General features: G+C 72.2%; 46 protein-coding genes. 32 read left to right on the top strand and 14 right to left on the bottom strand.

Features of this window, described 5'->3' with window-relative positions; translation table 11 throughout:
* Positions 1–86: 86 nt before the first annotated feature.
* The 4 genes from ACZ7G1_RS36165 to ACZ7G1_RS36150 all read right to left on the bottom strand — a co-directional run bounded on the left by ACZ7G1_RS36165 (position 87) and on the right by ACZ7G1_RS36150 (position 3444).
* A complete protein-coding gene (locus ACZ7G1_RS36165) occupies positions 87–977 on the bottom strand; it encodes an amino acid ABC transporter permease (protein WP_470880150.1) in 891 nt (296 codons plus the stop codon).
* Entirely contained in the window at positions 974–1648 is a 675-nt protein-coding gene (locus tag ACZ7G1_RS36160) for an amino acid ABC transporter permease (RefSeq protein ID WP_470880152.1), read from the bottom strand. Before ACZ7G1_RS36160 ends, ACZ7G1_RS36165 begins: the two co-directional genes overlap by 4 nt.
* Positions 1649–1771: 123 nt before the next feature.
* Positions 1772–2593 (bottom strand): glutamate ABC transporter substrate-binding protein, encoded by an 822-nt coding sequence (locus ACZ7G1_RS36155; protein ID WP_470880153.1) that lies wholly within the window; start codon positions 2591–2593, stop codon positions 1772–1774.
* Positions 2594–2646: 53 nt separating this feature from the next.
* Positions 2647–3444, bottom strand: a complete 798-nt coding sequence (locus ACZ7G1_RS36150) for an amino acid ABC transporter ATP-binding protein (protein WP_470880155.1) — start codon at positions 3442–3444, stop codon at positions 2647–2649.
* Positions 3445–3717: 273 nt separating this feature from the next.
* Here ACZ7G1_RS36150 and ACZ7G1_RS36145 point away from each other — a divergent pair, with 273 nt between their 5' ends.
* The gene (locus ACZ7G1_RS36145) at positions 3718–4422 is read left to right on the top strand and encodes a response regulator transcription factor (RefSeq protein WP_470880157.1); all 705 of its coding nucleotides are present in this window, start codon (positions 3718–3720) and stop codon (positions 4420–4422) included.
* Between the two features lie 25 nt (positions 4423–4447).
* Positions 4448–5872, top strand: coding sequence for a sensor histidine kinase (locus ACZ7G1_RS36140; RefSeq protein WP_470880159.1), 1425 nt, complete (start codon positions 4448–4450; stop codon positions 5870–5872).
* Here ACZ7G1_RS36140 and ACZ7G1_RS36135 read toward each other — a convergent pair.
* Entirely contained in the window at positions 5851–6849 is a 999-nt protein-coding gene (locus ACZ7G1_RS36135) for a TAXI family TRAP transporter solute-binding subunit (RefSeq protein WP_470880161.1), read from the bottom strand. The two genes, ACZ7G1_RS36140 and ACZ7G1_RS36135, sit on opposite strands and share 22 nt — an antisense overlap.
* A gap of 308 nt (positions 6850–7157) precedes the next feature.
* Between ACZ7G1_RS36135 and miaB the strand changes: the two genes are divergently transcribed.
* The 3 genes from miaB to ACZ7G1_RS36120 all read left to right on the top strand — a co-directional run bounded on the left by miaB (position 7158) and on the right by ACZ7G1_RS36120 (position 9859).
* Positions 7158–8687, top strand: a complete 1530-nt coding sequence (miaB, locus tag ACZ7G1_RS36130; protein ID WP_470880163.1) for a tRNA (N6-isopentenyl adenosine(37)-C2)-methylthiotransferase MiaB — start codon at positions 7158–7160, stop codon at positions 8685–8687.
* A gap of 67 nt (positions 8688–8754) precedes the next feature.
* On the top strand, positions 8755–9066 hold the full coding sequence (locus ACZ7G1_RS36125) for a hypothetical protein (protein WP_470880164.1): 312 nt from the start codon (positions 8755–8757) through the stop codon (positions 9064–9066).
* Positions 9067–9106: 40 nt separating this feature from the next.
* A complete protein-coding gene (locus ACZ7G1_RS36120; protein ID WP_470880166.1) occupies positions 9107–9859 on the top strand; it encodes a class III extradiol dioxygenase subunit B-like domain-containing protein in 753 nt (250 codons plus the stop codon).
* A gap of 97 nt (positions 9860–9956) precedes the next feature.
* Here the strand turns inward: ACZ7G1_RS36120 and ACZ7G1_RS36115 are convergent, their stop codons facing one another.
* The gene (locus tag ACZ7G1_RS36115; protein WP_470880168.1) at positions 9957–10214 is read right to left on the bottom strand and encodes an antitoxin; all 258 of its coding nucleotides are present in this window, start codon (positions 10212–10214) and stop codon (positions 9957–9959) included.
* 69 nt (positions 10215–10283) lie between these two features.
* On the bottom strand, positions 10284–10568 hold the full coding sequence (locus ACZ7G1_RS36110; RefSeq protein ID WP_470880170.1) for a hypothetical protein: 285 nt from the start codon (positions 10566–10568) through the stop codon (positions 10284–10286).
* A 140-nt stretch (positions 10569–10708) separates the two neighbouring features.
* On the opposite strand from ACZ7G1_RS36110, the gene miaA reads away from it, so the two are divergent.
* From miaA to hflX, 6 genes are all read left to right on the top strand, one after another.
* A complete protein-coding gene (gene miaA / locus ACZ7G1_RS36105) occupies positions 10709–11647 on the top strand; it encodes a tRNA (adenosine(37)-N6)-dimethylallyltransferase MiaA (RefSeq protein ID WP_470880171.1) in 939 nt (312 codons plus the stop codon).
* 108 nt (positions 11648–11755) lie between these two features.
* Positions 11756–12268 carry a hypothetical protein gene (locus tag ACZ7G1_RS36100; protein ID WP_470880226.1) on the top strand — a complete coding sequence of 171 codons (513 nt, stop codon included), beginning with the start codon at positions 11756–11758 and terminating at the stop codon, positions 12266–12268.
* Between the two features lie 75 nt (positions 12269–12343).
* Positions 12344–13252: a diaminopimelate epimerase gene (gene dapF, locus ACZ7G1_RS36095; protein ID WP_470880173.1), complete on the top strand. Its 909-nt coding sequence runs from the start codon at positions 12344–12346 to the stop codon at positions 13250–13252.
* A gap of 140 nt (positions 13253–13392) precedes the next feature.
* A complete protein-coding gene (locus ACZ7G1_RS36090; protein ID WP_470880175.1) occupies positions 13393–15912 on the top strand; it encodes a RelA/SpoT family protein in 2520 nt (839 codons plus the stop codon).
* Between the two features lie 147 nt (positions 15913–16059).
* Positions 16060–17550 carry a M1 family metallopeptidase gene (locus tag ACZ7G1_RS36085; RefSeq protein ID WP_470880176.1) on the top strand — a complete coding sequence of 497 codons (1491 nt, stop codon included), beginning with the start codon at positions 16060–16062 and terminating at the stop codon, positions 17548–17550.
* A 154-nt stretch (positions 17551–17704) separates the two neighbouring features.
* The gene (gene hflX, locus ACZ7G1_RS36080; RefSeq protein ID WP_470880178.1) at positions 17705–19198 is read left to right on the top strand and encodes a GTPase HflX; all 1494 of its coding nucleotides are present in this window, start codon (positions 17705–17707) and stop codon (positions 19196–19198) included.
* Positions 19199–19307: 109 nt separating this feature from the next.
* On the opposite strand, the gene ACZ7G1_RS36075 is transcribed toward hflX, so the two are convergent.
* Both ACZ7G1_RS36075 and ACZ7G1_RS36070 read right to left on the bottom strand, forming a co-directional pair.
* Positions 19308–20474, bottom strand: a complete 1167-nt coding sequence (locus ACZ7G1_RS36075; RefSeq protein WP_470880180.1) for a trypsin-like serine peptidase — start codon at positions 20472–20474, stop codon at positions 19308–19310.
* Positions 20475–20610: 136 nt separating this feature from the next.
* Entirely contained in the window at positions 20611–21786 is a 1176-nt protein-coding gene (locus ACZ7G1_RS36070) for a trypsin-like serine peptidase (protein WP_470880181.1), read from the bottom strand.
* Positions 21787–22115: 329 nt separating this feature from the next.
* Here ACZ7G1_RS36070 and ACZ7G1_RS36065 point away from each other — a divergent pair, with 329 nt between their 5' ends.
* The 5 genes from ACZ7G1_RS36065 to ACZ7G1_RS36045 all read left to right on the top strand — a co-directional run bounded on the left by ACZ7G1_RS36065 (position 22116) and on the right by ACZ7G1_RS36045 (position 30841).
* A complete protein-coding gene (locus ACZ7G1_RS36065; RefSeq protein ID WP_470880182.1) occupies positions 22116–23558 on the top strand; it encodes a diaminobutyrate--2-oxoglutarate transaminase in 1443 nt (480 codons plus the stop codon).
* A 145-nt stretch (positions 23559–23703) separates the two neighbouring features.
* Entirely contained in the window at positions 23704–26076 is a 2373-nt protein-coding gene (locus ACZ7G1_RS36060; protein ID WP_470880183.1) for an IucA/IucC family protein, read from the top strand.
* Between the two features lie 168 nt (positions 26077–26244).
* Complete coding sequence (locus ACZ7G1_RS36055) at positions 26245–26901, top strand: GNAT family N-acetyltransferase (RefSeq protein ID WP_470880185.1); 657 nt, start codon at positions 26245–26247, stop codon at positions 26899–26901.
* A 67-nt stretch (positions 26902–26968) separates the two neighbouring features.
* Complete coding sequence (locus tag ACZ7G1_RS36050) at positions 26969–28807, top strand: IucA/IucC family protein (RefSeq protein ID WP_470880186.1); 1839 nt, start codon at positions 26969–26971, stop codon at positions 28805–28807.
* A 60-nt stretch (positions 28808–28867) separates the two neighbouring features.
* Entirely contained in the window at positions 28868–30841 is a 1974-nt protein-coding gene (locus tag ACZ7G1_RS36045) for an ATP-dependent DNA helicase (RefSeq protein ID WP_470880188.1), read from the top strand.
* Between the two features lie 94 nt (positions 30842–30935).
* Here ACZ7G1_RS36045 and lexA read toward each other — a convergent pair whose 3' ends face one another.
* A complete protein-coding gene (gene lexA / locus ACZ7G1_RS36040) occupies positions 30936–31724 on the bottom strand; it encodes a transcriptional repressor LexA (protein ID WP_017237805.1) in 789 nt (262 codons plus the stop codon).
* Between the two features lie 433 nt (positions 31725–32157).
* Here lexA and nrdR point away from each other — a divergent pair, with 433 nt between their 5' ends.
* From nrdR to ACZ7G1_RS36025, 3 genes are all read left to right on the top strand, one after another.
* A complete protein-coding gene (nrdR, locus tag ACZ7G1_RS36035; protein ID WP_470880189.1) occupies positions 32158–32667 on the top strand; it encodes a transcriptional regulator NrdR in 510 nt (169 codons plus the stop codon).
* A 164-nt stretch (positions 32668–32831) separates the two neighbouring features.
* Entirely contained in the window at positions 32832–35723 is a 2892-nt protein-coding gene (locus tag ACZ7G1_RS36030; RefSeq protein ID WP_470880191.1) for a vitamin B12-dependent ribonucleotide reductase, read from the top strand.
* Positions 35724–36005: 282 nt separating this feature from the next.
* The gene (locus ACZ7G1_RS36025; RefSeq protein ID WP_470880192.1) at positions 36006–36746 is read left to right on the top strand and encodes a class I SAM-dependent methyltransferase; all 741 of its coding nucleotides are present in this window, start codon (positions 36006–36008) and stop codon (positions 36744–36746) included.
* Positions 36747–36819: 73 nt separating this feature from the next.
* On the opposite strand, the gene ACZ7G1_RS36020 is transcribed toward ACZ7G1_RS36025, so the two are convergent.
* Complete coding sequence (locus ACZ7G1_RS36020; RefSeq protein WP_470880194.1) at positions 36820–37347, bottom strand: TerD family protein; 528 nt, start codon at positions 37345–37347, stop codon at positions 36820–36822.
* Between the two features lie 142 nt (positions 37348–37489).
* Here ACZ7G1_RS36020 and ACZ7G1_RS36015 point away from each other — a divergent pair, with 142 nt between their 5' ends.
* The 4 genes from ACZ7G1_RS36015 (at position 37490) to ACZ7G1_RS36000 (ending at position 40644) form a co-directional block, all read left to right on the top strand.
* On the top strand, positions 37490–38320 hold the full coding sequence (locus ACZ7G1_RS36015) for an arylamine N-acetyltransferase family protein (RefSeq protein ID WP_470880195.1): 831 nt from the start codon (positions 37490–37492) through the stop codon (positions 38318–38320).
* A gap of 42 nt (positions 38321–38362) precedes the next feature.
* Entirely contained in the window at positions 38363–38968 is a 606-nt protein-coding gene (locus ACZ7G1_RS36010) for a YdbC family protein (protein ID WP_470880197.1), read from the top strand.
* Between the two features lie 92 nt (positions 38969–39060).
* On the top strand, positions 39061–39720 hold the full coding sequence (locus ACZ7G1_RS36005; RefSeq protein ID WP_470880199.1) for a histidine phosphatase family protein: 660 nt from the start codon (positions 39061–39063) through the stop codon (positions 39718–39720).
* A gap of 12 nt (positions 39721–39732) precedes the next feature.
* Positions 39733–40644 carry an ADP-ribosylglycohydrolase family protein gene (locus tag ACZ7G1_RS36000; protein WP_470880201.1) on the top strand — a complete coding sequence of 304 codons (912 nt, stop codon included), beginning with the start codon at positions 39733–39735 and terminating at the stop codon, positions 40642–40644.
* Between the two features lie 140 nt (positions 40645–40784).
* On the opposite strand, the gene ACZ7G1_RS35995 is transcribed toward ACZ7G1_RS36000, so the two are convergent.
* Positions 40785–42338 carry an MFS transporter gene (locus ACZ7G1_RS35995; protein ID WP_470880202.1) on the bottom strand — a complete coding sequence of 518 codons (1554 nt, stop codon included), beginning with the start codon at positions 42336–42338 and terminating at the stop codon, positions 40785–40787.
* Between the two features lie 132 nt (positions 42339–42470).
* On the opposite strand from ACZ7G1_RS35995, the gene ACZ7G1_RS35990 reads away from it, so the two are divergent.
* From ACZ7G1_RS35990 to ACZ7G1_RS35980, 3 genes are all read left to right on the top strand, one after another.
* On the top strand, positions 42471–43097 hold the full coding sequence (locus ACZ7G1_RS35990; RefSeq protein ID WP_470880203.1) for a TetR/AcrR family transcriptional regulator: 627 nt from the start codon (positions 42471–42473) through the stop codon (positions 43095–43097).
* Positions 43098–43215: 118 nt separating this feature from the next.
* Positions 43216–43920 carry a ribonuclease HII gene (locus tag ACZ7G1_RS35985; RefSeq protein WP_470880205.1) on the top strand — a complete coding sequence of 235 codons (705 nt, stop codon included), beginning with the start codon at positions 43216–43218 and terminating at the stop codon, positions 43918–43920.
* Positions 43921–43979: 59 nt separating this feature from the next.
* Positions 43980–44594 carry a hypothetical protein gene (locus ACZ7G1_RS35980; RefSeq protein ID WP_470880207.1) on the top strand — a complete coding sequence of 205 codons (615 nt, stop codon included), beginning with the start codon at positions 43980–43982 and terminating at the stop codon, positions 44592–44594.
* Between the two features lie 103 nt (positions 44595–44697).
* On the opposite strand, the gene ACZ7G1_RS35975 is transcribed toward ACZ7G1_RS35980, so the two are convergent.
* On the bottom strand, positions 44698–45324 hold the full coding sequence (locus ACZ7G1_RS35975; RefSeq protein WP_470880209.1) for a hypothetical protein: 627 nt from the start codon (positions 45322–45324) through the stop codon (positions 44698–44700).
* Positions 45325–45552: 228 nt separating this feature from the next.
* Positions 45553–47736 (bottom strand): RecQ family ATP-dependent DNA helicase, encoded by a 2184-nt coding sequence (locus tag ACZ7G1_RS35970; protein WP_470880210.1) that lies wholly within the window; start codon positions 47734–47736, stop codon positions 45553–45555.
* Between the two features lie 142 nt (positions 47737–47878).
* On the opposite strand from ACZ7G1_RS35970, the gene ACZ7G1_RS35965 reads away from it, so the two are divergent.
* The 6 genes from ACZ7G1_RS35965 to ACZ7G1_RS35940 all read left to right on the top strand — a co-directional run bounded on the left by ACZ7G1_RS35965 (position 47879) and on the right by ACZ7G1_RS35940 (position 57434).
* Positions 47879–49456 carry a DUF4192 domain-containing protein gene (locus ACZ7G1_RS35965; RefSeq protein ID WP_470880211.1) on the top strand — a complete coding sequence of 526 codons (1578 nt, stop codon included), beginning with the start codon at positions 47879–47881 and terminating at the stop codon, positions 49454–49456.
* A 115-nt stretch (positions 49457–49571) separates the two neighbouring features.
* Positions 49572–51683 carry a glycogen debranching N-terminal domain-containing protein gene (locus ACZ7G1_RS35960; RefSeq protein ID WP_470880213.1) on the top strand — a complete coding sequence of 704 codons (2112 nt, stop codon included), beginning with the start codon at positions 49572–49574 and terminating at the stop codon, positions 51681–51683.
* 109 nt (positions 51684–51792) lie between these two features.
* The gene (locus tag ACZ7G1_RS35955; RefSeq protein WP_470880215.1) at positions 51793–52560 is read left to right on the top strand and encodes an NUDIX hydrolase; all 768 of its coding nucleotides are present in this window, start codon (positions 51793–51795) and stop codon (positions 52558–52560) included.
* A 122-nt stretch (positions 52561–52682) separates the two neighbouring features.
* A complete protein-coding gene (locus ACZ7G1_RS35950) occupies positions 52683–54473 on the top strand; it encodes an ATP-binding cassette domain-containing protein (protein ID WP_470880217.1) in 1791 nt (596 codons plus the stop codon).
* Between the two features lie 160 nt (positions 54474–54633).
* Entirely contained in the window at positions 54634–55521 is an 888-nt protein-coding gene (locus tag ACZ7G1_RS35945) for a FadR/GntR family transcriptional regulator (RefSeq protein ID WP_470880218.1), read from the top strand.
* A gap of 377 nt (positions 55522–55898) precedes the next feature.
* Complete coding sequence (locus ACZ7G1_RS35940) at positions 55899–57434, top strand: RNA polymerase sigma factor (protein ID WP_470880220.1); 1536 nt, start codon at positions 55899–55901, stop codon at positions 57432–57434.
* Positions 57435–57509: the final 75 nt, after the last annotated feature.

Here is a 57509-nt window from a genome sequence, read left to right as displayed (position 1 = left end):
TCAAGCGACGGGGTGGGCGCGGTGCGGTCGACATCTCGTCAGTACCGCTCCGGCCCACCCCTGTCGTACCGGTGGCCCCTTCGGGGTCAGGCGTCGCTGGCGGCCTTCGTCTTGGCCTCGGCGGCTCCGGCCTGGGCCGGGAGGGTGACCGTGACCGACCTCTTGCCCCGCCGCAGGCGCCGTTCGAGGCGGCCCGCGAAGCTGGTGAGGGCGAAGTTGATGACGATGTAGATGAGCGCGATGACCGTGAGCGTGGCGATGGTGTTGGCGCCGTAGTTGGCCGTGATCTGCCGGTTCTGGCTGAGGAGTTCGGCGAAGCCGAGCATGGCGCCGCCGAGCGCGGTGTCCTTGACGATCACGACGAGCTGGCTGACCAGGGCGGGCAGCATGACGGTCACGGCCTGCGGGAGCAGGACGTACAGCATGGTCTGGCCCTTGCGCATGCCGAGCGCGACGGCCGCGTCGCCCTGGCCGCGGGGCAGCGAGAGCACGCCGGCCCGGACGACCTCGGCGATGACCGAGGCGTTGTAGAGCACCAGGCCGGTGACGACCGCGTACAGCGGGCGGAAGTCCGAGCTGACGGTGGTGAACTCCCGGTAGGCCTGGTTGGCGAACATCATCAGGAGCAGTACCGGGATGGCGCGGAAGAACTCCACGAGCGCGCCCACCGGCACGCGCACCCAGCGGTAGTCGGAGAGCCGGCCGATGCCGAGGAGGGCGCCGAGCGGCAGCGCGATCACGATGGAGAGCGCGGCGGCCTTGAGGGTCTCCGTCAGGCCGGGCAGCAGGTACGTCGTCCAGACCTCGGAGTCGGTGACGAACGGGGTCCACTTCTCGGCGGCCAGCTGGTTCTTGTCGGCCAGGGCGGTGAGCACCCACCAGGCCACCAGGCCGAGGGCCGCCAGGAAGACGATCGTGTAGAGGACGTTCCGCCGCTTGGCGCGCGGGCCGGGGGTGTCGTACAGGACGGAGCTCATCGCTTCACCGCCAGTCGCTTGGCCGCCCAGCCCAGGATCAGGCCGGTGGGGAGGGTGAGGGCGATGAAGCCGAAGGCGAAGACCCCGAAGACCGTGAAGAGCGCGTCCGGCTCGTTCTCGATCATGCCCTTCATCAGGAACGCGGCGTCGGCGGCGCCGATCGCGGCCGCCACGGTGGTGTTCTTGGTGAGGGCGATCAGGACGTTGGCGAGCGGCGTGATCGCCGCGCGGAAGGCCTGCGGGAGGACCACCAGGGTGAGTACCTGGGTGAAGCTGAGGCCGAGCGCGCGGGCGGCCTCGGCCTGGCCCGGCGGGACGGTGTTGATGCCCGAGCGCAGCGCCTCGCAGACGAAGGTGCCGGTGTACGCGACGAGGCCGAGGACGGCGAGCCGGAAGCCGATCCCCTCGGAGCGTTCTCCGCCGAGCGTGATGAGCAGGGTCTGGTTGAGGCCGAGGAGGCAGGCGACGAGGACGACCGTCAGCGGAGTGTTCCGGACGACGTTCACGTACGCGGTGCCGAAGGCGCGCATCAGCGGGACCGGGCTGACGCGCATGGAGACCAGGGCCGTGCCCCAGATCAGCGAGCCGATCGCCGAGTAGAGGGCGAGCTGCGCCGTCACCCAGAAGGCGCCGAGCAGGTCGTACTGCCCGGAATCAAGAAAGTCGAACACGATGCCCGCGCTCTCCCCTGGTGGTCGGTCGGTGGGACGGCCGGTGCGTGGGCAGCGGCCGGTGCCGGTGCGACGGCCGCCGCCCCTCGCGGGAGGCGGCCGTCACGGCCGGTGCGGGTCAGGTCAGTTCTCGACCTTCGGCGCGGCCTCGTACTTGTAGCCGGAGGGGCCGAAGTGCTGCTTGACGAGCTTCTCCCAGGTGCCGTCGGAGACCATCTTCTCCAGCGCCTTGTTGATCTTGCCGCGCAGCTCGTCGTCGCCCTTCTTGACGCCGATGCCGTACTTCTCGTCGCTCATCCGGAGGCCGGCGAGCTTGAACTTGCCCTGGTGCTCCTTCTGCGAGGCGTAGCCCGCGAGGATGGAGTCGTCGGTGGTCAGGGCGTCGACGGCCTTGTTCTCCAGGCCGGTGAGGCACTCGGAGTAGCCGCCGAGCTGCTGGAGGTCGGCCTTCGGGGCCAGCTTCTCCTTGACGTTCTGCGCGGAGGTCGAGCCGGTGACCGAGCAGAGCTTCTTGGAGTTGAGGTCGTCGACCTTGGTGATCGAGGCGTCGTCGGCGCGCACGAGCAGGTCCTGGTGGGCCAGGAAGTACGGGCCGGCGAAGTCGACCTCCTTCTTGCGCTTCTCGTTGATCGAGTAGCTGGCGACGACGAACTTGACGTCACCGTTCTTGATCAGGTTCTCGCGCTCGGCGCTCGGCGCCTGCTTGAAGTTGATCTTGTCCTCGGCGTAGCCGAGCTCCTTGGCGACGTAGCGGGCGACGTCGACGTCGAAGCCCGCGTACGTGCCGTCCGGGGTCTTCAGGCCCAGGCCGGGCTGGTCGAACTTGATGCCGACGGTGATCTTGTCACCGTTGCTGCCCGAGTCGGAGCCGCTGCCACAGGCGGTGGCGGTCAGCGCGAGGACGACGGCGGCCGCGGCGGCGGCGGAGGCGGTGCGAAGCTTCATGGTCGAAAGTCCCTTGAGTAGGCGTGAGTTGGGAAGCGTAGATCCGAACTCGCTCAGTGGTGAAGGATCTTGGAGAGGAAGTCCTTGGCGCGGTCGCTGCGCGGGTTGCTGAAGAACTCCTCGGGCGCCGCCTGCTCGACGATGCGGCCGTCGGCCATGAAGACGACCCGGTTGGCGGCGGAGCGGGCGAAGCCCATCTCGTGGGTGACGACCACCATCGTCATGCCGTCCCTGGCCAGTTGCTGCATGACCTCGAGGACCTCGTTGATCATCTCCGGGTCGAGCGCGGAGGTCGGCTCGTCGAAGAGCATCACCTTCGGGTCCATGGCGAGCGCGCGGGCGATCGCCACGCGCTGCTGCTGACCACCGGAGAGCTGCGCGGGGTACTTGTCCGCCTGGGTGCCGACGCCGACCCGGTCGAGAAGGGTGCGGGCCTTGGCCTCGGCGGCCTTCTTCTCCGTCTTGCGGACCTTGATCTGGCCCAGCATCACGTTCTCGAGCACCGTCTTGTGCGCGAAGAGGTTGAAGGACTGGAAGACCATGCCGACGTCGGAACGCAGCCGGGCGAGCTCCCTGCCCTCCGCCGGAAGCGCCTTGCCGTCGATGGTGATGGTGCCGGAGTCGATGCTCTCCAGCCGGTTGATCGTGCGGCACAGCGTCGACTTGCCGGACCCGGACGGTCCGATGACGACCACGACCTCGCCGCGCGTGATCGTCAGATCGATGTCCTGGAGGACATGCAGTGCGCCGAAGTGCTTGTTCACGCCGGACAGTACGACCAGGTCGTCCGCGGCGCGCGGGGTGTCCTCAGGCCCCCTGGGCGCTGATTCAGACACTGACTCTCCGCTCATCGGCCTCTTGCTCCGTCCTCCTCGGTTGGGGAGGACACTAGAGACCGGATGTGACGACCGTCATCACATCTGAGCGGAAATTGAGGATAACGATCCGGCTGCTGCCGGACACAGTGCGTGAACACCCCGGCCTTTGCCGTACCGGGTGCATAACGGAAACGGCGGCGAAACAGGGGGACACTTGACTGTGGCACCCATGTTCGGTGTTCATGCCCTGGTACCACCTGGTACACAGAGACCCGCCATCGAGAGATCACCACGGAGGAGGTACGCATGCGACTGCTGCTCGTCGAGGACGACGACCACGTCGCCGCAGCCCTCTCCGCGATCCTCGCGAAGCACGGCTTCACGGTCACCCACGCCCGCAACGGCGAGGAGGCCATGCAGGCCGTCCTGCCCACCGCGCAGGGCGAGCGCCCCTCGTACGGGGTGATCCTGCTCGACCTCGGCCTCCCCGACCAGGACGGCTACCAGGTCTGCGGCCGCATCCGGAAGCTCACCGCCACCCCGGTGATCATGGTCACCGCGCGGGGCGACGTCCGCTCCCGGATCCACGGGCTCAACCTCGGCGCCGACGACTACGTCGTCAAGCCCTACGACCCCGGCGAACTCCTCGCCCGCATCCACGCCGTCAGCCGGCGCAACGCCGGACCCGAGGAGTCGGCGGGACCCGCCGACGGCACCCAGCTGCGCCTCGGCTCCGTCACCATCGAACTGCCCACCCGCCGCGTCAGCGTCGACGGCGAGGCCGTGCCCCTCACCCGCAAGGAGTTCGACCTGCTCGCCCTCCTCGCGCAGCGCCCCGGGGTCGTCTTCCGCCGCGAGCAGATCATCAGCGAGGTCTGGCGCACCAGTTGGGAGGGGACCGGCCGCACCCTGGAGGTGCACGTCGCCTCCCTGCGCTCCAAGCTGCGGATGCCCGCGCTGATCGAGACCGTGCGGGGCGTCGGCTACCGGCTCGTCACCCCCGCCGCGTAACCCCTGACCCCCGGACCCCCGACCCGTGCGCACCAGACTCCTCCCGCTCCTCATCATCCTGATGGCCGGCGTGCTCCTCGCCCTCGGCTTCCCGCTCGCCGCCAGCCTCGCCGCCTCCGAACAGCAGCGGGTCGTCGTCGACCGGCTCGACGACGCCGCCCGCTTCGCCGCCCTCGCCCAGTTCGTCAGCGAGAGCAGCCCCAGCACCGACGAGCGGCGCACCACCCTCAGCGGTGAACTCGCCAGCTACCACGACGTGTACGGCATCCGGGCCGGGATCTTCTACCGCGACGACCGCTCCATGGCCGCCGCCCCCGAGGACTGGGTCGTGCCGGACACCGGCGAGGGCAGGCGCGCCTTCAACGAGGCCCTCCTCGGCCGGCGCAGCCACGACCCGTCGCAGGTCTGGCCCTGGCAGGGGCACGCGCGGCTCACCATCGCCTCCCCGGTCGTCCGTGACGGCGACGTCGTCGCCGTCGTCGTCACCGACTCGCCCACCGGCCAGCTCCGGCTGCGCATCCTGCGCGGCTGGCTGGTCATCTTCGTCGGCGAGGCCGCCGCGATGCTCCTCGCGGTCGGCGCCGCCGTCCGGCTCACCGGCTGGGTGCTCAGGCCGGTGCGCGTCCTCGACTCCGCCACCCACGACATCGCCACCGGACAGATGAACTCCCGGGTCGCCGAGGCAGGCGGACCTCCCGAACTGCGGCGCCTCGCCCGCTCGTTCAACGAGATGGCCGACAACGTCGAGGAAGCGCTCGAACAGCAGCGGGCCTTCGTCGCCGACGCCTCGCACCAGCTGCGGAACCCGCTCGCCGCCCTGCTCCTGCGCATCGAGCTGCTCGCCCTCGAACTCCCCGAGGGAAACGAGGAGATCGCCTCCGTACGCACCGAGGGCAAGCGCCTCGCCCAGGTCCTCGACGACCTCCTCGACCTGGCGCTCGCCGAGCACGCCGCGGCCGAACTGCGGCTCACCGACGTCGGCGCGCTCACCGACGAACGCGTGGCGTCCTGGCGGCCGGTCGCCGAGGACAAGGGCGTCCTGCTCTCCGGGGCATGCGCGGCGGTCACCGGCTGGGCCGATCCCGTGGCCCTCTCCAGCGCCCTCGACGCGGTGATCGACAACGCCCTGAAGTTCACCCCCGCCGGGGAGGAGGTCGCGGTCTCGGTCGCGCTCTCCCCGGGCGGCGAGAGCGTCGACATCGTCGTCGCGGACCGGGGACCCGGTCTCACCGAGGACGAGCTGTCCCGGGTCGGCGACCGCTTCTGGCGCTCGGGCCGTCACCAGAACATCAAGGGCTCCGGCCTCGGCCTCTCCATCACCCGCGTCCTGCTCACGGCCGGAGGCGGCGGCATCGCCTTCGCCCCGAACGAGCCCCACGGCCTCCGGGTGACGGTCACCGTCCCCCGGCACGCACCCCGTGCGAGCGGTCAGGGCTTCACGGAGCGGTAGTAGCGCCGGGCGCCCTCGTGCAGGGTCAGCGGCTCCGTATAGACGGCGGTACGGAGATCCACCAGCTGCGCCGGGTGCACCCGGGCGCCGATCCGGTCGCGGCTGCGGATCACCGTACGGGTGAAGCCCTCGACCAGGTCCGCGTCGGCCCGGTCCGTGGTGACCAGGAGGTTCGCCACCGCCAGCGTCTCGACCGGCCGGCCGTCCTGCGCCTTCGCGTACGCGTCGGGGGGGATCACCGCCGACCGGTAGTGGCGGGTCGACGCACCGACGTCGTGCAGCCGGTCGACCAGCCGCGCGTCCAGCGGGATCAGCCGGATCAGGAACCGCTCGGACAGGCTCTGCACCGCCGACGTGGGCAGACCGCCCGACCAGAAGAACGCGTCGAGCTCCCCCCGCTCCAGGAGATCGGGCATGGTGTCGATGCCCGCCGCGACCGGCTCGATGCCGGAGAGGGGCGTGATCCCCGCCGCCGCGAGCACCCGGTCGGCGATCAGCCGCACCCCGGACCCGTCCTGCCCGACGCCGACCCGCAGACCCTTCAGGTCCCGCACGCTCCGGACCGGGGAACTCCTCGGCACCACGAGCTGGACGTAGTCGTCGTAAAGACGGGCGCACCCCCGCAGCCGCTCGAAGCCGGGCCGCCGCTCGCGCTGGTACTGCGCCACCGCGTCGGCCGTGGCGATCGTGAAGTCCGCCTCGCCGGACGCCACCCGGGCCAGGTTCTGCTGCGAGCCCTCGCTGTCCGTGAGCCGTATCGACACCTCGGGCAGGTCCTGGGCCAGCGCGTCCTTGAGCAGCAGCCCGTACCGCTGGTACACCCCGGTCGGCACGCCCGTGCTGAACGTCACCGAGCCGCTCGGCACCGGCGGCCCGAACGGGACGAGCCACCACACCAGCACCCCGCACACCGCGAGCAGCGCGGCCGACACCGCCAGGACACGGCGGCGGGCGGCACGGGAGAGCGAGGCGAACATGCCCGCGATCCTGCCAGCCGACCACCCCTCCTGACCAGGCTCGGCAGGCCCCGTACGACCCCGGGCGCGCTCCGCCGAAGCGGTGAGCGGCCCCGTCCACGGGTGCCGCGCCGTGTGTCGCGCCGGGGCGCCGGAGTCCTGGCGGCTAGCGTCGGGATGCGCTCGGTGATCTTGGACCGTCCCCTGTCCGCCCCTGGCGTCTCTCACCGGGCGCGCCCTCGGGCCTGCCCTCGGCCCCGACGGCAGGTCGTGCCCCCTCGTGCGCACTCCGAGCGGAGGCGGCTTCCGGACCGCCTACCCTTGGACGCATGACGAGCAGCAGCGACCGGAGCACCGCAGTGAGCGTTGACGGCACCAAGACCTACGAGATCCGCACCTACGGGTGCCAGATGAACGTCCACGACTCCGAGCGGCTCTCCGGTCTGCTGGAAGATGCGGGTTACGTCCGGGCCCCGAAGGGTGCCGACGGCGACGCCGACGTCGTCGTCTTCAACACCTGCGCGGTCCGCGAGAACGCCGACAACAAGCTGTACGGCAACCTCGGCCGGCTCGCCCCGATGAAGACCACGCGGCCCGGCATGCAGATCGCCGTCGGCGGCTGCCTGGCCCAGAAGGACCGCGACACCATCGTCAAGAAGGCCCCCTGGGTCGACGTCGTCTTCGGCACGCACAACATCGGCAAGCTGCCGGTCCTCCTGGAGCGCGCCCGCGTCCAGGAAGAGGCCCAGATCGAGATCGCCGAGTCCCTGGAGGCCTTCCCCTCCACGCTCCCGACCCGCCGCGAGTCCGCCTACGCCGCCTGGGTCTCGATCTCCGTCGGCTGCAACAACACCTGTACGTTCTGCATCGTCCCGGCCCTGCGCGGCAAGGAGGAGGACCGCCGCCCCGGCGACATCCTCGCCGAGATCGAGGCCCTCGTCGCCGAGGGCGTCTCCGAGATCACCCTGCTCGGCCAGAACGTCAACGCGTACGGCTCCGACCTGGGCGACCGCGAGGCCTTCTCCAAGCTGCTGCGCGCCTGCGGCCAGATCGAGGGCCTGGAGCGGGTCCGCTTCACCTCGCCGCACCCGCGCGACTTCACCGACGACGTGATCGCGGCGATGGCCGAGACGCCGAACGTCATGCCGCAGCTGCACATGCCGCTGCAGTCCGGCTCGGACACGATCCTCAAGGCGATGCGCCGCTCGTACCGGCAGGAGCGTTTCCTCGGGATCATCGAGAAGGTCCGCGCGGCCATCCCGCACGCCGCCATCTCCACCGACATCATCGTGGGCTTCCCCGGCGAGACCGAGGAGGACTTCGAGCAGACCATGCACACCGTCCGCGAGGCCCGCTTCGCGAACGCCTTCACCTTCCAGTACTCCAAGCGCCCCGGGACCCCGGCCGCCGACATGGAGGGGCAGATCCCCAAGGACGTCGTGCAGGAGCGCTACATGCGCCTCGTCGCCCTCCAGGAGGAGATCTCCTGGGAGGAGAACAAGAAGCAGGTCGGCCGCACCCTGGACGTCATGGTCGCCGAGGGCGAGGGCCGCAAGGACGGCGCCACCGACCGCCTCTCGGGCCGTGCCCCCGACAACCGGCTCGTCCACTTCACCAAGCCCGACGAGGACGTGCGCCCCGGCGACGTGGTGACCGTCGAGATCACCTACGCCGCCCCGCACCACCTCCTCGCCGAGGGCCCGGTCGCGTCCGTCCGCCGCACCCGCGCCGGCGACGCCTGGGAGAAGCGCACCGCCGCGGCCGCCGCCAAGCCGGCCGGCGTCCTCCTCGGCCTCCCGAAGATCGGCGTCCCGGAGCCGCTCCCCGTCGCCGACGCCCCGGCCTGCGGCAGCCACTGACCGCGGCGAAGAGCCGACGCCGGCACGGAAACGCCGTGCCGGCACCCGTCAACACCTGGGGGGACCGATGGGCAGATGGGTCGTCATAGCGCAGTACGGGGCCGGTGAGTCCTACCGGACGGAGCTCGTCGCCCGGGTGACCGGCACCCGCGAGGACGCCCGCGAGGCCATGCGGGAGGCCACCCGGACCTGCCGGGCGCCCATGCGGGAGAAGTGGCGCGAGGTGTACCGCCTCGCCGGCGGCGACAGCTACCTCGTGATCGTCAAGGGGGCCGCGACCCTGAGCGAGGTCACGCTGAGCATCGGCGAGCTGGTCTACGACTCCGCCGACCCGGGCGTGGCGGCGGCCGCGAACGCCGAGGACACCGGCTCCGTGTGACGCCCCGGGGGACCGGCCTCCGGGCAGTAGGCTGCGGATCATGCTTGTCGCCGCAGCCGTCTGCCCCTGCCCGCCGCTCCTCGTGCCCGAGGTCGCCACCGGCGCCGCCCCCGAGCTGGACGCCGCGCGGACGGCCTGCGCCGACGCCGTCGGGCTGCTCGCCGCCGCCCGCCCCGACCGGCTGTACGTCATCGGCGCCGCGCCCGACGGCGGTCACGGCGTCTACCCGGCCGGCTCGACGGGCTCCTTCGCCGGCTTCGGCGTCGACCTCTCCGTACGACTCGGCGAGGACCGGTCGCCCGGTGCCGGGGGAGGCCCGGCTTCCGATGCCGGCGACGCCACGGCGAGCCGCCCCCTGCCCGCCTCCCTCGCCGTCGCCGCCTGGCTGCTCGGCCGGGCGGGCTGGGCCGACGCGCCGATCGAGGGTCTGGGCGTCGAGGAGACGGCCACGCCCGACGTCTGCGCCGGGCTCGGCCGCGGCCTCGCCGACTCGGCCGAACGGGTGGCCCTCCTGGTCATGGGCGACGGCAGCGCGTGCCGGACCGTGAAGGCGCCCGGCTATCTGGACGAGCGCGCCGAGGGCTTCGACGCGGCGGCGGCCCGCGCCCTGGGCACGGCCGACGTGGCCGCGCTGCTCGCCCTGGACACGGAGCTCGCGTACGAGCTGAAGGTGGCGGGGCGCGCCCCCTGGCAGGTCCTCGCGGGCGCCGCCGAGGGCGCCGGGCTCGACGGCCGGCTGCTCTTCGAGGACGCGCCGTACGGGGTGGGCTACTTCGTCGCGGCCTGGTCCTGACACGCGTACACCCGACACGGCGGACGGCCGCGGAGCGAGGTGCTCCGCGGCCGTCCGCCGTGCGAAGGGGGCGTGTCGGGGTGGGTGACGTCGGCCGTCAGGCGGCCGGCGGCGGGGTCGTGCCACCGCCCCCGGACGTGCCGTCGTCCTTGTGACCGATCCGGTCCAGGGCTTCCTTGGCCTTGCCCGTACCGGACTGGATCTTGTCGCTGTACTTGCCCTTGGTCTTCTCGTCGACCAGCTTCGCGGCCTTGTCCAGGCCGTGGTCGATCTTGTCCCCGTGCTGCTGCGCGAGGTCCGCGACCTTGTCCTTGGCCGGGCTCAGCTTGGACTTCAGCGAATCCAGGAAACCCATGGGGCACCTTCCCTCCGCGGACCCTCGGGAGGTCCGTGTTCCGTGTCCTGCCCCCAGGACCCCGGGGGCCTACTGACGGGCGCCTTCGCCCGCCTCGTTGTCCGCGGCGGCCTCGGCGGACTGCTGCTTCGGGATCTCCACGACCTCGGCGGCGACGGCCTCAGCCGCCTCCGCCCCGTCCGCGTCGACGTCCTCGGCGGCCTCGTCCTCCACCGGAGCCGTCAGGGCCTCCGCGTCCTTCGCGGCCTCGGACGCCTCGGTGGCGGAGTCCTCCGGAGCGACGGTCCCGGTCTCCTCCGGAGCGGCCTCGGCCACATCCTGCTTCTTCCGGCGAAACATTGCCAAAAGGCTCATATTCACTCCATAGCGTACTCGGGTGGGCGGGGCTCCGTGATGATCGACGGCCGGAACCTCGCAACAGGCAACGAAGCCCGGACGGGGCCCGTCACGTAGCTCATTCGGGGACGGGCCGGGAGGTTTGCGAGACTGGGGCGGTGAGAAGCGCAGCTCCCGCCCCGCGGGTCATCGCCGTCGTCGGTCCGACCGCGGCCGGAAAGTCCGATCTGGGTGTATTCCTGGCCCAGCAGCTCGACGGCGAGGTCGTCAACGCCGACTCGATGCAGCTCTACCGGGGGATGGACATCGGGACCGCCAAACTGACGCAGGAGGAGCGCGGCGGCGTGCCGCACCACCTCCTCGACATCTGGGACGTCACCGAGGCCGCCAGCGTCGCCGAGTACCAGCGGCTCGCCCGCGCCGAGATCGACCGGCTGCTCGCCGCCGGCCGCACCCCGGTCCTCGTCGGCGGTTCCGGACTGTACGTACGCGGGGCCGTCGACGCCCTGGAGTTCCCCGGCACCGACCCGGCCGTACGCGCGCGCCTGGAGGCCGAACTCGAGGAACGCGGCTCCGGCGTCCTGCACGCCAGGCTCGCCGACGCGGACCCCGACGCGGCCCGCGTGATCCTGCCCAGCAACGGCCGCCGCATCGTCCGCGCCCTCGAGGTGATCGAGATCACCGGCAAGCCCTTCACCGCCAACCTCCCGGGCCCCGACTCCGTCTACGACACCGTCCAGATCGGCGTCGACGTGGCCCGCCCCGAGCTCGACGAGCGGATCACCACCCGCGTCGACCGGATGTGGGAGGCCGGCCTGGTCGACGAGGTCCGCGACCTGGAGGCGCGGGGCCTGCGCGAGGGCCGTACCGCCGCCCGCGCCCTCGGCTACCAGCAGGTACTCGCCGCGCTCGCCGGGGAGTGCACCGAGGACGAGGCCCGGGCCGAGACCGTCCGCGCCACCAAGCGCTTCGCCCGCCGCCAGGACTCGTGGTTCCGCCGCGACCCGCGGGTCCACTGGCTCAGCGGGGCCGCCGATCACCGCGGGGAACTCCCGCGAGAGGCGCTGTCGTTGGTCGAACGAGCGGTTACAGCCTGATCACGTGATGGCATCGGGACGCCCTGCCCGTCATTCCGGCGGCCAGGAGCGTGCCATCATCGAGCATCGATCGACCAAGTGGAGTCCGAGTGGGGAGGGCGCGTGGCGATGGAGGCCGGCCCTCGCGACAGAGAACAGCACGACGCGGCCCTGGACGACCCGATGGCCGACGCCGCCGGTGACGCGCCGGGTCACCCGACGGACGACGCTCCGATCGGCGCCCCGGGGCTGACCCCCGACGGCCCCGACGACGCGGTCGGCAGCTCCGTCGAGGTCGACGCCGACGAGGTCGAGGTCGAACTCCGCCCCCAGCGCCGGCTGCGGATCTGGCAGCTCGCCCCGATCGTCGCCCTGGCCGCGCTCGGCTCGCTGATGTTCGCCTTCCCGCTCGCCTTCGGCTCGGGCGACGGCGGCGCCGTCGTCGCCATGCTCGGACTCCTCATCAGTTCCTGCGCGGCTGGCTGGGGCATGATGGCCGCCCGCAAGGTCGGCTACACCTGGCCGGGCCTGCCGCAGCGCGGCTCCGGCGAGCGCCCCGACTGGCGCGTCCTCGCCCTGTACGTGACGACGATCGCGGCCCTGGTCGCCCTCGCCGTCTGGCGCGTGGCCCGACTGCGCTGACCGTCCCGGGCGCGGCACCGACCGCCCCGTGGACGGACGGGCGGCCTGTCGGCGGCGGGCCGTACAGTTGATCGCGTGACCAGCACGCAGACCCCGCAGCTCCCCGCCCTCCGGTTCCTCAAGGGCCACGGCACCGAGAACGACTTCGTGATCGTCCCCGACGCGGAGAACGCCCTCGACCTGTCCCCGGCCGCCGTCGCGCGGCTCTGCGACCGCCGGGCCGGCATCGGCGCCGACGGCGTGCTGCACGTCGTGCGCAGCGCCGCCCACCCCGAGGCGCGGCACCTGGCCGACGAGGCCGAGTGGTTCATGGACTACCGCAACGCCGACGGCTCGGTCGCGGAGATGTGCGGCAACGGCGTCCGCGTCTTCGCCCGCTACCTGGAGCACGCGGGTCACGTCACCGCCGGCGAGGTGGCCGTCGCCACCCGGGGCGGGATCAAGCGCGTCCACCTCGACAAGGACGGCTCCGTCACCGTCGCCATGGGACGGGCGACCCTCCCCGACGCCGGGGTCACCGTCACCGTCGACGGCCGCAGCTGGCCCGCGCGGAACGTGAACATGGGTAACCCGCACGCGGTCGCCTTCGTCGAGGACCTCGACCACGCGGGCAACCTCTACACCGAGCCGCCGTACGAGCCGGCCGCCGTCTACCCGGACGGGGTGAACATCGAGTTCGTCGCCGACCGCGGCCCCCGTCACGTCGCCATGCGGGTCCACGAGCGCGGCGCCGCCGAGACCCGCTCCTGCGGAACCGGCGCCTGCGCCGTCGCCGTCGCCACCGCCCGCAGGGACGGCGCCGACCCGGCCGAGACCGGCACCCCCGTCACGTACACCGTCGACGTCCTCGGCGGGACCCTGGTCATCACCGAGCACCCCGACGGCAGCGTCGACATGACGGGCCCCGCCGTCATCGTCGCCGAGGGCGTCCTCGACCCGACCTGGTGGGCCACGCCCGCCGGAATCGAAACTGTCAACGACTGATTTGTCGCTCGAATGGGTGATCCGAATCACGCTGAGCGAGAGCGTGACTGCGCCACGTGGTGGGGTCGGTAGCATCAAGCACCGGCCCCCCGGGCACGTCTGGCCCGCCCACCGCCGGTCCATGTCGCCGGAGGTGCCCCATGAGCGCAGAGGCCACCAATCCCGTGAGCCAGGCGGAAGCCGCCGTCTCCGACCCGAACGTCCGCAGACGCGGACGGGCCCGGATCGACCTGCGCAGGATCGGGCGGGCCGCCCTGCTCGGCGCCACCGCGGGACCCGCGCCGCGTGACCGGCTGCCCGACGCGATCAGCCACGTGGCCGAGGCGCACCGGGCCCACCATCCCGACGCCGATCTGACGGTGCTGCGCCGGGCGTACGTCCTCGCCGAGTCCTCGCACCGCGGCCAGTTCCGCAAGAGCGGCGAGCCGTACATCACCCATCCGCTCGCGGTGACGCTGATCCTCGCCGAACTCGGCGCGGAGACCACCACCCTGACCGCCTCTCTTCTCCACGACACCGTGGAGGACACCGAGGTGACGCTGGACCAGGTGCGCCGCGAGTTCGGCGACGAGGTCGCGTACCTCGTCGACGGCGTCACCAAGGTGGAGAAGATCGACTACGGCGCCGCCGCCGAACCCGAGACCTTCCGCAAGATGCTCGTCGCCACCGGCAACGACGTCCGGGTCATGTCGATCAAACTCGCCGACCGGCTCCACAACATGCGCACCCTCGGCGTGATGCGGCCCGAGAAACAGGCCAGGATCGCCAAGGTCACCCGGGACGTCCTCATCCCGCTGGCCGAACGGCTCGGTGTCCAGGCGCTCAAGACCGAGCTGGAGGACCTCGTCTTCGCCATCCTCCACCCCGAGGAGTACGAGACCACCCGCGCGCTCATCGCCGACAACCCGCGGGCGGGCGACGCCCTCGGCGCCGTCGCCGAACAGGTCTCCGCCGTCCTGCGCGAGGCGGGCGTCGGCGCCGAAGTCCTGGTCCGTCCACGCCACTTCGTCTCCGTGCACCGGGTCCGCCTCAAGCGCGGGGAACTGCGCGGCTGCGACTTCGGCCGGCTGCTCGTCCTCGTCGCCGAGGACGCCGACTGTTACGCGGTCCTCGGCGAGCTCCACACCTGTTTCACCCCGGTGATCTCCGAGTTCAAGGACTTCATCGCGGCCCCCAAGTTCAACCTGTACCAGTCCCTGCACACCGCGATCGCCGCCCCCGACGGCGCCGTGGCCGAGGTCCTCATCCGGACCCACCGGATGCACAAGGTCGCCGAGGCCGGCGTCGTAGCCCTCGGCAATCCCCACGTCGGCCAGGAGCCCACCGACCAGCCGGACCCGGCCGCCCGGCCGGACGCCGGGGCACGGCCGCACGCCGGCGGTCGGTCGGACTCCGGTGGTCGGCCGCCTGCCGGTGGGCGGTCGGATGCCGATGGGCGGTCGGACTCCGGTGGCAGGTCGGATTCAGCTCGCCGGCCGCATGCCGGTGGGCAGCGAGACGCCGGCGGGCCGTCCGAGGCCGGCGGACAGCCGGGGGCCGATGGGCGGTCGGGGGCCGGTGGGCGTTCGGATTCCGGGGTGCGGCCGGACCCGGCCGACCGGTCGGATTCCGGTGGGTGGCCATACGGCGGTGGGCCGCGGCACGCCGGAGGGCACCCGGAAGCCGGTGGGCAGCCGGACACCGTCCTCCCGCCGGCTCCCGACCCGGCGGACACCGGCGCGGCCCGGGCCGAGGACGGGGAGCGCGTCGACCCCACCCGCCCCGGCTGGCTCTCCCGGCTCCTCGACTGGCAGCAGGCCGCGCCCGACCCCGACACCTTCTGGTCCTCGCTCCGTGCCGACCTCGCCGAGGACGACGAGATCACCGTCTTCCGCGCCGACGGCGGCACCCTGAAGCTCCCCGCCGGGGCCAGCTGCGTCGACGCCGCCTACGCCCAGCACGGCGAGGCCGCCCACGGCTGCCTCGGCGCCCGCGTCAACGGCCGTCTCGCGCCCCTCGGCACCGTCCTCGGCGACGGGGACACCGTCCAGCCGCTGCTGGCCCAGGACACCGTCTCGGGGCCGTCCCCCGAGTGGCTCGACCACGCCCGTACCCCCGCCGCCCGGATCGCGATCAGCGGCTGGCTCCAGGCCCACCCCGAGACCGCCGCGCCGCCCGCCGCGACCGACCCGCGGCCACAGGTCAGCGTCACCGCCGACCGCCGCTCGGGGGCCGAGCTGCACGCGGACCTGGAGGGCGAGCCGGTCACCGTACGCCCGGCGGGCTGCTGCACCCCCGTACCGCCCGACGAGATCACCGGCTTCCAGGTCCGCGGCGGATCGGTCACCGCCCACCGCGCGCGCTGCGCAGCCGTCGGCGCCATGCGCCGGCTCGGCCGGGAGCCCGTCACCGTCCGCTGGGGCGACACCGCCCAGGGCAGGGTCACCCTCGTCGCCGAGTCCTTCGGCCGGCCGGGACTCCTCGCCGACCTCACCGAGGCCATCGCCACCGCCGGCGCCGCCGTCGTCTCCGCGACCGTCGAACCGCCCAGCGAACAGCGCGTCCGCCACACCTACACCCTCCACCTCCCCGACGCCGCCGGCCTCCCCGCCCTCATGCGCGCCATGCGCGACGTCCCCGGGGTGTACGACGTGAGCCGCGCGCACCGCGGGGTCTCGTGACCCGGCGGGGCCGGCGGCGGGTGTAAACGCGGGCGGTGGTCGACGGTGAGCGTCTGACCCCTTCGAGTGGCGGGCGAGCGCGCCGCCCGGGGGAGCGGGGAGCGCACTGGTAGCGGTAGGGCCAGTCCTCCGGAAAGGCCCTGGCCCATGCCGCTCGTCCGTACCGCCCTGCCCCGCGCGCGGTGGCTCCGCTCCGCCGTCCTGGTCGCCGCCTCCGCCGGGCTCGTGGCCGCCGCGCTGCCCGCCCCGCCGCCGCTCGGCATCGGCGACCCGCTCTTCCCACACCTCGGCAACCCCGGCTACGACGTCCTCGCGTACCACCTGGACGTCACCTATCCGGGGGTGAACACCAAGCCGCTCGCCGCCGTGACCACGATCGACGCCCGCGCCACCGACGACCTGGAGCGGCTCAACCTGGACTTCACGCACGGCACGGTCTCCGCCGTCACCGTCGACGGCCTGCCCGCCGCGTACACGAGCAGCGGCGAGGACCTGGTCGTCACCCCCGCCGTGGCGATCGACGCGGGCGAGACGGTCGAGATCACCGTCACCCACACCAGCGACCCCGGTGGCCCCGCCGACACCGGCGGCTGGGTCCGCACCGGCGACGGCCTCGCCATGGCCAACCAGGCCGACGCCGCCCACCGGGTCTTCCCGTCCAACGACCACCCGGCCGACAAGGCGTTCTTCACCTTCCGCGTCACCGCCCCCAGCGACCTCACCGTCGTCGCCAACGGGCTCCCCGAGGGCCGCGCAGAACACGGCGCCACCACCACCTGGACGTACCGCACCCGCCACCCCATGGCCACGGAGCTCGCCCAGATCTCCATCGGGCGCTCCACCGTCGTGCACCGCGAGGGGCCGCACGGACTGCCCGTCCGGGACGTGGTGAACACCGCGGACCGGGAGCTGATGGAGCCCTGGCTCCGCAAGACCCCCGGGCACCTGGAGTGGATGGAGCGGCAGGTCGGCGCGTACCCCTTCGAGACGTACGGGGTGCTCGTCGCCGACGCAGACACGGGCTTCGAGCTGGAGACCCAGACCCTCTCGCTCTTCGAACGCGGCCTGTTCACCGAACCCGGCTACCCCGAGTGGTACGTCGACTCGATCATGGTCCACGAGCTGGCCCACCAGTGGTTCGGCGACAGCGTCTCCCCCCGCACTTGGTCCGACCTGTGGCTCAACGAGGGACACGCCAGCTGGTACGAGGCCCTGTACGCCGAGGAGACCGCCGGCAAGTCCATGGAACGGCGGATGAAGGCGGCCTACGCGGCCTCCGACGGCTGGCGCGCCGACGGCGGCCCGCCGGCCGCCCCCGAGCCCCCCTCGCCCGGCCACAAGATCAGCCTCTTCCGGCCCGTCGTCTACGACGGCAGCGCCCTCGTCCTCTACGCGCTCCGCCAGGAGATCGGCACCGACGCCTTCCGCCGCCTGGAGCGCCGCTGGGTCGCCGACCACAAGGACGGCACCGCCACCACCGCCGACTTCACCGCCCTGGCGGGCGAGATCGCCGGCCGCGACCTCACCGCCTTCTTCCGCGGCTGGCTGTACGCGGCGAAGACCCCGGCCATGCCCGGGCACCCGGACTGGCGCAGCCGCCCCGCCGAGGCCGTGCGAACCGCCCCGAAACCGCGGTGACGGGCCCGGCGGGCCGCTAAACCGGGGTGACGGGCCCGGCCGGGCCGTGCCACCATCTTCAGGTCGGCGGCGCGGCCGGCGCCGGGAATCTTCCGGCGCCCCCACGCGTTGCCACGGACACAGACCCATCGCTTTCATTCGACGTAAGGATCCAATGACCTCCTCTTCTTCCCCTTCCCAGGACGAGCAGAGCTTCGCGGAGACGAGCCGTACCGAGAGCCTTCGGGCCGATGCCCTGATGGAAGAGGACGTCGCCTGGAGCCACGAGATCGACGGAGAGCGGGACGGCGACCAGTTCGACCGCTCCGAGCGTGCGGCGCTGCGCCGTGTCGCCGGCCTCTCCACCGAGCTCGAGGACGTCACCGAGGTCGAGTACCGCCAGCTGCGCCTGGAGCGCGTCGTGCTGGTCGGTGTGTGGACCTCGGGGACCGTGCAGGACGCGGAGAACTCCCTCGCGGAGCTCGCCGCGCTCGCCGAGACGGCGGGCGCCCTCGTGCTCGACGGCGTGATCCAGCGCCGCGACAAGCCGGACCCGGCCACCTTCATCGGCTCGGGCAAGGCGCGCGAACTGCGCGACATCGTGGTCGAGACCGGTGCCGACACCGTCGTCTGCGACGGCGAGCTCAGCCCCGGCCAGCTCATCGCCCTCGAAGACGTCGTCAAGGTCAAGGTGGTCGACCGGACCGCCCTCATCCTCGACATCTTCGCCCAGCACGCCAAGTCCCGAGAGGGCAAGGCCCAGGTCGCGCTCGCGCAGATGCAGTACATGCTGCCGCGACTGCGCGGCTGGGGTCAGTCGCTCTCCCGGCAGATGGGTGGCGGCGGCGGTGGCGGCATGGCCACCCGTGGTCCCGGTGAGACCAAGATCGAGACCGACCGGCGCCGCATCCGCGAGAAGATGGCGAAGATGCGCCGGGAGATCGCGGAGATGAAGACCGGCCGCGACATCAAGCGGCAGGAGCGCCGCCGCAACAAGGTGCCGTCGGTCGCCATCGCCGGATACACCAACGCCGGCAAGTCCTCCCTGCTCAACCGGCTCACCGGCGCGGGCGTGCTGGTGGAGAACGCGCTGTTCGCCACCCTCGACCCGACCGTGCGCCGGGCCGAGACGCCCACCGGCCGGGTCTACACCCTGGCCGACACGGTCGGCTTCGTCCGGCACCTGCCGCACCACCTCGTCGAGGCGTTCCGCTCCACCATGGAGGAGGTCGCCGAGTCCGACCTCATCCTGCACGTGGTGGACGGCTCGCACCCGGCGCCGGAGGAGCAGCTGGCCGCCGTGCGCGAGGTCTTCCGGGACGTCGGCGCGATGGACGTGCCGGAGATCGTCATCATCAACAAGGCGGACGCGGCGGACCCGCTGGTGCTCCAGCGCCTGCTGCGGGCGGAGCGGCACTCCCTCGTCGTCTCGGCCCGTTCGGGCCAGGGCATCGAGGAGCTGCTCGCGCTCATCGACTCCGAACTGCCGCGCCCGCAGGTCGGACTCGAGGTCCTCGTGCCGTACACGCACGGCGGTCTCGTCTCCCGGGTGCACGCCGAGGGCGAGGTGGAGTCCGAGGAGCACACCCCCGAGGGCACCCTGCTCAAGGCCCGGGTGCACGAGGAACTGGCGGCGCTGCTCGCGCCGTTCGTCCCCGCCGCGCACTGACGCACGACGCACGCACCGCAGCACAAGAAGGCACTGCCCCTCTCCCGTCCGGGGAGAGGGGCAGTGCCTTCTGTCGTGTGGTCGGCCCGTCAGGCCGTCGTGCTCCGGGTCAGCGGGCGAACTTCTTGCTGACCATCTCGTGGGCCGCCTTGGCGCCCTGGCCGAGCTGCGGGCCGGCGAGCCAGCCGTTGCCGCCGGCCGGGCCGATCGAGGTGTTCGACACCAGCGCCGTCTTGCCGTTCGGCAGCACACGGAACCAGCCGCCGCCCGAGGAACCACCGGTCATCGTGCAGCCGATGCGGTACATCGTCGGCGTGGCCGGAGCGGTGGTGAGGCGCGTCGCCCGGTCCAGGCACTTGTGCATGATCATGCCGTTGTACGGAGGCGCCGCCGGGTAACCCCAGGCACCCACCGTCCCGGACTGCGCGGGCGTCGGAGCCGAGAAGTCGACGGGCAGCGCGGCCCCGACGGTCTCCTCAAGGGACTTGCCGCCCCGCTCCGGCTGCACGTGCAGCACCGCGTAGTCGTACGGCCAGGCCTGGTTCGTGCCGCCGCTGCGGAGCCACTCGCCCGAGGTCACGGCCCAGTCGGCCCAGAACTGGCCGTACGGGTACACCTCGTGCGGCTGGGCGTTGTTGAGCGCGGCGGGGGACTTGCCGAGGTCGTTGAAGGCCGGGACGAAGGTGATGTTGCGGTACCAGCCGCCCTTCTTGCCGGCGTGGACGCAGTGGCCGGCCGTCCAGACCAGGTTCGACTTCCCGGGCCGGCGCGGGTCCTTCACGATGGTGCCGGAGCAGACCATGGAGCCCTGGGGCGAGTCGAAGAAGATCTTGCCGACCGGGGCCGCGTTGCGGTGGTAGGGCGTCTTCTCGCGCTGCGCCTTGACGGGGCGGGGCGTCGGGTCGGTGCCGCCGGTGCCGGCCTGCGCGGTGATCGTCTGGTCCGGGCTCTTGGCCGACTGCATGCGGGTCGGGTCCCAGAGGCCCTCGATCACCGGGTTGACGAAGTCCTCGGCCTCACGGAGCCAGGTCTCCTGGTCCCAGTTCTTCCACTCGCCGTTCTTCCACTTGTCCAGGTCGACGCCGTGCTTCTTGAGCTTGTCGGCGAGGTCCTTGGCCAGGTCGCCGCCGGCGTCGTCACCGGCGGGCGCGGAGCTGCTGGTCCCGGCGGCCGGCTTGTCAGCGGCCGGGGTCTCGGTGGGGCCACAGGCCGTGGCGGTCAGCGCGAGCGCGGCGACCAGGCCGAGCGCGGCGGGCAGGACTCGTATGGAGCGCATCTATGAATTCCCCGTTGATGTTGCCATGGACGTGTCATGAGCGGTGCACAGTATGCCGGTCGGACCCGGCACGAGGGGGGCGGGGCCCGGAGAGTGTCCTGTCGATCGGACTCCGGGCCCCGCCACCGAACGCGGCCTAGCGGCCCGCGTACTTCTTGCTGACCTCGTCGAAGATGGCCTTGGCCTCGGGTCCGAAGCGCGGACCCGCGAGCCAACCCGCCGTCGACGGGCCGATCGAGGTGTTCGACACCAGCGCCGGCTTGCCGTCACTGCCCTGGGCGACCCAGCCGCCACCGGACGAACCGCCGGTCATCGTGCAGCCGATGCGGTACATCGTCGGCTGCTCCGCCTTCAGCGACAGCCGGCCCGGCTTGTCCTGGCACTGGAACATCTTCTGGCCGTCGAACGGCGGCGCCGCCGGGTAACCGGTCGCCGTCAGGCTCTTGACCTTCGGCACCGCCGGCGCGTTGAACTCCACCGGAAGCGCCGAACCGACCGTCTCCTCAAGGGACTTGCCCGAGGAACCCTTCTCCGGCGTCACCTGGATGACCGCGAAGTCGTACGGAGCGCCCGCGCCGCCCGTGGACGCGCCCTGCGAGATCCACTGGTCGGAGGTCTTCACCCAGTCCGCCCACCACACGCCGTACGGGGCGATCTGCTCGCGCGTCGCCTTCTCGAGCTCGGACGTCGGCAGCGCGGAGTCGTTGTACGAGGGGACGAAGGCGATGTTGCGGTACCAGCCGCCCTGCTTGCCCTTGTGCACGCAGTGGCCGGCCGTCCAGACCATGTTGGACTTGCCGGGGTGCGCCGGGTCCTTCACGACCGTGGCCGAGCAGACCATCGAGCCCTCGGGGCCGTCGAAGAAGACCTTCCCGGACTCCGGCGCGTTGGCGTGGTACTTCGCGTCCACGGCCTTCGCGCGGACCGGGTCCGGCGTCGGGTCGGTGACACCCTTGTCGCCGGAGATGTCCTCCTCCTCGACCGGCTTGTCGGGGCGCTCGGCCTCCCGCATCCGGTCCGGGTCCCAGAGGTCCTCGATGATCGGGTTGACGAAGTCCTTCGCCTCACGAAGCCACTTGTCGCGGTCCCAGTTCTTCCACTCGCCGTTCCGCCACTTGTCGACGTCGATCCCGTGCTCCTTCAGACGCTCCTTCAGGTCCTCCGGAATCTTGATCTTGTCGGCCGGGTTCAGGCTCGCGGGCGCGCTGGGCTTGTCTCCCGCGTTCTCCTCGCTCGGCCCGCAGGCCGTGGCGGTGAGTGTCAGCGCCGCGACGGCGGAAGCCGCCATCAGCAGCGGGCGAATCGATCGCATCTCGTGATCCCCCTGGGACTACGTCAACTTGTCCTACGTGTGCGTGGTGAAGGGCGGCCCCGCCCTCCCGGGCACGACCGACGGCCCCCACTATGCCGGTGCCGGAGGGGACGGTACGCGCCCCGTGAACGGTTCCGGGCACCGTTCAGCCGTTGTCGTGCCGTGATCCGGGACACGCCAAGATCTTGGCCCCGGCCCGTGATCCCGGGCAGTTCCCGTCGTTGGTACGTACGGGGGACACAACGGTGGCGTTCAGGACGGCCCTTTGCGGGCGGCTCCGCTCCGCCCCGATGTGCAACGCAACTGTTACCGCGGGAGGACACCGAGCCGTGGCCGTGACCGAATCAGCTCCGGCCGTACCACCGGCCGCCCGGACGCACACCCCGACGGACCAAGGGGGCGGGTACGAAGGCATCCTGGGCCGCCAGTCCCAGCGCGAGTCCGCCGCGCGGACCTACGCGCGCTCCCTGCCGATCGTCCCGGTGCGGGCCAGGGGACTGACCATCGAGGGCGCGGACGGCCGCCGTTACCTGGACTGCCTCTCCGGCGCGGGGACGCTCGCCCTCGGCCACAACCACCCCGTGGTCCTCGAAGCCATCAAGAAGGTCCTCGACTCCGGCGCACCGCTCCACGTCCTCGACCTCGCCACCCCCGTGAAGGACGCCTTCACCTCCGAACTCTTCGCCACCCTGCCGGGCGAACTCGCCGACGACGCCCGCGTCCAGTTCTGCGGACCCGCCGGCACGGACGCCGTCGAGGCGGCCCTCAAACTGGTCCGCACCGCCACCGGCCGGCGCGGCCTCCTCGCCTTCACCGGCGCCTACCACGGCATGACGGCCGGCGCCCTCGCCGCCTCCGGCGGCGCCGACGACGTCCGGGTCACCCGGCTGCCCTACCCGCAGAACTACCGCTGCCCCTTCGGTATCGGCGGCGAGCGCGGCGCCGAACTCTCCGCCCACTGGACCGAGAACCTCCTCGACGACCCCAAGAGCGGTGTCACCGCCCCCGCCGGCATGATCGTCGAGGCCGTCCAGGGCGAGGGCGGTGTCATCCCCGCCCCCGACGACTGGATGCGCCGGATGCGCCGCATCACGGCCGACCGCTCCGTCCCCCTCATCGTCGACGAGGTCCAGACCGGCGTCGGCCGCACCGGCGCCTTCTGGGCCGTCGAGCACAGCGGTGTCGTGCCCGACGTCATGGTCCTCTCCAAGGCCATCGGCGGCTCCCTCCCGCTCGCCGTCATCGTCTACAGGTCCGCACTCGACGCCTGGGAGCCCGGCGCCCACGCGGGCACCTTCCGCGGCAACCAGCTCGCCATGGCCGCGGGCGCCGCCACCCTCGCGTACGTCCGCGAGAACAAGCTCGCCCAACGGGCCGACACCCTCGGCGCCCACATCCTCGGCCGACTCCAGGCCCTCGCCGCCGCCCACCCCTGCGTCGGCGACGTCCGCGGCCGCGGCCTGATGATCGGCGTCGAACTCGTCGACCCCGAGGCGGCCGGACCGCACGACTCCGTCCCGCCCGCCGCCCCCGCCCTGGCCCGCGCCGTCCAGCAGGAGTGCCTCGCCCGCGGCCTCATCGTCGAACTCGGCGGCCGCCACTCCGCGGTGATCCGGCTCCTGCCCCCGCTCACCCTCACCGACGAGCAGGCCACCGCCGTCCTCGACCGCTTCGCCGACGCCCTGGCCGCGGCCGAACGGGCCCACACCCCCCGCCCGCCCGCCTCCCGCCGGGCCCCGGCCCCCCGGCCCGCCCCCGGGCCGTCCCACTGACCCGGACCGCCCCCGGCCCCACCCCTAGGAAGCCCCCGTGAACGCCACGCCCACCTCCCCGGCTCCCGAGACCGAGGCGCCCCTCCCCACCCAGGCCCCCACCTCCCCAGCCCCCACCCCTCTCACCTCCCCCACTCTCACCTCAGTGACCCCCAGCCCCGGCGCCCTGGACCCCGCCCTGCTGCACGCCGGCCCCGCGCCCGCCGCTCCCGCGTACGCGAGCCCGTCGGCCGCCGGCTCCGAGGCCCTGAGCTCCGCGCATGCCGGCTCGGCGTACGCAGGCCCGTCGGCCGCAGGCTCCGGGGCCCTTGGCTCCGCGCATGCCGGCTCGGCGTACGCGGGCCCGTCGGCCGCAGGCTCTGCGCACCCGGGCTCCACGCATGACGGCTCGTCGTACGCAGATCCGTCGTCCGCAGGCGCGTCGTACGCAGATCCGTCGGCCGCCGGCCCCGGGCACCCGGGCTTTGGGCAGACCGGCTCCGCGCACCCCGGCTCCGCGCACCCCAGCTCCGCGCACTCCGGCTCAGCCCACCCCGGCTCCGCCCACGCCGGCTCCGCCCACGCCGGCTCAGCCCATCCCGACTCCGCGCACCCCGGACCCGCCCACCCCGGACCCGCGCACCTCGGACTCACCCACCCAGGTAGCGCGCACCCGGGACCCGCGTACCCCGGTGTCAGCCCCGGGCAGGGCGGCCCCGCCGATGAGCCCACGGTCCCGCGCCAGCACTCCGGGCCGTACGACTCAAGGGCGCACCGCCCGGTTGTCGGGGACGCGGCCGGAGCGCGGGTCGCGGGCGCGGACCCGCTGGACGACCCCGATCCGCAGCGGGCCGCCGACATCGCCGCAGTGGAGAACCTCCTCCGGTGCTGGGTCCGGGAGAAGAACTTCCCGGCGCCTGCCTCGACGACCCTGCGCATTCCGCTCGACGCCAGTGGCACCGCCCTCCTCGTTCCCGTGCGCTACTGGTCGCCCACCGGCTGGCACCGCTTCGGCGCTCCCTCCCTCGAAGGGCTGCCCGCCTCTGCGCCGGCGGCGGACGCCGTCACCGTCGCCGCGCTGCTGAGCCGGGAGTCGGGCAGGCCGGAGGGCACCGAACTCGTCGGCAGGGTGGCCGACTCCGCGCGCCGTACGGCCGACTTCCTCGCGGAGCGCCGCCGGCGGCCCCAGCCGCACCCGGACGCCGACCTGTTCCTGGCGGCCGAGCAGTCCCTGCTGCTCGGTCATCCGCTGCACCCCACGCCCAAGAGCCGCGAAGGGCTCTCCGAGGCCGAGGCCCGGCTCTACTCACCGGAGCTGCAGGGCGCCTTCCCGCTCCACTGGATGGCCGTCGACTCCTCCCTCCTGGCCTCCGACTCCGCCTGGACGGAGCAGGGTCGCCCCGTCACCGCGGAGCAGCTGGCCGTCGCTCTCGCCGAGGGGCTCCAGCACCCCGCCGGCACCGTGCCGCTGCCCCTGCACCCCTGGCAGGCCCGCGAACTCCTGCACCGACCCGACGTCCGCGCGCTGCTCGACGCCGGGCTGCTCCACGACCTGGGCCTCCACGGCAGCCCCTGGCACCCCACCTCCTCGGTCCGTACCGTGCACCGGCCCGGCGCCCGGGCCATGCTCAAGCTCTCCCTCGGTCTTCGCATCACCAACTCCCGCCGCGAGAACCTCCGCAAGGAGCTCCACCGCGGTGTCGAGGTCCACCGGCTGCTCCGCACCGGTCTGGTCGACGAGTGGCAGGCCGCCCATCCGGGCTTCGACATCGTCCGCGACCCCGCCTGGCTCGCCGTCGACGCCCCGGACGGGACCCCCGTCCCCGGACTCGACGTCATGATCCGCCACAACCCCTTCGGCCCCGGCGACGACGCCGTCTGCATCGCCTCGCTCACCGCCCCCCGTCCCTGGGCCGGAAGCACCGCCATGCGCTCCCGGCTCGCCGACCTCGTCGGCCGGCTCTCCGCCCGCACCGGCCGTCCTGTCGCGGCCGTCGCCGCCGAGTGGTTCCTCCGCTATCTCGACCAGGTCATCCGCCCCGTCCTCTGGCTCGACGGCCACGCCGGCATCGCCCTGGAGGCCCACCAGCAGAACACCCTGGTCCTCCTCGACCCGGACGGCTGGCCGGTCGGCGGCCGCTACCGCGACAACCAGGGCTACTACTTCCGCGAGTCCCACCGCGGCGAGCTGGAGAGCCGCCTGCCCGGCATCGGTGCCGACAGCGACACCTTCGTCTCCGACCAGGTCACCGACGAGCGCTTCGCCTACTACCTCGGCATCAACAACGTCCTCGGCCTGATCGGCGCCTTCGGCTCCCAGCGCCTCGCCGACGAGCGGGTCCTGCTCGCCGCCTTCCGCAGCTTCCTGGCCTCCGCCACCAGCCTCGGCTCACCCCTGCCCCACCGGCTTCTGGAAGCCGCCACCCTGCGCAGCAAGGCCAACCTCCTCACCCGCCTGCACGGCCTGGACGAGCTCGTCGGCCCGGTCGACACCCAGTCCGTCTACGTCACCGTCACCAACCCCCTCCGCAACACCTGAACTCCCACCTGAACGCACGCCGGATCACCCATCCCGATCACCCATCCCGATCACCAAGGCCGATCGTCAGGCCTGATCGCCAAGCCCGATCACGCAGCCCGATCGTCAGGCCCGATCACCAAGCCCGATCGTCACGCCCGATCACACCGCCGAGAGGAGAGCGACTCCGTGTCACCCACCCGCCCACCGGCCGACCCGCCCGGGGACGACACGCTCGACCTGAGGCTCGACGACCTCGTCGCTCTCCTCGACGGCGACCTGCTCGACTCCGTCGCCGACTGGGGGCCGACCACCACACCGGTCGGCACCTTCCAGCTCGTCCCCGTGCGACTCGAACGGGATCTGCCGCTCCTGGCGCGTTGGATGAACGATCCCGCCGTCGCCGCGTTCTGGGAGCTCGCCGGCCCCGAGGCGGTGACCGCCGAGCACCTCCGCGCCCAACTGGAGGGCGACGGGCGGAGCGTCCCCTGCGTCGGCCTGCTCGACGCCACGCCCATGAGCTACTTCGAGATCTACCGTGCCGATCTCGACCCGCTCGCCCGGCATTACCCGGCGCGGCCCCACGACACCGGTATCCATCTGCTGATCGGAGGCGCCACCGACCGCGGCCGGGGGGTCGGCACGACGCTTCTGCGCGCCGTCGCCGATCTGGTCCTCGACCACCGTCCCCGCTGCACCCGGGTCGTCGCCGAACCGGACATCCGTAACACCCCCTCTGTCTCCGCCTTCCTCGGCGGCGGCTTCCGCTACGCGGCGGAAGTCGACCTCCCTGACAAACAAGCGGCGCTCATGATCCGTGACCGCGCGCTCCGTCACGTTCTGTGAACAACCCTCTGTCTTTCATACACCGCTCGGCCCACAGCGGTTCCCACTCCGAGGAGTCCTCGTGTCGATGTCCCCTGCACCCCACGACTCCGCTCAGCCCACGCCGCCCGCCCCGGCTCCCACGGACGCGTGCGACCCCGGCCCCCGGCTGTTCGCGCCCCCCGAGCTGACCGCCGCCGCCTGGACCCGGGCCTCCTCCCGCCTGCTCGCCAAGGCCCTGGCCGAATTCGCGTACGAGGAGATCGTGGAACCCGTACCGCACGGGGGCGGCGAACCCGACGAGCACGCGCTCCGGCTCGACGACGGCACCACGCTCACCTTCCGTGCCCGCCGGGGGGCCTACGGCAGCTGGCGGATCGCCGCCGACTCGATCACCCACGACGGCCGGCCCATGACCGACCCCTTCGACTTCCTGGTCCGTGCCCGCCGTCTTCTCGGGCTCGACGGCGCCACCCTCGGCCACCTCATCCGTGAGCTCTCCGCCACCCTCGCCGCCGACACCCGCCTCGACCACACGGCCCTCCCGGCCGCCAGCCTCGCCGACCTGACGTACGCCGAGCTCGAAGGCCACCAGACGGGTCACCCCTGGCTCGTCGCCAACAAGGGCCGCATCGGTTTCTCCGCCTCCGACGCCGCCCACTGGGCCCCCGAGGCCCGGCGCGCCACCCGGCTGCCGTGGATCGCGGTCAGCAACCGCCTCGCCGCCTACCGGGGCGTGGCCGGCCTCGACACCCCCGACCTCCTCTACGCCCAGGAGCTCGACCCCGAGGTCCACGCCGCATTCCGCGCCGAACTGAGCGCCCGCGGCCACGAACCCGACGGCTACCTCCTGCTGCCGGTGCACCCCTGGCAGTGGGACGAGATCCTGCTCCCGCTCTACGCGCCGGCCGTCGCCGCCGGGAGCGTCGTCCCGCTCTTCGCCGACGCCGACCTGCGCCTGCCGCAGCAGTCCGTCCGTACCTTCCTCAACGCCGACCGGCCCGACCGGCACACCGTCAAGCTCCCGCTGTCGGTGCTCAACACCCTCGTCTGGCGCGGGCTGCCCACCGAACGGACCCTCGCCGCGCCCGCCGTGACCGCCTGGGTGCACGGCCTGCGCGAGGGCGACGCGTTCCTGCGGGACGAGTGCGGGGTGATCCTCCTCGGCGAGGTCGCCTCCGTCACCGTCGAGCACCCCCTGTACGACCGGCTGCCCGAAGTCCCGTACCAGTACAAGGAACTGCTCGGTGCGATCTGGCGGGAGCCGCTGAGGCTGCCTCCGGGCGAGCGTGCCAGGACCCTCGCCTCCCTGCTCCACACGGACCCGGACGGGCGGGCGTTCGTCGCCGAACTCGTCGCACGCTCCGGCCTCGAACCCGCCGTCTGGCTGCGGCACCTCTTCGCCGCGCTGCTCCCGCCGCTGCTGCACTTCCTCTACCGCTACGGCACGGTCTTCTCCCCGCACGGCGAGAACGCGATCGTCGTCTACGACGGCGACGACGTCCCCGTACGTCTGGCGATCAAGGACTTCGTCGACGACGTGAACATCAGCGCCCAGCCCCTTCCCGAGCACGCGACGATGCCCGACGACGTACGCGCCGTCCTGCTGACCGAGGAGCCCGACTTCCTCGTGCAGTTCATCCATTCGGGGCTGTTCGTCGGGGTCTTCCGCTATCTGGCACCGCTCTGCGAGGAACAACTCGGAGTGCCCGAAACGGACTTCTGGTCCCGCGTCCGCGCGGAGATCGTCCGCTACCAGGGGCGCTTCCCGGAGCTGAAGGAACGGTTCGAGCTGTTCGATCTCCTCACCCCGCGCATCGAGCGGCTCTGTCTCAACCGGAACCGTCTGCATCTCGACGGCTACCGTGACCGGCCCGAGCGTCCGCACGCGGCCGTCCACGGCACCGTCCCCAACCCGCTCGCGTGACGCGCGCGCGTGGATCGACGTGATCGAGCTGTCAGTGGTGCCCCGTAGGCTGGAAGGGCTATGACGAAGCCATCCCTCCCCGACCTCCTCCACGCCGCCGTCTCCGCCGTCGGCGGCACGGAGCGACCCGGCCAGGTCACCATGGCCACGGCCGTGGCCGAGGCCATCGACGACAACTCCCACCTCCTCGTCCAGGCCGGCACCGGTACCGGCAAGTCGCTCGGGTACCTCGTGCCGGCGCTGGCCCAGGGGGAGCGCGTGGTGGTGGCGACGGCCACCCTGGCGCTGCAGCGCCAGCTCGTCGAGCGTGATCTTCCGCGGACGGTCGACGCGCTGCATCCGCAGCTGCGCCGCCGCCCGCAGTTCGCCATGCTCAAGGGCCGGTCGAACTACCTCTGCCTGCACCGGCTCCATGAGGGGGTCCCGCAGGACGAGGAGGACGGCCTCTTCGACCCCTTCGAGGCGGCGGCGCCCACCAGCAAGCTGGGCCAGGACCTGCTGCGGCTCCGGGACTGGTCGGACGAGACGGAGAGCGGCGACCGGGACGACCTGACGCCCGGTGTGTCCGACAAGGCCTGGGCGCAGGTCTCGGTCTCCTCCAGGGAGTGCCTGGGCGCGAGCAAGTGCGCGTACGGGGCGGAGTGCTTCGCCGAGGCGGCCCGCGAGCGCGCCAAGCTCGCCGATGTCGTCGTGACCAACCACGCCCTGCTCGCCATCGACGCCATCGAGGGCGCCCCGGTGCTCCCGCAGCACGAGGTGCTGATCGTCGACGAGGCGCACGAGCTGGTCTCCCGGGTCACCGGGGTGGCCACGGGCGAGCTCACCCCCGGGCAGGTCAACCGCGCCGTGCGCCGCTCGGCGAAGCTCGTCGACGAGAAGGTCGCCGACCAGCTGCAGACCGCGGCCGAGGGCTTCGAGCGGGTCATGGAGCTGGCGCTGCCGGGCCGCCTCGAAGAGATCCCGGAGGATCTCGCGTACGCGCTGATGGCGCTGCGCGACGCGGCCCGCGCCGTGATCACGGCTCTGGGCAACACCCGCGACCGGGCCGTGCAGGACGAGGACGCCGTGCGCAAGCAGGCCATGGCCTCGGTCGAGACCGTCCACGGTGTGGCGGAGCGGATCACGCAGGGGTCGGAGTACGACGTCGTCTGGTACGAGCGGCACGACCGTTTCGGCGCTTCGCTGCGGGTCGCCCCGCTCAGCGTCTCGGGCCTGCTGCGGGAGAAGCTCTTCACGGAACGTTCGGTGGTGCTGGCCTCGGCCACGCTCAAGCTCGGCGGCGACTTCAACGGCGTCGGGGCCTCGCTCGGACTCGCCCCCGAGGGCACCAAGGGAGACGATCTGCCCGTCTGGAAGGGCATCGACGTCGGCTCCCCGTTCGACTATCCGAAGCAGGGCATCCTGTATGTCGCCAAGCACCTCTCGCGCCCCGCGCGGGACGGGGAGCGGGGCGACATGCTCGACGAGCTCACCGAGCTGATCCAGGCGGCCGGGGGCCGGACCCTGGGGCTGTTCTCCTCCATGCGCGCGGCACAGCAGGCCGCGGAGGAGCTGCGGACCCGGATTCCCGAGCTTCCGATCCTGCTCCAGGGCGAGGACACCCTGGGTGAGCTGATCAAGAACTTCGCGGCCGATCCGAAGACCTGTCTCTTCGGCACGCTGTCGCTGTGGCAGGGCGTGGACGTCCCCGGGCCCAGCTGTCAGCTGGTCGTCATGGACAAGATCCCGTTCCCGCGTCCGGACGACCCGCTGATGAGCGCGCGGCAGAAGGCCGTGGAGGAGGCCGGTGGCAACGGCTTCATGGCGGTCGCGGCGACCCACGCGGCGCTGCTGATGGCGCAGGGCGCGGGCCGGCTGGTGCGGGCCACGGGTGACCGGGGTGTCGTGGCGGTCCTCGATCCGCGACTGGCCACGGCCCGGTACGGCAGCTATCTGAAGGCCTCGCTGCCCGACTTCTGGTACACGACGGACCGCAACCAGGTGCGGAAGTCCCTGGCGGCGATCGACGCGGCCTCGAAGAAGGCGAGCGACTGAGGCTCCGCCCGGCATTCCGGGGTCCTGCGGACACGGCAGGGCCCCGGGACCGGCGCAGTTGGTCCCGGGGCCCGGTCAGAGCCGGCGGGGTGGGTCACACCCGCCGGAGCACCGCCACGACCTTGCCGAGGATGGTGGCCTCGTCGCCGGGGATGGGCTGGTACGCGGCGTTGTGCGGGAGCAGCCAGACGTGGCCGTCCTCGCGCTTGAAGCGCTTGACGGTGGCCTCGCCGTCGAGCATGGCGGCGACGATGTCGCCGTTCTCCGCGACGGGCTGGCGGCGGACGGTGACCCAGTCGCCGTCACAGATCGCGGCCTCGATCATCGAGTCGCCGACGACCTTGAGGACGAAGAGCTCGCCGTCGCCGACCAGCTGCCGGGGGAGCGGGAAGACGTCCTCGACGGACTCCTCGGCGAGGATCGGTCCACCGGCCGCGATCCGGCCGACCAGCGGGACGTACGACGCGGCGGGCTTGCCCGTGGTGTCCGTCGGCTGGGTGTTCGGCTGGTCCGAGCCGCGTACCTCGTACGCCCGGGGGCGGTGCGGGTCACGGCGGAGGAAGCCCTTGCGCTCGAGGGCCATCAGCTGGTGAGCCACCGACGACGTGCTGGAGAGGCCCACCGCCTGCCCGATCTCGCGCATCGACGGCGGGTAGCCGCGGCGCTGGACCGAGTCGCGGATGACTTCGATGACCCGACGCTGCCGGTCGGTCAGCCCGGAGCTGTCGGCCCTGATGCCTGGAGGTCGCCCGGGGAGGGCGCGGGCGGGTCGCCCGGGCTCCTCGCCGTTCATGCTTGCGTCATTCATGGCGTGCACCGGCTCGAGTCGGCCCTGGGAGCGGTCCTGGGCGGTGATGGTGGCACTGTCTGCGGTGGTGGTCACGTCGTCGGCCCCTCTCGAATGGTCTCCCTGGCTGGCACAACGGTAGTAGCTTTCGAAAGGTTGCGCCAAACACACGTTCGAGTGAAAAATCGCAGATTGCCTTACGCCTGTTTGTACGGGGGTGTATGAGCGCTCTCACGCGCGGCCGTGACGCGGTCGCGGCACGGCCTCGCCGCGGCGTCGCGGGCCTCCGCCGTGCCCCCCAGTGTCGCATCCGCGGGGCCGGAATCCCGGCAGCGGGGGGCCTGCGACACGCGCGGGGCCCAGAATCGCCCGCAACCCAAGATCTAGTGGTTGTATGGCACCGGCCACCCAGGGGTTGTGGTCCTCGGTCTGCCGAGGGCGCACGCATCGCCTATGCTGGTGGTCGCTTCGCAGGGCCTTGACGGGCCGGTGAGGCTCATCAGTCGTGCCGTGAGGAAGGGTCGGAACCTTGCATTGCCCCTTCTGCAGGCACCCTGACAGCCGTGTCGTCGACAGTCGCACCACCGACGACGGGACGTCGATCCGTCGCCGTCGTCAGTGCCCCGACTGCTCCCGTCGTTTCACGACGGTGGAGACGTGCTCGCTCATGGTGGTGAAGCGCTCCGGCGTCACCGAACCCTTCAGCCGCACCAAGGTCATCTCCGGCGTCCGCAAGGCGTGCCAGGGGCGACCGGTCACCGAGGACGCCCTCGCCAAGCTCGGCCAGCGGGTCGAGGAGGCGGTGCGCGCCACCGGGAGCGCCGAGCTGACCACCCACGACGTGGGTCTGGCCATCCTCGGCCCCTTGCAGGAGCTCGACCTCGTCGCGTACCTGCGCTTCGCGTCCGTGTACAAGGCCTTCAACAGCCTCGAAGACTTCGAGGCCGCCATCGCGGAGCTCCGCGTGCGGCCTCCCGCTGAGAACACCGGGACCGGTGTGACCCCCGAGGTCCCCGTTCCCGCCACCGCCGCCGACTGATCGGCGGTCCGGGCCGACCGAGGCCCGGCGACCGGCCGCCGTGCGGCCCGGCAGACGTGCCCCGAGCGACCCGCGCGGTCCTCGTGGCAGCAGTACAGACAGAAGACGGTGCCCTGGGACTATCTGGGCGCCAAAGTGTGTTTTGCCCGTATATGGGAGGCGGCATGACAGAGACGGCGAGCGGCCCGGCACGTGGTTCCCGCACCAAGGGAGCCAAGTCGGCGAGCAAGGGCCTGCGTATCGAGCGCATCCACACCACCCCCGGCGTGCATCCGTACGACGAGGTGGCCTGGGAGCGCCGTGACGTCGTCATGACCAACTGGCGCGACGGCTCGATCAACTTCGAGCAGCGTGGCGTCGAGTTCCCCGACTTCTGGTCGGTGAACGCGGTCAACATCGTCACCAGCAAGTACTTCCGCGGCGCTGTCGGCAGCCCGCAGCGCGAGACCGGTCTCAAGCAGCTCATCGACCGGATCGTGAAGACGTACACGAAGGCCGGCGAGGACTACGGCTACTTCGCCTCGCCCGCCGACGCCGAGATCTTCGAGCACGAGCTGGCCTACGCGCTCCTGCACCAGATCTTCAGCTTCAACTCGCCGGTCTGGTTCAACGTCGGCACGCCGCAGCCCCAGCAGGTCTCCGCCTGCTTCATCCTGTCCGTCGACGACTCCATGGAGTCGATCCTCGACTGGTACAAGGAAGAGGGCATGATCTTCAAGGGCGGCTCCGGCGCCGGCCTGAACCTCTCCCGCATCCGCTCCTCCAAGGAGCTGCTCTCCTCCGGCGGCAACGCCTCCGGCCCCGTCTCCTTCATGCGCGGCGCCGACGCCTCCGCCGGCACGATCAAGTCGGGCGGCGCGACCCGCCGCGCGGCCAAGATGGTCATCCTCGACGTCGACCACCCCGACATCGAGGACTTCATCGAGACCAAGGTCAAGGAGGAGGAGAAGATCCGCGCCCTCCGTGACGCGGGCTTCGACATGGACCTGGGCGGCGACGACATCACGTCCGTCCAGTACCAGAACGCCAACAACTCCGTACGCGTGAACGACACGTTCATGAAGGCCGTCGAGTCCGGTGGCAAGTTCGGCCTCACCTCCCGCATGACGGGTGAGGTCATCGAGGAGGTCGACGCCAAGTCGCTCTTCCGCAAGATGGCCGAGGCCGCGTGGGCCTGCGCCGACCCGGGCATCCAGTACGACGACACGATCAACCACTGGCACACCTGCCCCGAGTCCGGCCGCATCAACGGCTCGAACCCGTGCAGCGAGTACATGCACCTGGACAACACGTCCTGCAACCTCGCCTCGCTGAACCTCATGAAGTTCCTCAAGGACGACGGCAAGGGCAGCCAGTCCTTCGACGTCGAGCGCTTCGCCAAGGTCGTCGAGCTCGTCATCACCGCGATGGACATCTCCATCTGCTTCGCCGACTTCCCCACCCAGAAGATCGGCGAGAACACCCGCGCCTACCGCCAGCTCGGCATCGGCTACGCCAACCTCGGCGCCCTGCTGATGGCGACCGGTCACGCGTACGACTCCGACGGCGGCCGCGCCCTCGCCGGTGCCATCACCTCCCTGATGACCGGCACCTCGTACAAGCGCTCCGCCGAGCTCGCCGCGGTCGTCGGCGCGTACGACGGCTACGCCCGCAACGCCGAGCCGCACCAGCGCGTCATGCAGCAGCACGCCGACGAGAACACCAAGGCCGTCCGCGTGGACGACCTGGACTCGCCTATCTGGGCCGCCGCCACGGAGGCCTGGCAGGACGTGATCCGCCTCGGCGCCAAGAACGGCTTCCGCAACGCGCAGGCCTCGGTCATCGCCCCCACCGGCACCATCGGTCTCGCGATGTCCTGCGACACCACCGGCCTCGAGCCCGACCTTGCCCTGGTCAAGTTCAAGAAGCTGGTCGGCGGCGGCTCGATGCAGATCGTCAACGGCACCGTCCCGCAGGCCCTGCGCCGCCTGGGCTACCAGGAGGAGCAGATCGAGGCGATCGTCGCCCACATCGCCGAGCACGGCAATGTGATCGACGCCCCCGGCCTGAAGACCGAGCACTACGAGGTCTTCGACTGCGCCATGGGCGAGCGCTCCATCTCCGCGATGGGCCACGTCCGCATGATGGCCGCCATCCAGCCCTGGATCTCCGGCGCCCTCTCCAAGACCGTGAACCTGCCGGAGACGGCCACGGTCGAGGACGTCGAGGAGGTCTACTTCGAGGCGTGGAAGATGGGCGTCAAGGCGCTCGCGATCTACCGCGACAACTGCAAGGTCGGCCAGCCGCTCTCCGCCAAGAAGAAGGAGGACGAGAAGGCCGAGGTCACCGCGAAGTCCGAGGCGACGATCCGCGAGGCCGTCGAGAAGGTCGTCGAGTACCGCCCGGTCCGCAAGCGCCTCCCCAAGGGCCGCCCGGGGATCACCACCTCCTTCACCGTCGGTGGCGCCGAGGGCTACATGACCGCCAACTCCTACCCGGACGACGGTCTCGGCGAGGTCTTCCTGAAGATGTCCAAGCAGGGCTCGACCCTCGCGGGCATGATGGACGCCTTCTCCATCGCCGTCTCCGTCGGTCTGCAGTACGGCGTCCCGCTGGAGACCTACGTCTCGAAGTTCACCAACATGCGCTTCGAGCCGGCGGGCATGACGGACGACCCGGACGTGCGGATGGCGCAGTCGATCGTCGACTACATCTTCCGTCGCCTGGCGCTCGACTTCCTGCCGTTCGAGACCCGCTCCGCCCTCGGCATCCACTCGGCCGAGGAGCGTCAGCGCCACCTCGACACCGGCTCGTACGAGCAGGCCGAGGACGAGGTCGACGTCGAGGCGCTGGCCCAGTCCGCGCCCCGCGCCCAGGAGCTGAAGGCCGTCGCGGCCCCGGCCCCGCAGGCCGAGGTCCCGGCCCCGAAGCAGGCGCACACCTCGGCGGAGCTCGTCGAGATGCAGCTCGGCATCAGCGCCGACGCCCCGCTCTGCTTCTCCTGCGGCACCAAGATGCAGCGCGCCGGCTCCTGCTACATCTGCGAGGGCTGCGGCTCCACCAGCGGTTGCAGCTGACCCGCTGACGCGTAGCTGAGAAAGGGTGCCGGCCATGTGCCGGCACCCTTTCCGTCGTTTCCCGGCTCCCCCAGGCCCATCCCGTGCCCGAACGCCCCCAGGAACACTGGATCCGCGCGCGGGGTGGGCCGTAGACACGAATGGGGTGGGGGGTGGATCTTCGTGGGTTTCGCCAGTACCGGGGGGTGGAGGGGGTGGGGGAAGACTGGGTGGCGAAGGCCGCGGGGCCCTTGGAGGGGCGGTGGCCGGGAATCCGACGGAGTCACAGGGGAGGGCGGCACGATGGGTGTGCAGCAGTACGACGGGATCGGTGAGGCGTTCGAGGGGTTCAAGGCGCTGCCGGCGGTGCGGTACGGGGAGGTGCCGAGCTTCCTGGCGATGGTGGGGGATGTGCGGGGCAGGTCGGTTCTGGACCTGGCGTCGGGGACCGGGTTCTACAGCAGGGAGTTCAAGCGGCGGGGGGCCGCCGAGGTGTGTGGGGTCGACATCTCCGGGGAGATGGTCGCGGTGGCCAGGGAGCTGGAGGAGCGCGAGCCGCTGGGCGTGCGCTACGAGGTCGGTGACGCGGCCGAACTGGGGGCGCTCGGGCAGCGCTTCGACCTCGCGGTGGGCGTCCAGCTGCTCAACTACGCGCCGGACATCGCGGCCATGGAGCGGATGTGCCGCAAAGCCCACGAGCACCTGGCGCCCGGTGCCGAGCTCTTCCTGTTCAACCAGTCGCCCGACTACGACTTCGCCGGACCCTCGCTGGCCAAATACGGCTTCGTCACCGAGCTGACCGGCGAGCAGGCCGAGGCGGGACCGCGGGTCCGGACCACCGCGCTGCTCGACCAGCCGGTGACGATCGTCAGCACGTTCCCGCGCCGCGAGGTCTACGAGAAGTGTCTCCGGGCGGCCGGATTCAGCGAGCTGACCTGGGTCCCGGTGGAGGTCTCCGAGGCGGGCGTCGAGGAGTACGGCGCCGACTTCTGGGCGGACTTCCTGGCCAACCCGCCCCTGGAGATGCTGCGCTGCCGCGTCTGATCCGATCCCCGCGGGGTGTCCGGAGGCGCCGGCCGGATGGTCGGCGCCTCCTTTCGTGGGTGCGTGGCCCGCGTCAGGCCCGCGCGGTGCCCAGGAGCGTGGCGAAGGTCTGCGGGTCGGCGTCGAAGCCGTGGCTGACCGGGCGGTACGACCAGCCGTCCCCGTCGCGCGTGAACTCCACGACCGTCGCCGACAGGGCCTCCGGCACGTCCGCGAAGTCGTGCGTCAGCAGGTCGTCGTACCCCTCGCGGACCCGTATGCCGGCGTTGGTTATGCGGCCGAAGGCGAGCCGCCCGCCGTTCTGCTGTATCGCCACGCCCACCACCACACGCGCGTACTCCGAGGAGAGCCGGTCGAGCTCCAGGGTCATGGCCTCGTCGTAGCCGAAGCCCTGGCCCGTACGGCTGTCGCGGTGGAGGGTGATGGTGCCGTCGGGGGAGCGGCTGCCGAAGTGCACCAGGTACACGGGCTCCCCGTGCGGATCGGCCGCCGGGAAGACGCCCGCGACGAGGTCCAGGTCGTGGGCCGGAGAGCCGGCCGGAGCGGGGTCCCACCTGAGCGTCACCTCGACCCGCCGCACACCCTTGTTGAGTCCGCTCATCGTGCTTCCCCTCTTCCTGTGCGCCCCCGCGCACCCCTCGCCGCGTCTCGTCCACCTGCCGAAATGCCCGTGGTCGTGGGCTGATTGCTCATGGTGTCATGGGGCTACGACAGAGGACCCGGCGCTTGAGGGGGAGAGCGGTTTGTGGAGTGGTGACGAGCTGGATCTCGACGCTTATCTGGCTCGAATCGGATACGACGTACGGCGGGACGGCGAACTCGCCCACGATCTGGGGACGCTGACGGCCCTTCACCGGGCGCACGTCGACGCCATTCCGTTCGAGAACCTGGACGTCGCCCTCGGACGGACGGTGCCCCTGGACCTCAAGAGCCTCCAGGACAAGCTCGTCGAGCGGCGCCGAGGGGGCTACTGCTACGAGCAGAACTCGCTCTTCGCCGCGGCCCTCGAACGGATCGGGTTCACGGTGTCCGGTCGCGGAGCACGTAACCGCTCGCGCGGAACGGCGCTGACGCCGGTCACGCACGCGCTGCTCGTCGTCACGGTGGACGGCGAACCGTGGCTCGCCGACGTGGGATTCGGCTGGCAGGGGCCGTTGGAGCCGGTGCCGCTGCGCGACGGGGCGCGGGTCGAGCAGGGCGGCTGGACGTTCGGTGTCGGTGTCGAGGACGAGGGCATCCACGTACTGCGCTCCTTGCGGCCGCAGGGCTGGACCGACCTGTACGCCTTCGCGCCGCAGACCCTCTATCCCGGCGACTTCACCGTCCTCAACCACTACAGCTCCAGCCATCCGCTCTCGCGCTTCCTCGGCCAGGTCGTCGCCCAGCGGCCCGGCGCCGACGTGCGCAGGGCACTGGTCCGCGAGACGCTGACGGCCGTGCGGACCGACGGTTCCACTGAGGAAACGGTGGTGACCGCGTCCCGGTTGACCGCCGTGCTTGCCGCCGACTTCGGGATCGAACTGGACAACGAGGAGCGCGCGGGACTCCAGCGTCTGCACCCGGCGGGGGTCTGAGAGGGGCTGCCGGGGCGCTCTCCCGCCCCGTACCATGGCGCGGTGCTGGTCAAGTGGATTCGCTGCATCGTGACGGACCGTCGAGGGTTCGAGCGGGGACAGCGGAAATGGGCGGGGCTGCTCGGTGAGCCGGGATTCCGGGGACAGGGCGGCGGGTGGAGCCGGGCTCGACCGGACGTCGCCCACATCTTCGCGTTCTGGGAGAGCCGGGCCTTCTACGACTCCTTCATGGCGCGGTCGCACGATCGTTTGGCGGCCTCGCAGATGGGCACGTTCAAAGACATCCAGGTCAAGCTGTTCGACCACCGCTTCGACGTGAAGACGGGGTTCGAGCCGCGGTTCTCCGACGCCGACGTGGCACGGGTCGCGCACTGCCGTGTCCACGAGGACCGCGCCGAGCACTTCGCGCTCATGCAGGAGAAGGTGTGGAACCCGGCGATGGCCGGCTCACCGGGCATGCTCCGGGGCCTCTTCGGGGAAGCCCCCGGCAGCGAGTTCCTGGTGCTCTCGATGTGGCACTCCGCCGCCGAGCACGGCAAGTACCGGGCGGAGCGCATCGAGCGCCTCGGGCTGCGCGCCCGCACGGCCGCCGACGTCGCCGCGCTCTCGGGCGACGTCGTCCAGCTCGAACCGGCGTGGACGGTGTGAACCGGATGGTGCGCTCCTGCCTCGTACACCGTATGGAGGCCGGGTGCGGGCCCGGCCGAGCCGGTCGGGAGCCCGCGATCTAGGGTCGGGGTATGGCAAGACCGCGGCGCATCGTTCTCGTACGGCACGGAGAGTCCGAGGGCAATGTCGATGACACGGTGTACGAACGCGAGCCCGACCATGCGCTGAAGCTCACCGAGAAAGGCCTGCGCCAGGCCGAGGCGACGGGGGAGCGGCTCAGGGAGCTCTTCGGCGACGAACCGGTAAGCGTCTACGTGTCGCCGTACCGCCGCACCCACGAGACCCTCAGGGCCTTCCGGCTGCCCCCGGGCCAGGTCAGGATCCGGGAGGAGCCCCGGCTGCGGGAGCAGGACTGGGGGAACTGGCAGGAGCGGGAGGACGTGCGCCTGCAGAAGGCGTACCGGGACGCGTACGGGCACTTCTTCTACCGATTCGCGCAGGGCGAGTCGGGGGCGGACGTCTACGACCGGGTCGGGGCCTTCCTGGAGAGCCTCTACCGCAGCTTCGAGGCGCCCGATCACCCGCCGAACGTCCTGCTCGTCACCCACGGACTGACCATGCGCCTGTTCTGCATGCGCTGGTTCCACTGGACGGTCGCCGACTTCGAGTCGCTGTCGAACCCCGGCAACGCCGAGACCCGCGTCCTCCAGCTCGGCCAGGACGGCCGGTACCGCCTGGACAGGCCGTTCGAACGCTGGTGTACCCCGGAACCGTACGGCTACACCGGATAGAGTGGCAGAGCGATGACCGCTGACTCCTCACTCGACCGGCGCTTCGACCGCGCCCTGGCCAGCCTGCGCGGGCTGTCCGTGGGAGACGCCCTGGGCTCCCAGTTCTTCGTACCCGCCAACTATCCCCTGCTGAAGCGGCGCGAGCTGCCCGCCGGCCCCTGGCAGTGGACCGACGACACCGAGATGGCCTGCTCCGTCCTGGCCGTGCTCGTGCACCACGACCGGATCGACCAGGACGCCCTCGCGCTGTCCTTCGCCCGGCACCACGACTTCGACCGCGGCTACGGCCCCGCGGTCAACCGGATGCTCCGGCTCATCCGGGAGGGTGGCGACTGGCGAGAACTTGCCGCCGCGCTCTTCAAGGGCCAGGGCTCCTGGGGCAACGGCGCCGCCATGCGGATCGCCCCGCTCGGCGCCTGGTACGCGGACGACCCGGAGCAGGCGACGCACCAGGCCGAGATCTCCGCGTACACGACCCACCAGCATCGGGAGGCCGTGGTCGGTGCCATGGCCGTCGCCGCCGCGGCGGCGCTCGCCGCCGACCCCGCCGGACCGCCCACGCCCGAGGCGCTCCTCGACGGGGTCATCGCCCTGGTGCCGCGTTCCGCGGTCGGGGCGGGCCTGCGCAGGGCCCGCGACATGCTCGACTACGGCGATGTGGGTACGGTCGCCGCCGTGCTCGGCAGCGGCCGGCGGACGAGCGCCCACGACACGGTGCCCTTCGCCCTCTGGTCGGCGGCCCGGGGCCTCGGCGATTTCGAGCGGGTGTTCTGGACGACCGCGCAGGTCGGCGGTGACGTCGACACCACCTGCGCCATTGCCGGAGGCGTGGTCGCCGGCGGCGAGGCCGGCGCGCCGCCCGCCGACTGGCTGCGGCAGACCGAGGCGCTGCCCGACTGGGTCCCGGACGGGGCGCCCGCCTGACACCGCCTTCGCCGCGGCCGTACGAGGTGCGCCGGGCGTTGATCGACGTGAGAGGTCCCTCGGGGTTCGAGGGACCTCTCACGCTTTCGGACGCTGTACGGCCCTGGTCGCGCATCCGGGCCTCGGACGCGCGCCCGCGGTCAGGCGACGGGGCCTGCCGCCTCGGCGCGGCCGCTCAGCGCCTCCAGGTCGCTCTTGCGGACCCGGATCATGAGGGCGGCCGTGACGAGTGCGATCAGCGCCATCACCGCGGCCGCCATGAAGGCCGAGGCGATGCCCGAGGTCAGCACCTCGTGGCCCCAGGGAGGGGGCAGTTGCCTGGTCTTCGCGAACTCGGCCTTCTGCTCGGGCGTCGCGGAGGCGAGGAAGCCCGGGACCTGCCGGACGCCCTCGTCGCGGCTCGCCGTGCCGAAGACCGTGACCAGGATGGAGAGGCCGAGTGAACCGCCGACCTGCTGGGTGGCGTTGAGCAGGCCCGACGCGGCTCCCGCGTCCTGCTGCGCGACGCCCGAGACGGCTGTCAGGGTGAGCGTCACGAAGTTGAGGCCCATGCCGAAGCCGAAGAGGAGCATCGGGCCGAGGACGCCGTCGGCGTAGCTGCTGTCCGCGGCGATGAACATCTGCCAGAAGAGGCCGGCGGCGGTGATCGCCGCGCCGGCCACCATGAACGGCTTGGGGCCGAGGGTCGGAAGGAACCGCTGCGCGAGTCCGGCGCCGACGGCGATCGCGACCGTCACCGGCAGGAAGGCGAGGCCGGACTTGATCGGGCTGTAGCCGAGCACGTTCTGCACCCACAGCACGATGAAGAAGAACATGCCGAACATGGCGGCCGACAGGCTGAGCATGATGATGTACGTGCCCGAGCGGTTGCGGTCGGCGAACATCCGCAGCGGGGTGATCGGTTCCCTGGCCCTCGACTCCACGAGCGTGAAGGCGGCGAGCAGGACCACGGCCGCGACGAAGGAACCGATGGTCAGGGCGTCCTTCCAGCCTTCCTCGGACGCCCGGATGAACCCGTACACCAGCGCCGCCATGCCCAGCGTCGAGGTCGCGGCGCCCGCGATGTCGAAGCGGCCCGGGTGCCGCTCGGACTCGGCGATGTAGCGCGGGGTGAGGAAGGCGATGAGCAGACCGATCGGCACGTTGACGAAGAGGACCCAGCGCCAGTCGAGCCACTCGGTCAGCATGCCGCCGGCGAGGAGGCCGATGGCGCCGCCGCCCGCGGAGACGGCGGCGAACACGCCGAACGCCCGGTTGCGTTCCGGGCCTTCGGGAAACGTCGTGGTGATCAGGGCGAGCGAGGTGGGCGAGGCGATGGCGCCGCCCACCCCCTGCACGGCCCGGGCGGCGAGGAGCTGCCAGGGCTCCTGGGCGAAGCCGCCGAGGAGGGAGGCGAAGGTGAAGAGCAGGATGCCGGCCATGAACACCCGGCGGCGCCCCAGGATGTCCCCCGTGCGTCCGCCGAGCAGCAGGAGGCCGCCGAAGGTGAGGGTGTAGGCGCTGAGCACCCACGACAGGTCGGTGGTCGAGAAGGACAGCGCGTTCTGGATGTGCGGCAGGGCGATGTTCACGATGGTCGCGTCGAGGACGACCATCAGCTGGCAGGCGGCGATGACGGCCAGGGCGATGCCCGGCCGGCCGACGGCGCGAGCGGGTCCGTCCTTGGTCTGGGTGTCCAGCGGAGAAGTTGTCACTATGGATCCCCCACGGAAGAATTAGTGAACGCACCCGTTCACTGTTCACCACGGTAGTGAGTCCCCCTCAGTGAACGCAACCGTTCTCTGAGCGCTGCCGACGACCCGCATCGCCTCAACGGAGAGATCCTGATGGTTACTTCGCGCTCCACGGCCGCCGCCCGGCCGGAAGGGGTGTCGCCGCGACGCCGCGGTCCCGTCCTCGAACGGGCCATCCTGGAGGCCGCGCTCGACCAGCTCGGAAGCGTCGGCTGGAACGGTCTGACGATGGAGGGCGTCGCCGTCGGCGCGCAGACCGGCAAGGCCGCCGTCTACCGCCGCTGGCCGTCGAAGGAGGACCTCGTCGCCGACGCCCTCCAGGCCGGACTGCCGACGCTCGACGAGGCGCCGGACCTCGGCGGCGTGCGCGACGAGCTCTACGAGCTCTGCCTCCGGGTCAGGGACGTCATGTACTCCAAGCCGGGCTTCGCCCTGCGCGCCGTGCTTCACGAGTGCGACGCGGACTCCGCCGAGCGCTTCCACGAGCTCATCGTCACCGGCGTGGTCGAGCCGTCCAACCGACTCTTCAGAGAGGTGCTCCGGCGCGGAATCGAGCGGGGCGAAGTGCGGGCCGACGCGATCGACGACCTCGTGCTCGACGTGATCCCGGCGATGATGATGTACCGCTCCAAGGTGTGCGGCAGCGAATGGCCGGACGAGGAGATCGCCTCCGTGATCGACCGGATCATGGTGCCGCTGGTGCGCGCGGGATGCGGCTGAGACGGGTCCGCGGTCGGCCCGACCACGGCCCCCGCGGCCGGTCCGCGAGGCCGCCCGACGGTCCGAAGGGAATCCGGGTATCGCGCGCGGCACCGGGCGGCGTAACCTGGCTTGCGCCATGCCGTACGAACCTCCCACTCACACTGTCGAGCGATCGCTCCGCGCCACCAGCGGCGCCAAGGTCGTCGCCGGAGTCGACGAAGTCGGGCGCGGGGCGTGGGCCGGCCCCGTCACCGTGTGCGCGGCCGTCACCGGACTGCGCCGGCCCCCCGAAGGCCTCACCGACTCCAAGCTGATCACCCCCAAACGCCGGACCGCGCTCGCGGCCGAGCTGGAGCGGTGGGTCACCGCGTACGCGCTCGGCGACGCCTCTCCCGAGGAGATCGACGAACTCGGAATGACCGCGGCCCTGCGTCTCGCGGCGGTCCGGGCCCTCGAAGGCCTTCCCGTCCGCCCCGACGCGGTGATCCTCGACGGCAAGCACGACTACCTCGGCAACCCCTGGCAGGTCCGTACGGTGATCAAGGGCGACCAGTCCTGCATCGCCGTGGCCGCCGCCTCCGTCATCGCGAAGGTCCGCCGCGACACCCTCATGGCCGAGCTCGAGAGCGAGCCCTACGCGGCCTACGGCTTCGGTGCCAACGCGGGCTACCCTTCCCCGGTCCACAAAGCGGCGCTCGAAGAGCTCGGACCCACCCCGTACCACCGTCTCTCCTGGTCGTACCTGGACGCGCTGCCCCAGTGGCGTCACCTCAAGAAGGTCCGCCTCTCCGCCGAGGCGGCCGCGCTGGAAAGCGGGGGCCAACTCGGCTTCGACTTCTGATCTTCCGGTCGTGGAGAACCGCCGCAGGGCGGCCCCTCACGCGCCCGGGGTGCACATGCGTGCCCACCCGCCGGTGCTCCGCGCGGCGGTGTTCGACCTCCATCCATCCATCCCTCCCTCCCGAGGAGCCTCAGATTCACGAGAGCGCCCAGGGTCCCCGCGCCACCGCGTCGACCCCCCGTCCCGTACCCGGTCCGCGTTCCGCGGCCACTCCGCGTCCCGGCCGCCCCGGTCCCGGTCCGTCCCCGGCCAACCGGTCGGAGAATCGTTCCGACCAGGGGTCCGCGCCGCAGATCCAGCTGATCCCGGCCCCCCTCGACGGTGCGCTCGACGCCGCCGAAGAGGCCCTGGACCTGCTGCTCGAGAGCGGCCGGGCGCCCGGCGACGTCCTGGTGCTGACCACCGGTGAGCAGCACCCGTGGGCGGCGCACGAGCTGTCCTTCGGCGAGGTCGCCTACTGGGCCCAGCAGGACTCCGGCGACGACGTGTTCTTCGCGGACGCCTCCGCCGCGGAGCGGGCGAAGACCCGTCCCGTGGTGATCGTCGCCCTCAACGGCGGCGACGACGAGAAGGTCGCCCAGGCGCTGCCCTCGGCGATGACCCGCGCTGGTGTGCTGCTCGTCGTCTGCGGCGACCCGCAGCGCGTCACCGCGGTGCTCGGAGCCGGCGTCTGAACGACCGCCCTTCACCGGGTCGGTGCCGACCGGGTCGGTCGGCTCGGGTCCGGTGAAGGCCGGGTAGGTCGGCTCGGGTCCGGTGAAGGCCGTCGTGCCGTGATCAGCGTGCGGCGGCCCGGCGTAGCGGCTCGGTCGCGCCGCTCGCCGTTCTCGGCGCGAGCAGGCCGCGCTCGGCCGGCTCGTCGCCCAGGGGCAGCGGGGCCGAGTCGGAGCTCGGCCGGCGGCCGCCCCGGCCCTCGCCGAGCACCTGCCAGCCGCCTCGGGTCAGCGTGATGTACGCGCCGCAGCGGAGCCCGTGCAGGGTGCAGGCGTCCCTGAGCCCCCACATCCAGGCGCCGTCCTCCTCGGTCCAGCGCTCGTCCCCCTCGCGGCAGTACAGCAGCACCGCGGTCCTCACGGGCGCGCGCCTCCGCAGGTCGTGCGGGATGACCCGGCGCAGATGCGCGAGCAGTGAGTTGCGGAACTCCCAGCCGTCAGCGGGGACCGGGCGGCGGACGAAGGAGGCGCTGGCGGCGAGACGCTCCTCGTGATCGAGGATCGCCAGGACCGCCATCGTGGGTGTGGGCGTGTGACGTGAGTGGAGGCCGCTGACGACCTCACGCGGATTGCGCAGCAAGGGAATTCCGGCCGCGGCCCACTCGGCTGGTTCGAGCATCCGAGCGAGGCGGCTGGCGGACTCGGACGATCTGAGCGAGGTGGCTGTGGGCGGAGCGAATCCGAGGGTCACGGGCCTCCCTTCGGATACGCGCCCGCTAGGCGGGCAGGGTCGGGCGAGGGCGCACCACGGCACAGTCCTTCCGGACCGCTGACGGGCCGAGTGGGGCGGTTTCCCAATTCTTGCGGGCCCGTGCGCGAGCGGCAACGAGCAATTGAGGCCGCTGACGGGAATGCGTCGGTATGCCACTCATATCCCTGCCCAGTTGCCCATTGTTCACTCCCCGTTTCCCCTCCTGTTTCACCCCTGGACGGCGAGCACCAGCGGAAACACCCCTTCCGCTCCGGCCCGCCGCAGCAGCCGCGCCGCCACCGCCAACGTCCAGCCGGTGTCGGACAGGTCGTCCACCAGCAGAACCGGCCCTCCGGCGCCCGCCACTCGCTCCGCGAGTCCGGCCGGAACCGTCAGCGTTCTCTGCAGACCCATCACCCGCTGGGCGCTGTTGGTCCGCGAGAGCCGCGACTCCTCCGCCTCCGGGGCGTACTCCACCATCCCGAGGTACGGCATCCTGCCGATCTCGGCGATCCGCTCCCCGAGGGAGCCCACCAGCCGAGGCTTGCGGTGGGAGGCGACGGTCACCACCCCGGCGGGCCTGGCCGGCGCGTCCGGAGCCCCCGAGGCCCAACCGCCCGGCCCCTTCGCCCAGTCGGCGAGCACGTGCACCACGGCCTGGACGACATCGTCCGGCACCGGACCGTCCTGGGTGCCGTCGGCGAGCAGCGGCCGCAGGCGGTTGCCCCAGCCGATGTCCGAGAGCCGACCGAGGGCCCGGCCGCCGAACGCCTGTTCACCGGCCGGGATGCGCCCCTTCAGGTCGACGCCGACCGCGGCGAGCCCCGTCGGCCACATCTTGCGCGGCTCGACCTCCACGCCGGGCCGCCCCAGCTCGCCCTTGGCCGCGTCCAGCGCCGCGTCGGACACCTTGGGGTCGAAGCGGCTGCCCGCGCAGTTGTCACAACGACCGCACGGGGCGGCCTCCTCATCGTCCAGCTGACGGCGCAGGAACTCCATCCGGCAGCCCGTCGACGCCGCGTAGTCGCGCATCGCCTGCTGTTCGGCGGACCGCTGGCGCGCCACCCACGCGTACCGCTCCGTGTCGTACACCCAGGGCTGCCCCGTGCTCTCCCAGCCGCCCTTCACCCGCCGTACCGCGCCGTCCACGTCGAGGACCTTGAGCATCGTCTCCAGCCGGGTCCTGCGCAGCTCGACCAACGGCTCCAGGGCGGGCAGTGAGAGCGGTCGGCCGGCCTGCGCGAGCACGTCGATCGTGCGCCGCACCTGCTCCTCGGGCGGGAACGCCACCGAGGCGAAGTAGCGCCAGATCGCCTCGTCCTCCTGCCCGGGCAACAGCAGCACCTCCGCGTGCTCGACACCGCGGCCGGCCCGGCCGACCTGCTGGTAGTAGGCGATCGGGGAGGAAGGGGATCCGAGGTGCACCACGAAGCCCAGGTCCGGCTTGTCGAACCCCATGCCGAGGGCCGAGGTCGCCACCAGCGCCTTGACCCGGTTGGCCTGCAGGTCGTCCTCCGCCTGCTGCCGGTCGGCGTTCTCCGTACGGCCCGTGTACGACGAGACCGTGTGCCCGCACTGGCGCAGATAGGCGGTGACCTCGTCGGCGGCGGCCACCGTCAGGGTGTAGATGATCCCGGAGCCGGGGAGCTCGCCCAGGTGGTCGGCGAGCCAGGCGAGCCGGTGGGCGGCGTCGGGCAGTCGCACGACCCCGAGGCTCAGGCTCTCCCGGTCCAGCGGCCCGCGCAGGACCAGGGCGTCCGTGCCCGCACCCGTGCCAAGCTGCTCGGCCACGTCCGCCGTCACCCGGGCGTTCGCCGTCGCCGTCGTGGCGAGCACCGGAACCCCGGCCGGCAGGTCGGCCAGCATGGTACGGAGCCTGCGGTAGTCGGGCCGGAAGTCGTGGCCCCAGTCCGAGATACAGTGCGCCTCGTCGACCACGAGCAGTCCCGTGGCGGCCGCGAGCCGCGGCAGCACCTGGTCGCGGAAGTCCGGATTGTTGAGCCGCTCGGGGCTCACCAGGAGCACGTCCACCTCGCCGGCGGCCACTTCCTGCTGGACCGTCTCCCACTCCTCCGTGTTCGACGAGTTGATCGTCCGGGCGCGGATGCCCGCCCGCGCGGCCGCCTCCACCTGGTTCCGCATCAGCGCGAGCAGGGGAGAGACGATCACGGTCGGGCCGCTGCCGCGCTCGCGCAGCAGCGAGGTCGCCACGAAGTAGACGGCGGACTTGCCCCAGCCGGTCCGCTGCACGACCAGCGCGCGGCGCCGGTCGGCGACCAGGGCCTCGATGGCCCGCCACTGGTCCTCGCGCAGTCTGGCCTTGCCCGTCGGGTCCGAGACGAGACGGGCGAGCACGGTGTCGGCGGCGGTCCTGAGCGAGGCGCGGTCTTCCAGCGGATCTGCGTGGGTCATGCCTCCATGCAACCCGATGCCTCGGACATCGCGCGAATGAGCCGCCGAACCTGTGGACAACTCGACGGTCCGGCGGATGCACCGATTCGGGAGTTATCCACAGGGGTTTCGGAATTCGGGAGATCACGAGAACGTCGTGACCATGAACGCGAATCACCACGAAACCAGCGGACTTGCCCGTACCCAGCAGATCACCCTGCGCGGCCCGGCAGAACTGGCCGACGCCCTTCCGTTCGTGCTGGGCTTCCACCCGACCGACTCCGTCGTCCTGGTCGGCCTCCACGGCGAGACCGGCCGCTTCGGCGGCCGGGTCAGGCTCGGCATCCCGCGCTCGCCCCGCGAATGGGCGTCGACCGCGGAGCACCTCGCGGAATGTCTCGTCGACGGAGGGAGCCGCCGCGGCACCCGACCCGACGGGATCGTGGTCTTCCTCTGCCAGGACCCCGCGCCGGGGGAGACGGGCCGCGCGGTCATGGAACGGCTGCGCCCCTTCGCGCAGCGGCTGCGCACCGCCTGCGGCGCCCTCGACATCCCCGTCTACGAGGCCCTCTGCATTTCCGACGGCCTCTACTTCTCCTACTGCTGCCCCGACGCCCGGTGCTGCCCGCCGGACGGCACTCCGCTCGCCCTCAGCGGCACGTCGGTGATGGCCGCGACGGCCGCGTACGCCGGAGTGCAGCTGCGGGGCACCCTGCGGGACATGCAGGCACGGCTCAAGCCGTCCGGCGGGCCCGGAGAGGAAGAGCAGCGCGCCGCCCTCGACGCGACGGCCGCCGAGGTCGTCCCGCGGATCCTCGAAGGCGCCGACGGGAAGGGGCGGGGCGAGGTGCGCGAGACGACCCTGCGGCTCGCCCGCGAGATCATGCGCCGGTTCGTCGATCGCAATGGCTCGAAGAGCCCGAGCACCCCGAAGAGCCCGGGCAACCTGAACGGCCCGAGCGGCCCGAGCGGCCCGAGCGGCCCGACGGCCCCGAGCGACCCGACGGCCTCGACGGGACCGACGGGACGGACGGCACGGATGGGACCGACGGGACCGATCGGGGCGACCGGAGCGGCTCGGCCGGTGCCCCCGGTGCCCCCATTGCCCCCGGCGCCGCGGGGCAGGACGGCAGGTGCCACGGCGGAAGGGGACGCGGCGGACGAGGCTCTGATCGGTGCCGACGAAGCGGCCGCACTGATCATCGGGCTCCAGGACCGGGTCACCCGGGACCGGGCCGCCGAATGGATGGAGGGCTGGGAGGGGACCGCCGCCTTGCGGCTCTGGCGCGTACTGGCCCGCCGCTGCGTCACCCCGTACCAGGAGCACGCCGCCGCGCCCCTCAGCCTTGCCGGGTGGACGGCCTGGTCCACCGGCGACGAGCCGACCGCCCGCGTCGCCCTCGGGCTCGCGCTCGACGCCGACCCGGAGTACGTCTTCGCCCGGCTGCTGCACCAGGCGTGCAACGAAGGGCTCGACCCCGAGTCCCTGCGCTCCTGTCTGCGGGCCGAGAGGGACGCCCGAACCGCATCGGATCAGGCCGGACAGGCCTCGTCCCGGAGGGTCAGGACTCGCGGTACGCGCCCGCAGGGCACCCGGCAGACCCTCAGGAAGCCGGGGCGGACCGGCGGGCGCGGGCACGGGCCGACGGCGGGAGTCCGGCCCGGGGGACCCGCCACGGGCAAGCCCGTGAACAGGGCGCCCCACCGTGAGGGGCAGCGCGGCTCCAGGAGTGGCCGATGACGACCGTGACCCGCCCGCCCGCCGACGCGTTCAGCTCTCTGGCGGAGTCGTACGAACCGTGCCGCCGACACCCCGCCGGCCGCCCGGTTCGCACAGAGAGCACTTCGCACCCGCCATGGCTTCCAGCCCCGTCCCGGCCCACGGCCGCCCCAGTGGCCCCCCGATCGGCCACTCGTCCGCACTCCCCACCGGGCAGCCGGCCGGAACCCCATCCGGACCCGCGTCCGTCGCGGGCGTCGCGCCTCCACGCGCGGCCCGTCCCATGGAGCTTCCCTCCGTGCACGGCGCGCTCCTCTGCGTCGCCCTGCCGGCCCTCGCCGTCTGCGCCGAGCACGGCCAGCTCACCGGCGAGGGCTCCGAGGGGGTCTACGCGGCGGGGAGACGTCTCCTCTCCCGATGCGTCCTGCGGGTGGCGGGGCGTGAGCCGGCGGCCCTTCAGGGCCGTATGGCGGGCGCGGACCGGGCGGTCTTCCTCGGTGTCCTGCGGGTGCCCGGGGACCCGGGACCCGATCCCGGGCTCGCCGTCGAACGCAGCCGGGGCGCCGACGGAACCGAGCGGATCACACTGCGCAGCTCCGCCACCCGAGCCCTCCGGCTCCCCGTGGAAATCGCTCTGGGCACGGATCTCGCGGACCTCGGCGCGGTGGCGTCGGGCAGGCCGGGACCCGAGCTCCCCGCCAGCGTCCACGGCGCCGGACTCCGCTGGACCAGGAGCGACGGGCGATCCGCCGCCGTCACGGCGGACCCGCCGCCGATGGACTCCCTGGCGGCGGCCGGGGTCCTGCGCTGGGAGGTCGAACTGGCGCCCGGTGCCACCTTCACGCTCCACCTGCGGGTCCGTGGCGAATCGGCCGCCCGTCCCGCCGCCTCCCCGGGCGGGGGTGCCGGACGGCCCGGCGGGCATCTCCTGTCCGATGCACGTGCCGAAGGCGACGACCCGCGCCCCGGCGAGCTGCTGCGCCGCTGCGTGGAGGATCTGCGCGCGCTCCTCCAACGCGACCCGGCGCACCCCGCGGATGTCCACCTCGCCGCCGGTGTCCCCTGGCGCTGCGGACCGGTCACCGCCGAGGCGCTGTGGGCGGCCCGCATGGCCCTGCCCCTCGGGACCAGGCTCGCCGCCACCACCCTGCGCGCCCTCGGCCGCATCCAACTCCCCGGCGGCGGACCCGACTCCGGCCGCATCCAGGGACCCCTCAGGGACGCGGGACCGCATCTCCCGCCCCGCTGCACCGGTGTGGAGGCCACCCTCGCCTTCCCCGCCGTCCTCGCGGAGGCCCGCCGTTGGGGACTGCCGGCGGCGGACCTGGAGGAACTCCTTCCGGTGGCCGAGCGCTGCCTCGGCTGGCTGCGCCGGTCGATCGTGGGCACCGGCTTCGTGCCGGACCCGGGCCCCACCGGGCCCTGGCGGGCCGAGACCCAGGCGCACGCGCACCGAGCGGCCCTGCTCGGCGCCGATCTGCTCGACGGCTGCGGGAAGCCTGGGGGAGAAGCGCTTCGCGACGCGGCTCGGGTCCTCCGTGAGGGGTTCAGGCGCGAGTTCTGGATCGAGGACCGGGCCGGAGGCCGTCCCGCCGCCGCCCGCACACCGGACGGCCACACCCGGCCCGAACTGGGCGGCTGGGCCGCCCATCTGCTCGACACCGGACTCCTGGGCGGTGGCGGGTACGCGCAGGGACTGCTCGACAAGACGGAGACCGAGCAGGTGGCACGGCTGCTCGGCACCCCCGCCCTCGACTCGGGCTGGGGCCTGCGCAGCCTCGGCGCCAAGGAACCGGGACACAACCCCTTCGGCCACCGGGCGGGCGCGGTCCGGGTGCACGAGACGGCAGTCGCCGTGGCCGGGCTCGCCGCCGCGGGGCATGAGAGGGAGGCGGCCTCGCTGCTGCGCGGGCTCCTCGACGCGGCGGAGTCCTTCGCCCACCGCCTGCCCGAGATGTACGCGGGGGAGCAGCGGACGGCGGGCGGGCGTCCGGTGCCCCACCCGGCCGCGTGCAGGCCGGCGGCGGTCGCGGCCGCCGGCGCCGTCCACTCGCTGCTCGCCCTCGCCGGGATCCGGCCCGATGCGCCGGGCGGATCCGTCGCCGTGCACCCGCTGCCGTCGGCCCCGCTCGGAGCGATCCGGTTCTCGGGGCTCGTGGTCGCGGGGGAGCCCTTCGCCGTGCGGGTCGGCAGGCTGGGTCTCGGTATGGTCGAGGAGGCAGCAGAGGGCCTTCAGCTGGGGGTGTGACGGGATGCCGGTCGCAGACACGAGGGAAGCTTCGCCGCAGGGGGAGGAAGTCGATCGGGATGCTTCCGCGGGGCGTGTTTATCGTCAGGAAGACGACTATGATCGCGGCATGCCTCCCTACGACCCGTCGGCCTTCCCTCCTTTCGCCGTCACCGTCGACCTGGTCGTGTTGACCGTCCGGCGCCACGCGCTCTGCACCCTGGTCGTGCGGCGGGGGGAGACGCCGTACCGGGGTCGTTGGGCACTGCCCGGCGGTTTCGTCCGGGAGGAGGAGGACCTCGGCGCCGCGGCCGCGCGTGAGCTCGTCGAGGAGACCGGCCTCTGCGCGCACGATCCGGCCGCTCCGACGCCCGTGCCGAGCAACGGGGCGCACCTTGAACAGCTGGCGACCTACGGCGCACCGGACCGCGACCCGCGCATGCGGGTGGTCAGCGTCGCGCACCTCGCCCTGGCGCCGGACCTTCCGGCGCCGCGGGCGGGCGGTGACGCGAACAGCGCCCGCTGGGCCCCGGTCGAGGAACTGCTCGGCGAGGACGCGGCGGCCGGAGGCGGCGACGAGGGCGGGACGCTCGCCTTCGACCACGCCCGGATCCTCTCCGACGGGGTGGAGCGCGCCCGTTCCAAGATCGAATACTCCTCCCTGGCCACGGCCTTCTGCCCGCCGGAGTTCACCGTCGGAGAGCTGCGCCGGGTGTACGAAGCCGTCTGGGGCGTGGCGCTCGATCCGCGCAACTTCCACCGCAAGGTGACCGGCACGCCCGGCTTCCTGGTCCCGGCCGGTGGCACCACGACCCGTCAGGGCGGGCGCCCCGCCCAGCTCTTCCGGGCAGGTGGGGCGACTCTTCTCAACCCGCCGATGCTGCGCCCCGAGGTCTGACGGGCGCGGACATCCGGGGTCCCGGAGCGCCAACCCTGCGCCGAAAGTCCGAAATGTAGCGTTATCTTGCTGCGATAGCGCCGCCCTGCCGCGGAGCGGTGTCATCTACCGCGAGAGAAGCGATGCTCCAGGCAATCGGACTGACCAGCACGCCACGCCACGATCGCCCGCCCGTCGTGGACGATCTGACCTTCGAGGCCCGGCCGGGTGCCGTGACCGCCCTCCTCGGCCCCCCGGGCGCCGGCAAGACCACCGCCCTCCGGCTCATGCTCGAACTCGAGCCGGGCCGCGGGATCACCCACTTCCGCGGCCGGCCGCTGCACCGCATCGCCCACCCGTCCCGCGAGGTCGGCGTACTCCTCGGCGGCATCCCGGGACATCCCTCCCGCACGCTCCGGGGCCAGCTCCGGATGCTCTGCGCCGCCACCGGGGTACCCGCCTCCCGGGCCGACGAACTGGTGCGGACCGTGGGCCTCGCGGGTCTCGAACGCCGGCGGATCGGCACCCTTCCGGTCGGTGCCGATCGCCGACTCGGGCTCGCCTCCGCGCTGTTGGGCGCCCCGCACACGCTGCTCCTCGACGAGCCGGGCGCGGGTCTCTCCGCACCCGAGGGCGCCTGGCTGTACGAGCTCCTGCGCGCTCACGCGGCGGAGGGCGGAACCGTCCTCTACACCACGGACGATCCCAAGGACGCGGCCCGCAACGCCGACCGGGTCGTCACGCTCGACGCCGGACGACTCGTCGCCGACCAGGACGCGGCCGAGTTCGCCCGCACCCGGCTGCGCCCCCGCGTCGCCGTCCGCACCCCGCACCCCGCCCGCCTCGCTGCCGCCGTGACCCAGGAGGCCAGAGCCGCCCGCCGCGCGGTCGAAGTGGTCGCCGAGGACGGCAACCGGCTGTCCGTCTACGGCAGTGACTGCGCCGCCGTCGGCGACACCGCCTTCCGTCACGGCGTACCGATCCACCGCCTCGCCGACGAGACCGGCGATGTCGGGCCCGCGCCGCGCGCCCCCGAGCGCGAGGACACAGGGGGCGCCGATGCCGGGAGCCGGTCCGGCTGGCCTCCGGGAGGCGGCCTCGCTCCCGCCACGGGGGCGCGTGAGGGATCCGCAGGCGCGCGCTCCGCCGTCCGGCGGCCCGCCCGCTCGCCGTTGCGCCCGCTGCGGTACGAGCTGCACCGGCTCCTCGGAGTGCCGAGCACGCCGCTCGTGGTGGCGACCGTGCTGCTCGTGTCGGTGACCCTCGCGCTGCTCCTCGGGCGCGGTGGGCGCACGGCGCTGCCGGCGGTCCTGGCGGCATGGCCGGCGATCTCGCCCCTGCCGCCCGCGGCCCTCGGGGCCGGCCTGCTCGGCGCGTTCTCCTTCGGCGAGGAGTACCGCTACCCCGCGCTGACCTCGGGGCGCGGCGCGGTGCCACGCAGGCCGGGCCTGCTGCTCGCGAAGCTCGTCGTGACGGCCGTCGTCGGCCTCGCCCTGGGGGTCCTCGTCGCGCTGGCCGACCTCGGGGCCCTCCGGTTCGTCTACGGCGCCGAGTTGATCCCCGTACCGAGGAACTGGCCGACGCTGTGCGCGAGTTGGCTGGGCCTGATCGTCGGCTGCGCGTGGGCGGGTCTGCTCGGTGCCGGGGTGTTCCGGGCGGCGGCGGCCGGTGTGGCCGCGGTGCTCGCCGTACCGGTCGCCTTCGTGCCGCTGCTGCAGAAGGTGCTGACCGGGCCGTCGGTGCGGTCCGCCGCCGGACTCCCCGGCCGTCTCCGGGAGTTCACGGGCTCGCGCTGGTCGCCGGCCGTCGAGCACTGGCTCGCGGGGGCTCTGCGGGTGGTCGGGCAGCCCGCGGGGGTGGCGTTGTCGCTGATGTTGACGGGGTTGCTCTGCGCTTACGTGTTCACCGGCCTTCGCCGGAAGGCGCGTTGGTGATCAGTTGCGGACCGAAAGCCTCCGGTTAGCCGCCAACTTCCTTAAAATGCGCCCAATATGTCCGATTAATCGTCAATTGTGTAGGGGGTGCCGATCACCCTTTCGTGTGCTTTTCACCAAAGACCTCAAGGGTCACGGAGGCAACGCCGACAAAGGATGCGTGAGTACCCTTGCGCACACCATGATGACCGCCGCCCGCCCCGTCGACTCCACTCTCGGCGCCCCGGGCGATCTCGACCGCTACCCCTACGCGGAGGCGCCCGCCGCCGGCCGCGTGAGCCCGCCCTCCTGGGAGGGTGTGGACACCGATCTGGGCCGCGTGGGCCGCCGGACCGCGGGCAACCGAGGACGCGGACTGCACGGACAGCTCGTCCAGCAGCTCGGCCAGATGATCGTCTCCGGCGATCTCGGGGCCGACCGCCCGCTCGTCCCCGAGGAGATCGGCCAGCGCTTCGAGGTCTCGCGCACCGTCGTCCGCGAGTCGCTGCGCGTGCTGGAGGCCAAGGGCCTCGTCAGCGCCCGCCCGAACGTCGGCACCCGGGTCAGGCCGGTCAGCGACTGGAACCTCCTCGACCCCGACATCATCGAGTGGCGCGCCTTCGGCCCGCAGCGCGACGACCAGCGCCGCGAGCTGAACGAGCTGCGCTGGACGATCGAGCCGCTGGCCGCCCGCCTCGCCGCCGGGCACGGTCGCGAGGACGTGCAGCAGCGCCTCGCCGACATGGTCGAGATCATGGGCCACGCGTTCGCGCAGGGGGACGGCATCACCTTCTCCCGGGCCGACACCGAGTTCCACTCCCTCCTCATCCAGCTCGCCGGGAACCGCATGCTGGAGCACCTCTCCGGCATCGTCTCCGCCGCGCTCCAGGTGTCCGGTGGTCCCGTCACCGGCTGTGACCGGCCCAGCGAGGCCTGCCTCGCGCACCACGCCCGTATCGTCGACGCGCTCGCCGCGGGCGACGCCCAGGGCGCCGAGACGGCCATGCGGCAGCTGCTGACGGTCCACCCCGAGGTGGAGCGCGTCGTCCCCGCCCCCCGCGAACACTGACCCGCGGGCCATGGCCGGGGGTGCTCAGGTGTGCGCGTCACGTGCCGCCGGGTCCGAGCGCCACCCGGGGAGCCCGCAAGGGTCCCCCGGGTGGCGCCAGGGTTCCGGCGGTACGAATGTGCACCGATCGACCACTCTGGCCGTTTCGTCGCAAATGAGGTGTGACTCGGGCCACGAAGATTGGGCGTAACACTCCTCCGAGCCGTGCGATGACCTAAGAGGTGACAGCCGAGGAAGGAATACAGCAGCCGATGGAGGCGCTGTGCAGTTCCCCGGCCCAGCCCGCGCCGTCGGCACATTCCCCGTCGACGGTCGTCGGCTCCGGCTCGATCCCGAGCGGGGCCGGAAGCCATTTCCATCGTTCCGAGAGGTTGTTCGTGTCGGCCAGCACATCCCGTACGCTCCCGCCGGAGATCGCCGAGTCCGAGTCTGTGATGGCGCTCATCGAGCGGGGAAAGGCTGATGGGCAGATCGCCGGCGATGACGTGCGTCGTGCCTTCGAGGCTGACCAGATTCCGCCAACCCAGTGGAAGAATGTTCTGCGCAGCCTCAATCAGATCCTCGAGGAAGAGGGTGTGACGCTGATGGTCAGTGCAGCGGAGTCGCCGAAGCGCGCCCGCAAGAGCGTCGCGGCGAAGAGCCCGGCCAAGCGCACCGCCACCAAGACCGTCACCGCCAGGACGACCGTGACGAAGACCACCGTCTCGGCCGCCACGGCCGAGGGGTCCGAGACGGCCGACGAGGCCGGATCCGCCCCGAAGGCGGCGGCGAAGAAGGCCGTCGCCAAGAAGGCGGTGGCCAAGAAGACCGTCGCCAAGAAGGCGACGGCCAAGAAGGCCACGTCCAAGAAGGACGCCGACGAGCTCGTCGAGGGCGAAGAGCTGCTCGAGGACGTCGCGCCCGGCAAGGGTGAGGAAGAGGAGACCGAGGGCGAGAGCAAGGGCTTCGTCCTGTCCGACGAGGACGAGGACGACGCTCCGGCGCAGCAGGTCGCCGTCGCCGGTGCCACCGCCGACCCGGTCAAGGACTACCTCAAGCAGATCGGCAAGGTCCCGCTGCTCAACGCCGAGCAGGAGGTCGAGCTCGCCAAGCGCATCGAGGCCGGTCTGTTCGCCGAGGACAAGCTCGCGAACTCGGACAAGCTCGCTCCGAAGCTCAAGCGCGAGCTGGAGATCATCGCCGAGGACGGCCGCCGCGCCAAGAACCACCTCCTGGAGGCCAACCTCCGTCTGGTGGTCTCGCTGGCCAAGCGCTACACCGGCCGCGGCATGCTCTTCCTGGACCTGATCCAGGAGGGCAACCTGGGTCTGATCCGCGCCGTCGAGAAGTTCGACTACACCAAGGGCTACAAGTTCTCCACGTACGCCACCTGGTGGATCCGTCAGGCGATCACCCGCGCCATGGCCGACCAGGCTCGCACCATCCGTATCCCGGTGCACATGGTCGAGGTCATCAACAAGCTCGCGCGCGTCCAGCGCCAGATGCTCCAGGACCTGGGCCGCGAGCCCACCCCGGAGGAGCTGGCCAAGGAACTCGACATGACCCCCGAGAAGGTCATCGAGGTCCAGAAGTACGGCCGCGAGCCGATCTCCCTCCACACCCCGCTGGGTGAGGACGGCGACAGCGAGTTCGGCGACCTGATCGAGGACTCCGAGGCGGTCGTCCCGGCCGACGCGGTGAGCTTCACGCTCCTCCAGGAGCAGCTGCACTCCGTCCTCGACACGCTCTCCGAGCGTGAGGCCGGCGTCGTCTCGATGCGCTTCGGTCTCACCGACGGCCAGCCGAAGACGCTCGACGAGATCGGCAAGGTCTACGGCGTGACCCGAGAGCGGATCCGCCAGATCGAGTCGAAGACGATGTCGAAGCTGCGTCACCCGTCGCGCTCGCAGGTCCTGCGCGACTATCTTGACTGACCGGCACTCCTGAAACCGCCCCTGACCATTGCGTTCTTCGGTCAGGGGCGGTTTGCTGTTTGAGCACAGCGGTAC

Source organism: Streptomyces sp. NPDC037273 (assembly GCF_055603625.1).
This window is presented reverse-complemented; position numbering and strand designations above follow the sequence as displayed.

Excerpts from the sequence above, each read along its gene's own strand:
- ACZ7G1_RS36070 (WP_470880181.1), bottom strand. The coding sequence starts at position 21,786 with ATGCGATCGATTCGCCCGCTGCTGATGGCGGCTTCCGCCGTCGCGGCG.
- ACZ7G1_RS36075 (WP_470880180.1), bottom strand. The coding sequence starts at position 20,474 with ATGCGCTCCATACGAGTCCTGCCCGCCGCGCTCGGCCTGGTCGCCGCG.
- ACZ7G1_RS36120 (WP_470880166.1), top strand. The coding sequence starts at position 9,107 with ATGCTTGTCGCCGCAGCCGTCTGCCCCTGCCCGCCGCTCCTCGTGCCC.
- ACZ7G1_RS36030 (WP_470880191.1), top strand. The coding sequence starts at position 32,832 with ATGACAGAGACGGCGAGCGGCCCGGCACGTGGTTCCCGCACCAAGGGA.
- ACZ7G1_RS36000 (WP_470880201.1), top strand. The coding sequence starts at position 39,733 with ATGACCGCTGACTCCTCACTCGACCGGCGCTTCGACCGCGCCCTGGCC.
- ACZ7G1_RS35960 (WP_470880213.1), top strand. The coding sequence starts at position 49,572 with ATGGCTTCCAGCCCCGTCCCGGCCCACGGCCGCCCCAGTGGCCCCCCG.
- ACZ7G1_RS35955 (WP_470880215.1), top strand. The coding sequence starts at position 51,793 with ATGCCTCCCTACGACCCGTCGGCCTTCCCTCCTTTCGCCGTCACCGTC.
- ACZ7G1_RS36020 (WP_470880194.1), bottom strand. The coding sequence starts at position 37,347 with ATGAGCGGACTCAACAAGGGTGTGCGGCGGGTCGAGGTGACGCTCAGG.
- ACZ7G1_RS36165 (WP_470880150.1), bottom strand. The coding sequence starts at position 977 with ATGAGCTCCGTCCTGTACGACACCCCCGGCCCGCGCGCCAAGCGGCGG.
- ACZ7G1_RS36050 (WP_470880186.1), top strand. The coding sequence starts at position 26,969 with ATGTCCCCTGCACCCCACGACTCCGCTCAGCCCACGCCGCCCGCCCCG.
- ACZ7G1_RS36085 (WP_470880176.1), top strand. The coding sequence starts at position 16,060 with ATGCCGCTCGTCCGTACCGCCCTGCCCCGCGCGCGGTGGCTCCGCTCC.
- ACZ7G1_RS36045 (WP_470880188.1), top strand. The coding sequence starts at position 28,868 with ATGACGAAGCCATCCCTCCCCGACCTCCTCCACGCCGCCGTCTCCGCC.
- ACZ7G1_RS35970 (WP_470880210.1), bottom strand. The coding sequence starts at position 47,736 with ATGACCCACGCAGATCCGCTGGAAGACCGCGCCTCGCTCAGGACCGCC.
- ACZ7G1_RS36090 (WP_470880175.1), top strand. The coding sequence starts at position 13,393 with ATGAGCGCAGAGGCCACCAATCCCGTGAGCCAGGCGGAAGCCGCCGTC.
- ACZ7G1_RS36150 (WP_470880155.1), bottom strand. The coding sequence starts at position 3,444 with ATGAGCGGAGAGTCAGTGTCTGAATCAGCGCCCAGGGGGCCTGAGGAC.
- ACZ7G1_RS35990 (WP_470880203.1), top strand. The coding sequence starts at position 42,471 with ATGGTTACTTCGCGCTCCACGGCCGCCGCCCGGCCGGAAGGGGTGTCG.
- hflX (WP_470880178.1), top strand. The coding sequence starts at position 17,705 with ATGACCTCCTCTTCTTCCCCTTCCCAGGACGAGCAGAGCTTCGCGGAG.
- ACZ7G1_RS36115 (WP_470880168.1), bottom strand. The coding sequence starts at position 10,214 with ATGGGTTTCCTGGATTCGCTGAAGTCCAAGCTGAGCCCGGCCAAGGAC.
- ACZ7G1_RS35985 (WP_470880205.1), top strand. The coding sequence starts at position 43,216 with ATGCCGTACGAACCTCCCACTCACACTGTCGAGCGATCGCTCCGCGCC.
- ACZ7G1_RS36025 (WP_470880192.1), top strand. The coding sequence starts at position 36,006 with ATGGGTGTGCAGCAGTACGACGGGATCGGTGAGGCGTTCGAGGGGTTC.
- ACZ7G1_RS36110 (WP_470880170.1), bottom strand. The coding sequence starts at position 10,568 with ATGAGCCTTTTGGCAATGTTTCGCCGGAAGAAGCAGGATGTGGCCGAG.
- miaB (WP_470880163.1), top strand. The coding sequence starts at position 7,158 with ATGACGAGCAGCAGCGACCGGAGCACCGCAGTGAGCGTTGACGGCACC.
- ACZ7G1_RS36155 (WP_470880153.1), bottom strand. The coding sequence starts at position 2,593 with ATGAAGCTTCGCACCGCCTCCGCCGCCGCCGCGGCCGCCGTCGTCCTC.
- ACZ7G1_RS36100 (WP_470880226.1), top strand. The coding sequence starts at position 11,756 with ATGGAGGCCGGCCCTCGCGACAGAGAACAGCACGACGCGGCCCTGGAC.
- ACZ7G1_RS36005 (WP_470880199.1), top strand. The coding sequence starts at position 39,061 with ATGGCAAGACCGCGGCGCATCGTTCTCGTACGGCACGGAGAGTCCGAG.
- ACZ7G1_RS35965 (WP_470880211.1), top strand. The coding sequence starts at position 47,879 with ATGAACGCGAATCACCACGAAACCAGCGGACTTGCCCGTACCCAGCAG.
- ACZ7G1_RS36125 (WP_470880164.1), top strand. The coding sequence starts at position 8,755 with ATGGGCAGATGGGTCGTCATAGCGCAGTACGGGGCCGGTGAGTCCTAC.
- ACZ7G1_RS35950 (WP_470880217.1), top strand. The coding sequence starts at position 52,683 with ATGCTCCAGGCAATCGGACTGACCAGCACGCCACGCCACGATCGCCCG.
- ACZ7G1_RS36135 (WP_470880161.1), bottom strand. The coding sequence starts at position 6,849 with ATGTTCGCCTCGCTCTCCCGTGCCGCCCGCCGCCGTGTCCTGGCGGTG.
- ACZ7G1_RS36145 (WP_470880157.1), top strand. The coding sequence starts at position 3,718 with ATGCGACTGCTGCTCGTCGAGGACGACGACCACGTCGCCGCAGCCCTC.